This window comes from Microbacterium sp. NPDC056057 (assembly GCF_042266945.1).
Lineage (GTDB): Bacteria > Actinomycetota > Actinomycetes > Actinomycetales > Microbacteriaceae > Microbacterium > Microbacterium trichothecenolyticum_C.
The window spans coordinates 971019-1027803 of the sequence record NZ_JBHJWS010000001.1; the positions used below are offsets into that span (position 1 = coordinate 971019).

Annotated in this window: 55 protein-coding genes and 1 riboswitch (2 of these 56 only partly in view); of the genes, 35 read left to right on the forward strand and 20 right to left on the reverse strand. The window is 71.4% G+C overall.

The window, feature by feature from the left end; genetic code table 11:
* Window positions 1-259: the beginning of a flotillin family protein gene (locus ACFC1K_RS04135; RefSeq protein ID WP_375870559.1), read on the reverse strand. 1256 nt of this gene lie to the left of the window's left edge; only the first 259 of its 1515 coding nucleotides appear in the window; it begins with the start codon at window positions 257-259; its stop codon lies off the left edge, out of view.
* 61 nt (window positions 260-320) lie between these two features.
* Complete coding sequence (locus tag ACFC1K_RS04140; RefSeq protein WP_310286247.1) at window positions 321-788, reverse strand: NfeD family protein; 468 nt, start codon at window positions 786-788, stop codon at window positions 321-323.
* Between the two features lie 232 nt (window positions 789-1020).
* Between ACFC1K_RS04140 and ACFC1K_RS04145 the strand changes: the two genes are divergently transcribed.
* Together ACFC1K_RS04145 and ACFC1K_RS04150 are read left to right on the forward strand one after the other, a co-directional pair.
* Window positions 1021-2037, forward strand: a complete 1017-nt coding sequence (locus ACFC1K_RS04145) for an ATP-binding cassette domain-containing protein (RefSeq protein WP_375870560.1) — start codon at window positions 1021-1023, stop codon at window positions 2035-2037.
* Window positions 2034-2855 carry an ABC transporter permease gene (locus ACFC1K_RS04150; protein ID WP_375870561.1) on the forward strand — a complete coding sequence of 274 codons (822 nt, stop codon included), beginning with the start codon at window positions 2034-2036 and terminating at the stop codon, window positions 2853-2855. Before ACFC1K_RS04145 ends, ACFC1K_RS04150 begins: the two co-directional genes overlap by 4 nt.
* 316 nt (window positions 2856-3171) lie before the next feature.
* On the opposite strand, the gene ACFC1K_RS04155 is transcribed toward ACFC1K_RS04150, so the two are convergent.
* The 3 genes from ACFC1K_RS04155 to ACFC1K_RS04165 are packed head-to-tail and all read right to left on the reverse strand — an operon-like array spanning window position 3172 to window position 7242.
* Window positions 3172-6168: an ATPase gene (locus ACFC1K_RS04155; protein WP_375870562.1), complete on the reverse strand. Its 2997-nt coding sequence runs from the start codon at window positions 6166-6168 to the stop codon at window positions 3172-3174.
* Between the two features lie 53 nt (window positions 6169-6221).
* A complete protein-coding gene (locus tag ACFC1K_RS04160; RefSeq protein ID WP_375870563.1) occupies window positions 6222-6644 on the reverse strand; it encodes a DUF1801 domain-containing protein in 423 nt (140 codons plus the stop codon).
* A gap of 13 nt (window positions 6645-6657) precedes the next feature.
* Window positions 6658-7242 carry an HhH-GPD-type base excision DNA repair protein gene (locus tag ACFC1K_RS04165; protein ID WP_375870564.1) on the reverse strand — a complete coding sequence of 195 codons (585 nt, stop codon included), beginning with the start codon at window positions 7240-7242 and terminating at the stop codon, window positions 6658-6660.
* A 62-nt stretch (window positions 7243-7304) separates the two neighbouring features.
* On the opposite strand from ACFC1K_RS04165, the gene ACFC1K_RS04170 reads away from it, so the two are divergent.
* The 7 genes from ACFC1K_RS04170 to ACFC1K_RS04200 all read left to right on the forward strand — a co-directional run bounded on the left by ACFC1K_RS04170 (window position 7305) and on the right by ACFC1K_RS04200 (window position 12803).
* Window positions 7305-8846, forward strand: coding sequence for a protoporphyrinogen/coproporphyrinogen oxidase (locus tag ACFC1K_RS04170; RefSeq protein WP_375870565.1), 1542 nt, complete (start codon window positions 7305-7307; stop codon window positions 8844-8846).
* A 98-nt stretch (window positions 8847-8944) separates the two neighbouring features.
* Entirely contained in the window at window positions 8945-9334 is a 390-nt protein-coding gene (locus ACFC1K_RS04175; RefSeq protein WP_375870566.1) for a hypothetical protein, read from the forward strand.
* 4 nt (window positions 9335-9338) lie between these two features.
* On the forward strand, window positions 9339-9740 hold the full coding sequence (locus ACFC1K_RS04180) for a phage holin family protein (protein ID WP_310286232.1): 402 nt from the start codon (window positions 9339-9341) through the stop codon (window positions 9738-9740).
* A complete protein-coding gene (locus ACFC1K_RS04185; protein ID WP_310286231.1) occupies window positions 9730-10029 on the forward strand; it encodes a hypothetical protein in 300 nt (99 codons plus the stop codon). The genes ACFC1K_RS04180 and ACFC1K_RS04185 overlap by 11 nt, the downstream gene beginning before the upstream one ends.
* A gap of 188 nt (window positions 10030-10217) precedes the next feature.
* Window positions 10218-11066, forward strand: a complete 849-nt coding sequence (locus ACFC1K_RS04190) for a uroporphyrinogen-III synthase (protein WP_310286230.1) — start codon at window positions 10218-10220, stop codon at window positions 11064-11066.
* A gap of 7 nt (window positions 11067-11073) precedes the next feature.
* Entirely contained in the window at window positions 11074-12057 is a 984-nt protein-coding gene (cofD, locus tag ACFC1K_RS04195; protein WP_375870567.1) for a 2-phospho-L-lactate transferase, read from the forward strand.
* A 2-nt stretch (window positions 12058-12059) separates the two neighbouring features.
* Complete coding sequence (locus tag ACFC1K_RS04200; protein ID WP_056366501.1) at window positions 12060-12803, forward strand: sulfite exporter TauE/SafE family protein; 744 nt, start codon at window positions 12060-12062, stop codon at window positions 12801-12803.
* Between the two features lie 10 nt (window positions 12804-12813).
* Here the strand turns inward: ACFC1K_RS04200 and ACFC1K_RS04205 are convergent, their stop codons facing one another.
* Genes ACFC1K_RS04205 through cofG form a run of 5 tightly spaced genes read right to left on the reverse strand, consistent with a single transcriptional unit; the run spans window position 12814 to window position 19026 of the window.
* A complete protein-coding gene (locus ACFC1K_RS04205; RefSeq protein WP_310286226.1) occupies window positions 12814-13245 on the reverse strand; it encodes a cupin domain-containing protein in 432 nt (143 codons plus the stop codon).
* 9 nt (window positions 13246-13254) lie between these two features.
* Entirely contained in the window at window positions 13255-13989 is a 735-nt protein-coding gene (cofC, locus tag ACFC1K_RS04210) for a 2-phospho-L-lactate guanylyltransferase (RefSeq protein ID WP_375870568.1), read from the reverse strand.
* The gene (gene fgd / locus ACFC1K_RS04215; protein WP_375870569.1) at window positions 13986-14996 is read right to left on the reverse strand and encodes a glucose-6-phosphate dehydrogenase (coenzyme-F420); all 1011 of its coding nucleotides are present in this window, start codon (window positions 14994-14996) and stop codon (window positions 13986-13988) included. Before fgd ends, cofC begins: the two co-directional genes overlap by 4 nt.
* Complete coding sequence (locus ACFC1K_RS04220; protein WP_375870570.1) at window positions 14993-16462, reverse strand: flavin-containing monooxygenase; 1470 nt, start codon at window positions 16460-16462, stop codon at window positions 14993-14995. Before ACFC1K_RS04220 ends, fgd begins: the two co-directional genes overlap by 4 nt.
* Entirely contained in the window at window positions 16459-19026 is a 2568-nt protein-coding gene (gene cofG / locus ACFC1K_RS04225; protein WP_375870571.1) for a 7,8-didemethyl-8-hydroxy-5-deazariboflavin synthase CofG, read from the reverse strand. Before cofG ends, ACFC1K_RS04220 begins: the two co-directional genes overlap by 4 nt.
* A gap of 103 nt (window positions 19027-19129) precedes the next feature.
* Between cofG and ACFC1K_RS04230 the strand changes: the two genes are divergently transcribed.
* Window positions 19130-19594, forward strand: a complete 465-nt coding sequence (locus tag ACFC1K_RS04230) for a hypothetical protein (protein WP_310286216.1) — start codon at window positions 19130-19132, stop codon at window positions 19592-19594.
* 14 nt (window positions 19595-19608) lie between these two features.
* Here the strand turns inward: ACFC1K_RS04230 and ACFC1K_RS04235 are convergent, their stop codons facing one another.
* Both ACFC1K_RS04235 and ACFC1K_RS04240 read right to left on the reverse strand, forming a co-directional pair.
* On the reverse strand, window positions 19609-20427 hold the full coding sequence (locus tag ACFC1K_RS04235) for an ABC transporter permease (protein ID WP_375870572.1): 819 nt from the start codon (window positions 20425-20427) through the stop codon (window positions 19609-19611).
* A complete protein-coding gene (locus ACFC1K_RS04240) occupies window positions 20424-22178 on the reverse strand; it encodes an ATP-binding cassette domain-containing protein (protein WP_375870573.1) in 1755 nt (584 codons plus the stop codon). Before ACFC1K_RS04240 ends, ACFC1K_RS04235 begins: the two co-directional genes overlap by 4 nt.
* Window positions 22179-22327: 149 nt before the next feature.
* Between ACFC1K_RS04240 and ACFC1K_RS04245 the strand changes: the two genes are divergently transcribed.
* From ACFC1K_RS04245 to ACFC1K_RS04260, 4 genes are all read left to right on the forward strand, one after another.
* Complete coding sequence (locus tag ACFC1K_RS04245; protein ID WP_375870574.1) at window positions 22328-23401, forward strand: enoyl-CoA hydratase/isomerase family protein; 1074 nt, start codon at window positions 22328-22330, stop codon at window positions 23399-23401.
* A 27-nt stretch (window positions 23402-23428) separates the two neighbouring features.
* On the forward strand, window positions 23429-24283 hold the full coding sequence (locus ACFC1K_RS04250; RefSeq protein ID WP_375870575.1) for an LssY C-terminal domain-containing protein: 855 nt from the start codon (window positions 23429-23431) through the stop codon (window positions 24281-24283).
* Window positions 24280-24819, forward strand: coding sequence for a hypothetical protein (locus ACFC1K_RS04255; protein WP_375870576.1), 540 nt, complete (start codon window positions 24280-24282; stop codon window positions 24817-24819). The genes ACFC1K_RS04250 and ACFC1K_RS04255 overlap by 4 nt, the downstream gene beginning before the upstream one ends.
* 67 nt (window positions 24820-24886) lie before the next feature.
* Complete coding sequence (locus ACFC1K_RS04260) at window positions 24887-25813, forward strand: DnaJ domain-containing protein (protein ID WP_310286205.1); 927 nt, start codon at window positions 24887-24889, stop codon at window positions 25811-25813.
* A 135-nt stretch (window positions 25814-25948) separates the two neighbouring features.
* Here ACFC1K_RS04260 and ACFC1K_RS04265 read toward each other — a convergent pair whose 3' ends face one another.
* On the reverse strand, window positions 25949-26626 hold the full coding sequence (locus ACFC1K_RS04265) for a FadR/GntR family transcriptional regulator (protein WP_375870577.1): 678 nt from the start codon (window positions 26624-26626) through the stop codon (window positions 25949-25951).
* Between the two features lie 134 nt (window positions 26627-26760).
* Here ACFC1K_RS04265 and ACFC1K_RS04270 point away from each other — a divergent pair, with 134 nt between their 5' ends.
* Complete coding sequence (locus ACFC1K_RS04270) at window positions 26761-27609, forward strand: amidohydrolase family protein (RefSeq protein ID WP_375870578.1); 849 nt, start codon at window positions 26761-26763, stop codon at window positions 27607-27609.
* 184 nt (window positions 27610-27793) lie between these two features.
* Here the strand turns inward: ACFC1K_RS04270 and ACFC1K_RS04275 are convergent, their stop codons facing one another.
* Entirely contained in the window at window positions 27794-28555 is a 762-nt protein-coding gene (locus tag ACFC1K_RS04275) for an SDR family NAD(P)-dependent oxidoreductase (protein ID WP_375870579.1), read from the reverse strand.
* A complete protein-coding gene (locus ACFC1K_RS04280; protein ID WP_375870580.1) occupies window positions 28552-29412 on the reverse strand; it encodes a fumarylacetoacetate hydrolase family protein in 861 nt (286 codons plus the stop codon). Before ACFC1K_RS04280 ends, ACFC1K_RS04275 begins: the two co-directional genes overlap by 4 nt.
* Before the next feature lie 136 nt (window positions 29413-29548).
* Here ACFC1K_RS04280 and ACFC1K_RS04285 point away from each other — a divergent pair, with 136 nt between their 5' ends.
* Genes ACFC1K_RS04285 through ACFC1K_RS04295 form a run of 3 tightly spaced genes read left to right on the forward strand, consistent with a single transcriptional unit; the run spans window position 29549 to window position 32220 of the window.
* Window positions 29549-30844, forward strand: a complete 1296-nt coding sequence (locus ACFC1K_RS04285) for an enolase C-terminal domain-like protein (protein ID WP_375870581.1) — start codon at window positions 29549-29551, stop codon at window positions 30842-30844.
* A complete protein-coding gene (locus tag ACFC1K_RS04290; RefSeq protein ID WP_375870582.1) occupies window positions 30831-31793 on the forward strand; it encodes an aldo/keto reductase in 963 nt (320 codons plus the stop codon). Before ACFC1K_RS04285 ends, ACFC1K_RS04290 begins: the two co-directional genes overlap by 14 nt.
* 13 nt (window positions 31794-31806) lie before the next feature.
* A complete protein-coding gene (locus ACFC1K_RS04295) occupies window positions 31807-32220 on the forward strand; it encodes an RbsD/FucU family protein (protein WP_375870583.1) in 414 nt (137 codons plus the stop codon).
* Between the two features lie 18 nt (window positions 32221-32238).
* On the opposite strand, the gene ACFC1K_RS04300 is transcribed toward ACFC1K_RS04295, so the two are convergent.
* Window positions 32239-33888: a D-alanyl-D-alanine carboxypeptidase gene (locus ACFC1K_RS04300; RefSeq protein WP_375870584.1), complete on the reverse strand. Its 1650-nt coding sequence runs from the start codon at window positions 33886-33888 to the stop codon at window positions 32239-32241.
* Window positions 33889-33925: 37 nt separating this feature from the next.
* Window positions 33926-34035: riboswitch (TPP riboswitch) on the forward strand.
* Between ACFC1K_RS04300 and ACFC1K_RS04305 the strand changes: the two genes are divergently transcribed.
* The 3 genes from ACFC1K_RS04305 (at window position 34028) to ACFC1K_RS04315 (ending at window position 36946) form a co-directional block, all read left to right on the forward strand.
* Window positions 34028-34672, forward strand: a complete 645-nt coding sequence (locus tag ACFC1K_RS04305; protein WP_375870585.1) for an ECF transporter S component — start codon at window positions 34028-34030, stop codon at window positions 34670-34672. Its footprint overlaps the riboswitch before it by 8 nt.
* 1 nt (window position 34673) lies before the next feature.
* Window positions 34674-36149, forward strand: a complete 1476-nt coding sequence (locus tag ACFC1K_RS04310; RefSeq protein ID WP_375870586.1) for an ABC transporter ATP-binding protein — start codon at window positions 34674-34676, stop codon at window positions 36147-36149.
* Window positions 36146-36946 (forward strand): energy-coupling factor transporter transmembrane component T family protein, encoded by an 801-nt coding sequence (locus ACFC1K_RS04315; RefSeq protein ID WP_375870587.1) that lies wholly within the window; start codon window positions 36146-36148, stop codon window positions 36944-36946. The genes ACFC1K_RS04310 and ACFC1K_RS04315 overlap by 4 nt, the downstream gene beginning before the upstream one ends.
* Before the next feature lie 13 nt (window positions 36947-36959).
* Here ACFC1K_RS04315 and ACFC1K_RS04320 read toward each other — a convergent pair whose 3' ends face one another.
* Together ACFC1K_RS04320 and ACFC1K_RS04325 are read right to left on the reverse strand one after the other, a co-directional pair.
* A complete protein-coding gene (locus ACFC1K_RS04320; protein WP_310286189.1) occupies window positions 36960-37466 on the reverse strand; it encodes an SRPBCC domain-containing protein in 507 nt (168 codons plus the stop codon).
* Window positions 37463-38248: a phosphotransferase gene (locus ACFC1K_RS04325; RefSeq protein WP_375870588.1), complete on the reverse strand. Its 786-nt coding sequence runs from the start codon at window positions 38246-38248 to the stop codon at window positions 37463-37465. The genes ACFC1K_RS04320 and ACFC1K_RS04325 overlap by 4 nt, the downstream gene beginning before the upstream one ends.
* Before the next feature lie 54 nt (window positions 38249-38302).
* Between ACFC1K_RS04325 and ACFC1K_RS04330 the strand changes: the two genes are divergently transcribed.
* The 10 genes from ACFC1K_RS04330 to ACFC1K_RS04375 all read left to right on the forward strand — a co-directional run bounded on the left by ACFC1K_RS04330 (window position 38303) and on the right by ACFC1K_RS04375 (window position 49509).
* Complete coding sequence (locus ACFC1K_RS04330) at window positions 38303-38818, forward strand: hypothetical protein (protein ID WP_375870589.1); 516 nt, start codon at window positions 38303-38305, stop codon at window positions 38816-38818.
* A 120-nt stretch (window positions 38819-38938) separates the two neighbouring features.
* The gene (locus ACFC1K_RS04335; protein WP_375870590.1) at window positions 38939-39700 is read left to right on the forward strand and encodes an SDR family NAD(P)-dependent oxidoreductase; all 762 of its coding nucleotides are present in this window, start codon (window positions 38939-38941) and stop codon (window positions 39698-39700) included.
* A gap of 44 nt (window positions 39701-39744) precedes the next feature.
* The gene (locus tag ACFC1K_RS04340) at window positions 39745-40521 is read left to right on the forward strand and encodes an enoyl-CoA hydratase/isomerase family protein (protein ID WP_375870591.1); all 777 of its coding nucleotides are present in this window, start codon (window positions 39745-39747) and stop codon (window positions 40519-40521) included.
* A gap of 24 nt (window positions 40522-40545) precedes the next feature.
* Window positions 40546-41385 (forward strand): SDR family oxidoreductase, encoded by an 840-nt coding sequence (locus ACFC1K_RS04345; protein WP_375870592.1) that lies wholly within the window; start codon window positions 40546-40548, stop codon window positions 41383-41385.
* Between the two features lie 121 nt (window positions 41386-41506).
* A complete protein-coding gene (locus ACFC1K_RS04350) occupies window positions 41507-41893 on the forward strand; it encodes a VOC family protein (protein ID WP_375870593.1) in 387 nt (128 codons plus the stop codon).
* Window positions 41894-42286: 393 nt separating this feature from the next.
* A complete protein-coding gene (locus ACFC1K_RS04355; protein WP_375870594.1) occupies window positions 42287-43588 on the forward strand; it encodes an ABC transporter substrate-binding protein in 1302 nt (433 codons plus the stop codon).
* Between the two features lie 87 nt (window positions 43589-43675).
* Entirely contained in the window at window positions 43676-44647 is a 972-nt protein-coding gene (locus ACFC1K_RS04360; protein WP_375870595.1) for a carbohydrate ABC transporter permease, read from the forward strand.
* Window positions 44640-45449 carry a carbohydrate ABC transporter permease gene (locus ACFC1K_RS04365; protein WP_310286177.1) on the forward strand — a complete coding sequence of 270 codons (810 nt, stop codon included), beginning with the start codon at window positions 44640-44642 and terminating at the stop codon, window positions 45447-45449. Before ACFC1K_RS04360 ends, ACFC1K_RS04365 begins: the two co-directional genes overlap by 8 nt.
* Window positions 45446-48505 carry a glycoside hydrolase family 2 TIM barrel-domain containing protein gene (locus ACFC1K_RS04370; RefSeq protein ID WP_375870596.1) on the forward strand — a complete coding sequence of 1020 codons (3060 nt, stop codon included), beginning with the start codon at window positions 45446-45448 and terminating at the stop codon, window positions 48503-48505. The genes ACFC1K_RS04365 and ACFC1K_RS04370 overlap by 4 nt, the downstream gene beginning before the upstream one ends.
* A gap of 2 nt (window positions 48506-48507) precedes the next feature.
* The gene (locus ACFC1K_RS04375) at window positions 48508-49509 is read left to right on the forward strand and encodes a LacI family DNA-binding transcriptional regulator (RefSeq protein WP_310286173.1); all 1002 of its coding nucleotides are present in this window, start codon (window positions 48508-48510) and stop codon (window positions 49507-49509) included.
* A 12-nt stretch (window positions 49510-49521) separates the two neighbouring features.
* On the opposite strand, the gene ACFC1K_RS04380 is transcribed toward ACFC1K_RS04375, so the two are convergent.
* Window positions 49522-50400 carry an HAD family hydrolase gene (locus ACFC1K_RS04380; protein ID WP_375870597.1) on the reverse strand — a complete coding sequence of 293 codons (879 nt, stop codon included), beginning with the start codon at window positions 50398-50400 and terminating at the stop codon, window positions 49522-49524.
* A gap of 64 nt (window positions 50401-50464) precedes the next feature.
* A complete protein-coding gene (locus ACFC1K_RS04385; RefSeq protein ID WP_375870598.1) occupies window positions 50465-51103 on the reverse strand; it encodes a LysE family translocator in 639 nt (212 codons plus the stop codon).
* A gap of 65 nt (window positions 51104-51168) precedes the next feature.
* On the opposite strand from ACFC1K_RS04385, the gene rlmN reads away from it, so the two are divergent.
* The 4 genes from rlmN to ACFC1K_RS04405 form a co-directional block, all read left to right on the forward strand.
* Entirely contained in the window at window positions 51169-52410 is a 1242-nt protein-coding gene (gene rlmN / locus ACFC1K_RS04390) for a 23S rRNA (adenine(2503)-C(2))-methyltransferase RlmN (protein ID WP_375870599.1), read from the forward strand.
* Between the two features lie 88 nt (window positions 52411-52498).
* Window positions 52499-54115: a DUF4407 domain-containing protein gene (locus tag ACFC1K_RS04395; protein ID WP_375870600.1), complete on the forward strand. Its 1617-nt coding sequence runs from the start codon at window positions 52499-52501 to the stop codon at window positions 54113-54115.
* Between the two features lie 242 nt (window positions 54116-54357).
* The gene (locus ACFC1K_RS04400; RefSeq protein ID WP_375870601.1) at window positions 54358-56091 is read left to right on the forward strand and encodes an ABC transporter ATP-binding protein; all 1734 of its coding nucleotides are present in this window, start codon (window positions 54358-54360) and stop codon (window positions 56089-56091) included.
* Window positions 56088-56785, forward strand: the 5' portion of a protein-coding gene (locus ACFC1K_RS04405) for an ABC transporter ATP-binding protein (protein ID WP_310286165.1). Its footprint extends 1426 nt past the window's final position; only the first 698 of its 2124 coding nucleotides appear in the window; it begins with the start codon at window positions 56088-56090; the stop codon falls past the right edge of the window. Before ACFC1K_RS04400 ends, ACFC1K_RS04405 begins: the two co-directional genes overlap by 4 nt.

A 56785-nucleotide genomic window follows, 5' to 3' on the forward strand; every position in this document is an offset into this window, starting at 1 on the left:
TGATGCCGATCTGGCGCTGCTCGAGCGAGATGGAGAAGCCCTGCTGCAGGATCGGCCACACGAACGTGCGACCGCCGATCACGACGCGCTGGCCGCTGCCGGTCTCGCCGGGTGCCGGGCGGCCGGCCCCGCGTCCGACGATCACGAGCGCCTCGTTCGGAGGGACGCGGCGGATGCGCCGTGCGATGAAGGTGATCAGTCCGAGCACCGCCACGATGAGGGCGACGACCGCGATGATCTGGATGAGTTCGTTCGTCATGGACGACCTTTCTCGTGGGATGCCGCGACCCGGGGTTCCCGACCCGGCCCGCGGTGGGGATCTACTCCGCGACGACCTTGACGCGGGTGCCGGCGTGCTCGATGACGCGCACGCGCACGCCCTCGGCGATGGTGTCGTCCGCGTAGGCGAGGCGTCGCTCGACCTCGTGCGGACCGTCGAGGCTGACCTCGCCGCCGGCCGGGGAGACCGTCGAGCGCGTGACGCCCGACAGGCCGAGCGCCGACGCCGGCACGCCGTCCGAGCTCTTCGTCAGCCGCTTCACGAAGAGCACGGCGATGACGTAGGCGATGACCGCCAGCACCGCGGCGAGCACGTACGCCCAGAGCGTGTCGAGCCCGTTCGTGGTGGTGAGGGCGCCGGATGCCCCGAACACGACGGCCGCGATGCCCAGGGCGGTGCCCGAGATGGCGCCGTCGCCGATGTCGAAGTGGTCGAAGATGTCGCCGACGATGAGCGAGATCAGCAGCACGGCGAGGCCGACGCCTCCGACGATCAGGAAGGGCAGCACGGTGTCTCCTGCAAGGGTGCGGTGCGGGCGGGTCCTTCCACCCTAGCCAGCGGTTGGGACCCGGTGTCCAATCCGGGGACCGGATGTGGAAAACGCGCTCCGCAGGCGTGGTGTCGAGGCATCCGTCCCTCTCGACAGCACGATGACAGCGCGGTGACAGCGGGACGCCGCGCGCGACAGCGGGGTGACAATGCCCGGGGCGCACGCTGGGTGACGTCGAAAGGCGAATCCCATGACCATCACCAGTTCCGCATCCCGCACCCCCGCGGTCCGCGCCGAAGGCCTCGTCAAGAGCTTCGGCGCCAACCGCGCGGTCGACGGCGTCGATCTGACCGTCGAAGCCGGCACCGTCTACGGTGTGCTCGGCCCCAACGGCGCGGGCAAGACCACCACCATCAGCATGCTGGCCACCCTGCTGCGCCCCGACGCCGGGAAGGCCGAGATCTTCGGCTACGACGTCGTGCGCCACCCGCAGATCGTGCGCCAGCTCATCGGTCTCACCGGCCAGTTCGCGTCCGTCGACGAGACGCTCTCGGCCACCGAGAACCTCGTGATCTTCGGCCGCCTCCTCGGGCTCTCGCGCATCGACGCGAAGCGCAAGGCCGGAGAGCTCCTCGAGGAGTTCTCGCTCACCGAGGCCGCCACCCGGCCTCTCGCGAAGTTCTCCGGCGGCATGCGCCGCCGCCTCGACCTCGCGGCATCCCTCATCGCCCAGCCTCCGCTGATCTTCCTCGACGAGCCGACCACGGGCCTGGACCCCCGCACCCGCGGGCAGATGTGGGACACGATCCGCCGGCTCGTGGCGACGGGGTCGACGGTGCTGCTCACGACGCAGTACCTCGACGAAGCCGACCAGCTCGCCGACCGCATCGCCGTCATCGACCGCGGCACCGTGGTCGCCGAGGGCACGGCGCTCGAGCTCAAGGCATCTGTCGGTCAGTCCTCGCTGCTGCTGCGGCTGCGTGCGGGATCCGACATCGTCGAGGCGCAGCGCGAGATCTCGCGCGTGCTCGGTGTGACGGCCATCGTCTCGCCCGAGGCCGCGCGTCTCACCGTGCCGATGAGCGACCCCGATCGCGTCGCCGACCTGCTCGTGGCGTTCCGCGACGCCGATCTGCACCTCGAAGAGCTCAGCGTGCAGCAGCCGTCGCTCGACGAGGTCTTCCTCACCCTCACAGGCAAGGGCGTGCCGGAAGGCGACGAGGCCGCGCACGCGACGGCCGACGAACTCGAAGGAGCCCGCGCATGACCGCCATCGCGACCCCCATCACCCCGGTCGCCGACCGCGACCTCTCGAACCGCTCGACGCTCGGCCTGACGGTGCGCAACACCCTCACCATGGCGTGGCGCGGCATCCTGAAGATCCGGCGCACCCCCGAGCAGCTCATCGACGTGACCGTGCAGCCGATCATCTTCACGCTGATGTTCACGTACATCTTCGGCGGCGCGATCGCCGGCGACGTGCAGAACTACCTGCCGATCATCATCCCGGGCATCCTCGTGCAGACCGTGATCACGACCTCCGTCGTCACAGGGGTGCAGCTGCGCGAAGACATGGACAAGGGCGTGTTCGACCGCTTCCGCTCGCTCCCGATCGCGCGCATCGCGCCGCTGTCGGGCGCGCTGCTGGCCGACACCCTGCGCTACACGATCGCCACGACGCTCACCTTCACGATGGGCTTCATCATGGGCTTCCGGCCGGGCGGCGGGCTGGCGGGGGTCGTTGCGGCCGGGCTCCTCGTGATCGCCTGCTCGTGGGCGATGAGCTGGATCTTCGCCTTCTTCGGCGTGATCGCGCGCACCGCCTCGAGCGTGCAGGGCATCTCGATGCTCATCCTGTTCCCGCTGACGTTCCTCTCGAACGCGTTCGTCCCGGCGGACACGATGCCCGACTGGCTGCAGTGGTTCGTCGAGGCGAACCCGGTGTCCCACCTGGTGACCGCCGTGCGCGGGCTCGTCAACGAGGGCACGGTGACGGCCGACGTCTTCACCGCACTGCTGGGCGCGGCCGTGATCGTGGCGGTGTTCGCGCCCCTCACGGTGCGGGCGTACATGCGGAAGGCGTGAACGGTCCCCACGCCCCCTCCGGTCGCCGCTGGCGCGGCGGCCGGAGCCTCCGGGCGCGTGGGCCCAGCCGCGGCCCGCGGCTCTGACGACGGGCGGGGTAGGAAGGGCCGGGGTGGCGGGAGCTGCCCCGGCCCTCTGACGTGGGTGCGGGTCGTGTCGGCGGGCCGGGCGGAATCGCGGGAGTGGCCGCGCGCTTCATGTGCTCTCGCCGAGTGCACATGTCGTGCGCGCGAGGATCGTGTGCGCTCGGGGAGATCACGTGCTGTCAACGGATGCCTCGGGCCGGCGCAGCTCCGCCCCGCGGGGTCGGTCGCGCTCAGCCGAGCAGCGCGACGAGTGCGGCGATGTCGTCGTCACCGTCCGAATCCGCCCGGGACGTGAGCGCGGTGGCATCCGGCAGCAGCACGTCGTTCCCGAGGCGCTCGCGCATCACGCGAAGGAACGGGTCGGACGCGTCGACCCCGCCCCGCAGGCGCGCTGCGGCGACGAGGGAGCGCCGGGCGTCGGCATCCCGTCCCGTCGTCGCGAGCCAGCCGGCGATCGACACGGCGACGTCCGCGACGATGGGGTGGTCGCCGCTGCGGGCGGCAGCCGGGAGCGCCTCGGCGAGGGCAGCGTGCGCCTCATCTACCCGCCCTTCCAGGAGGAGGGCCTGCGCCCGCCGCGAGCGCGACCACGCGATCAGCTGATCCGGGAACGAGGGCAGCATCTCGGCGGCGACGATGTCGAGGTGGCGCAGAGCCGCCGCCCCGTCGCCGACCGCGATCTCGATGGCCGCTGCGTCCATGTCGGTCTGCGCGATCGCGCGCGGCGAGTCCTTCGTCCGGGCGAGCTCCTGCGACTCGTGCAGTCGCGCCCGTGCCTCGTCGAGGCGGCCGAGCCGCAGCAGCAGGCCGATGCTCTGCGACCGCTGCTGGACGAGGTCGGTCACGGACGTGAGGCCGAGGAGGCCGGCCGACGAGGCGTCCGCGACGGCGAGCGCCTCGTCGAGCCGGCCCGCCAGCTGGAGCCACTCCGACCGCATCTGGCTCGCGAACGCGGTGCCCCAGACGTCACCGAGCTCGCGGAACGTCGACACCGCCTTCTCGCTCTCGGCGCCGAGGGTCTGGTTGTCGCCGCCGTTCTGCGCGATCGCCGATCGCAGCATGCTGATCAGGGCGAGGGTCCACGTGGGGGCGTCCTCGAGTCCTTCGTCGCCGATGGTGACGTTCCGCGACCACGGCGCGCCCGGTCGGTGGTTCTGCGCGGCGGCGAGGATGGCCCGCAGGAGCGGGCCGAGGGCTGCCGAGAGTTCGCTGCGGTGCACGGCGGCGGCCTCGATCACGGCAGGCACTTCACGCTCGAAACGGGCGAGGCCCGCGGCGGTCGGCTCGCCAGGACGCGCGTCGGTGCTCCCCGCTGTAGGAGCGCCGGTCTCGGCCGACGACGCCGCCGCCGAGTCGAGCCGCGAGGGACCCTCGACCGCGTCCTCGAGGTCCCGCGCGAACGCGCTGCCGAGCAGCGCGATCGCGCGCACCACCACGGCCGCTTCCGAGTCGAGGCTCGCGGCGGCCTCGCCGAACCGCATGACGCCGGACTGCAGCTCCTCGAAGCGCTCACGCATCAGCCACGTCCACAGGCACGAGCGCACGAGTCGCACGCCCACGTCCTCCATGCCCGGCTGGTCGGCGCAGACGCGCAGCGCGGCGCTGAGGTTCTCGTCGTCGGCGTCGAACCAGGCGAGGGCCTCGCGCACCTCGGGTCCGCGCAAGCGCGCATCCTCGCGCGCCGCGAGCCCTGCCATCGCCCGCGCCTGCACTGCGCGGAACTCGGCCTCGCGTCCCTCTGTCCGCAGGCGATCGATGCCGTACTCGCGGACCGTCTCGAGCATCCGCAGCCGCCGGTCCGACCGCCGCAGCAGCGACTTGTCGACGAGCCCGTCGAAGGCGTCGGCATCCACGTCGAACGCGTCGCCGATCGCCGGCACGTCGCGTACATCCACCCCGTCCGGGAACACCGCGGCGGCTCGCAGCGCGGTGCGCTCAGCATCCGTCAGCGTCTCCCAGCTCCAGTCGATCAGCGCCCGGAGCGTCTGATGCCGCGCCTCGATGGCCTTCGGCCCGGTCGCCAGCAGCGCGAAGCGGTCGTCGAGGCCGCTGTCGATCTCGGCGAGCGTGAGCGTGCGGGACTTCGCCGCGGCGAGCTCGAGCGCCAGCGGCAGACCGTCCAGGCGCGTCACGATGCGCTCGACAGCGGCTTCCTCGTCGGGCGTCGGCGCAGAGCCGCGCGCGGCTCGTACCCGGCGCGAGAACAGTTCCCGGGCATCGCGGTCGGGGAGCGGGCCGAGGTCGACGAACGCCTCGCCGGCGAGTCCCAGCGGTTCGCGGCTGGTGGCGAGGATCCGCGACCCCGGAGCGCTGCGCAGCACGTCGAGCGCGACCGCTGCGGCCTCCGCCGACACATGCTCGCAGTTGTCGAGCACCACGAGCAGGGTGCGTCCGGCCAGCGCCTCCGCGACGCGGTCGCGCGCGCTCGTCGAGACGAGTTCGCCGACGCGGATGCTGCGCCCCACCGCTCCCGCGACGGCCGCCCACACCTCGCCCGGCGCCGCCGGCGCGAGCTCGACCACCACCGCACCGGGGGCACGCCGCGCGGTCTCGAACGCGAGGGTCGTCTTGCCCGCGCCGCCCGGTCCGATCAGGGTCACCAGCCGCTCGTCGCGGAGCTGATCCCCGATGAGTTCGAGCTCGCGCCGGCGCCCGATCAGCGGAGTCAGCGCTGCGGGCACCGACGCGTCGACACCCGGGGCGGAGGAATCCTCGGCGCCGCGTGCCGCGCCCGGATCCCCGGCATCCGTTCCCCTCACCGCAAGGATGCGCTCGGCGTGGGCGCGGTCCTCGAGGAGGTCGCGCACGACCCAGTCGAAGCCCTGACCCGGGGTCCAGGGGTCGCCGCGCCAGAGGTCCAGCGCCGCGCGCGCGTCGCTCGCCGCGGCAGCAGGATCGGCCGCGCGCCGGGCGCGGGCCACAAGGTCCTGGAACCGGGCGAGGTCCACCTCTTCGCGGGCGACCGCCAGCCGGTACCCGCCGGGCACGGCCTCGAGCGTGCCCGCGGGAAGACCGCGGCGCAGGCGCGACGCGAGGGATTGCAGCGCGGCGCGGGGGTCTTCGGGGAGGTCGTCGGGCCAGACGTCCTCGGCGAGCGAACGGTACGCGACCGTCGTTCCGGCGTCGAGAGCGAGGCGGAAGAGCAGTGCCTCCTGGCCGCGGCCGCGGATGTCGAGCGGAGCGCCGTCCGCCTCCGCCGCGAGTCCTCCGAAGAACCTCAGCCGCACGTCGTCCACCTTAGGACTCGCGACCCGGGCAGCCGGGGAGGCCGGTCGGGCGGTCAGTCCGTGACGGTGTAGGTCGTGTCGCCAGTCTCGCCGGCGAGCACGCGGCGGTAGTCCTCGGCGACGATCTCGCGGAGCACGCCGGCATCGACCGTGTCGAGGTCCTTGATGTACAGGCAGCTGACGCCGGTCTCGTGCGGCCCCAGGTTCGCGAGCCGTTCGCCGTGCGCGGCGGTGCGCAGCGTGTACACCGTCGTGGATTCGCGCCGCGGCGAGAACGCCGCGATCGGGGCGTCGCCCTCGCTGCCGGCCGCCGAGCGGTAGTGGCACGAGCCGAAGCCGATGATGGTGCCCCAGAGTTCCGGCTCGCGACCCGTCACCTCGCGCAGAAGGTCGATCATCCGGACGGCGTCGCGCTGCCGCTTCGCGGGCCGCACCGCGGCGACGAACTCGTCGACGTCCCCTCCGGTCTTCTTCATCGCCGTCTCCCTGTCAGCCCTTGGCCGCGGCCTTCATCGCGCGCTTGTGCTCGCGCACCTTCGTCAGCGACTCCGGCGAGACGATGTCGGCCACGCTGCGGAACGACCCCTCGTCGCCGTACGCGCCGGCCGCCTCGCGCCAGCCGGCGCCGGTGAAGCCGTACTGCTTGCCCAGGAGGGCCAGGAAGATCTTCGCCTTCTGCTCGCCGAAGCCCGGCAGGGCCTTCAGGCGCTTCAGCACGGTCGCACCGTCCGGCGCTTCGGCGGGCTCAGCAACCGAGCGTGTCCAGATCGCCGATGCGTCGCCGCCCCAGTCCTGCTCGACCGCCGCGCAGAGCGCCTGCACGCGTGCCGCCATCGAGCCGGGGAAGCGGTGGACCGCGGGCGTCGCCTTGAAGAGCTCCGTGAACGCCTCGGGCTCGAAGCTCGCGATCGCCGCGGCATCCAGCGTCCCGGCCCGCTCCGAGATCTTGAGCGGTCCGGCGAATGCCGTCTCCATCGCGACCTGCTGGTCGAGCAGCATGCCGATGAGCAGGGCGAGAGGGTCGTCGGTGAGCAGGCGGTCGGCGGCGTCGTCGCCCGTGATGTGGAGCGTCATGCGGCCCAGTCTCCCACCGCCCGCCCCTGCCGGCACAGTTCGCGGATGGGAGGATGGATGCCGTGACCATCCCCACGCCCGCTCCCGACGCCGGCGGGTCGCCTGGGCCCTCCGGGCCGGCGGGCGCCGCCCCCGAGCCGTTCCACGACCTCGTCGAGCACGCCCGCGAGACGCACGTGGTCGTCATCGGCGGCGGCATCGCCGGCCTCGTCGCGGCGTGGGAGTGCGCCAAGGTCGGCATGGCGGTGACGCTGGTGGAGGCATCCGATCGCCTCGGCGGCACGATCGGGTCCGCCCGCATCGCGGGGCTCGAGCTCGAGACCGGCGTGACCTGCTGGTCGACCCGCGGCGGCACGGTGCGCGGGCTCGTCGACGAAGTGCTGCCGGATGCCGCGATCGTGCGCCCGCGCGACGACCGCGAGTGGATCGCGGGCCTGCCGAAGGGCGCGGCGGCGCCGCTGCCCGCCGAGCAGGTGCTCGGAATCCCCGCCAACCCGTGGGACGAGAGCGTGCGCCGGATCATCGGCTGGGGCGGCACGTGGCGCGCGTACGTCGATCGCCTGCGTCCCCCGCTCACGATCGGCGCCCAGCGCAGCCTCGGCCGGCTCGTGCACGGCCGCATGGGCGACAAGGTCCTGGACCGCCTGGTGGCACCGCTCACCATCGACCGCTTCGGCCTCGACCCCGTCGACGTCGACGTCGAGGTCGCCGCCCCCGGCCTCAGCAACGCGCTCACCCGCACCGGGTGGCTGGGCGGTGCGGTCGCCGACGTACGCGTCGATGCCGCGAGCGCGTCGATCGAGGGACTGGACGGTGGGATGCCGCAGCTCACCGCCGCGCTCGCCGAGAGGCTCGCCGAGCGCGAGGTCGCGATCCACACCGGCGCGCTGGCGACGGGTGTCGCCCGCAGCGACGGACGCTGGACGGTGGAACTCGCGACGATCGCGCCCGAGGGTGCAGCCGCCGCACCGGACCGGCTGGACGCCGACGCGGTCATCGTCGCGACCGACGAGACCACGGCGCGCGCGCTCCTCGCCGCCGCGCTCGGCACGCCCGCGTTCGCCGACGTCGCCGCCGCAGGCATCGCCCGCGACGTCGTGACGCTCGTGGTGGACGCCCCCGAGCTCGACGCGGCGCCACGCGGCGTCCATATCCACGCCGTCCCCGGCGGTTCGCGCGCGACCGGCCTCGTCCACGAGACCGTGCGGTGGGAGTGGCTGGCGCGGGACGCGGGTGCGGGGCGCCACGTCGTGCGCGTCGCGTTCGGCGCTCCCGGCATCGCTCCGGCGACCGAGGGATTGTCCGACGCCGACGCGGCGGTGATGGCCGTGGCCGAGGCATCCGTCCTCCTCGGTGTGCAGCTCGACGAGGGCCGGGTCGCCGGCGCGCGCCGCGACGCGTACACCCTCGTCCCTCCCGCGTCGACCCTCGGGCGGCGTGAGCGCACCGACGCCGCCCGCGCCGCGATCGCCCGCGCACCGGGGCTCGCCGCCGTCGGGGCGTGGCTGTCGGGAAGCGGCCTCGCGCAGGTCGTCGCCGACGCTCAGGAAGAGGCCGACCGCCTTCGTCACAAGGCTCTGTGGGGTGCCAAGGCGGCAGAGTGAACCCTTCGCCCGAGCCCCTGTCAAGGGTGGATGCCGGAATCGGCATACAGGGCTACCCTGGGATGGTCGTCAGGTCACACCGAGCGTGAGGAGACCTCATGAAGGGCAAGGCTGGACTCGTCATCGGACTCGCGATCGGGTATGTGCTCGGTACGCGCGCGGGTCGTGAACGCTACGAGCAGATCAAGACGCAGTGGCTGAAGGTGTGGAACACCGAGCCCGTGCAGAGCCAGGTCGGCAAGGTGAAGGACTTCGCCAAGTCCCAGGCGATGGCGCTGCCGTCGACGCTGTGGGAGTCGGCCGTGAAGGTCACGCAGGCCGCCGGCTCGAAGGGCACTGCGGGGCAGAAGCTCGACGCCGCCATCAAGGTCGGCAAGGACTCCGCCGACGACGTCGGCAAGGCGGCTCAGACCTCGGCGAAGGCCGTGAAGGACGCCGTCGAGGACGCCGTCGACGACGCTTCCGAGAACGGTCGCGGCGGGGCTTGACGTGATGACCACCCCCCGCGGCTTCCGCGACCGCGCGGACGACAGCCTGCTCACCCTGCTGGGTGAGATCCCGGAGCTCGTCCGCAACCTCGTCATCGCGGAGATCGACGCCGCGAAGGCCTGGCTCGCCAAGACCGCGAAGGACGGCGGATGGGGAGCCCTGTGGGTCTTCGCCGCGCTGTTCGTCCTGTTCTGGTCGGTCCCGGTGTTCGGCACGTTCGTGATCGCGGGACTGTCGTCGTGGTGGCCCGTCTGGCTGTCGGCGCTCGTCGTGTTCTTCGCGATGCTGATCGTCACGGCCGTGTTCGCGTTCATCGGCGTGCTCTACTTCCGCCGGATCGGCGAGCGCCGCAACCCGGTCCAATCGATCGCCCTGGATGTGAAGGAGGTGCGCGATGAGCTCTGACGCCCCCGTGCCGCTGTCGAAGAACTCCGTCGCGCTGCCTCGCACCGCCGTGCCCCTCGGGATCGGCGACCCCGTCGAGCAGGCGAGGACCGAGCTCAAGGCGGCGCTCGCCGCCATCGAGGAGAAGGCGAACGTCCCCCGCCGGGTCGAGCGCGCCCTCGACGAGAGGGTCGAGCAGGCCCGCGCGTTCAATCGCCGCAACCCCGCGCTCACCGCGGTCGCGGTCGTCGTGGGCGCCGCCGCGATCGGCGCGGCGGTCTGGGGCTTCGTCCGCCTCTATACGCGCTGATCCCGCCCGGATTCCCGCTGTCCACAGCGCGGAGGCAACGCCTCGCGCGATCGGGGGTATGCTCGGGAGGCAAGGCAGTGCAATGATGCGTTAGCTGCCGATCGCGCGAACCCGATTCGAATCGCGCATCGGCTGCCTCGATCTTCTTTGGGCGGCCGACTGAGCATCATCGAGAGTCGACCCCCCCTATGAATTCCGCCGCAGCACAGCACCAGTCCGTCAAACCCCTGACCGGCTGGCGCGTCCTCGTGCCCCGTGGCGGCCCCTGGGGCGACGGCGTCGCAGCGACTCTCCGCCGACAGGGCGCGATCCCCGTGATCGCCCCGCTCATCAACTTCGCGCCCACGAACGACCAGGCGTCGCTCGACCAGGCGCTCGCCGACCTCGCCGCCGGCAAGTTCGAGTGGCTCACGGTCACGAGCGCGACGACGGTCGACGTCCTCTACGCCTACCGCGCGGTCGTCCCGGCGACGACGAAGGTCGCCGCCGTCGGCGAGACCACGGCTGCCGCGCTCCTCGCCGTCGGCTATCGCGTCGACCTCGTCCCCGAGCGCGACAACTCCGCGGCCGGCATGGCGGAGCAGCTCATCGGTCTCGAGCCCGAGGCCCGCGACATCCTCACCCTCCGCAGCGAGATCGCGAAGCCGGTCCTCACCCGCATGCTGACCGAGGCCGGGCACCGCGTCCGCAGCGTCGTCGCCTACCGCACGGTGGGGGTCCCCGTCACCGAGCGCATCGCCGAGGACGTGCACTCGGGCCGCATCAACGCGATCCTCGTGACCAGCGGCTCGGTCGCGCAGCAGGTGCACGAGCAGTTCCCCGAGATCCCCGACACCACGCTGATCGCCGCGATCGGCCCGCGCACCGCCAAGGACGCGCGCCGCGCGGGCCTCGATGTGGACGTCGTGGCCGACGCGCAGACCGTCGATGCCCTCATCGACGCCGTCGGCAAGTTCTCCCTCCCTCACGCGGCCGACGAGTTCGCCCCGAAGACGGGCATGATCCCGCGTCTCGGCGGCATCGACACCCGGAACTGACGCGCCTGTGACCGGCACGCCCCGCATCGTCGTGCTCGCGGGCGGAGTCGGCGGCTCCCGCTTCGTCCTCGGCGTCCGGGGCGCGCTGCGCGCCCGCGGCATCGACGACACCGCCGCCGCGCTGACCGTCGTGGTCAACACCGGCGACGACATCTGGCTCTCCGGCGTGCGGCTGCAGCCCGACGTGGACTCGATCACCTACGCCCTCGCCGGCGTCAACGACGCCGAGCGCGGCTGGGGCCGGCAGGGCGACACGGAACGCGTCAACCACGAACTGCAGGAGTGGGGCGCGGGCTGGCCCTGGTTCACCCTCGGCGACCTCGACCTCGGCACGCATCTCGCCCGCACCGGCTGGCTGCGCGAAGGGCTCACGCCCGCCGAGGTGCTGGAACGCATGTCGCACCGCTGGGACCTCGGCGCGCGCCTGCTGCCGATGACCGACAGCGAGGTCGACACGGTCGTGGTGCTCGACGACGGCACGCGCCTGCACTTCCAGGAGTGGTGGACCCGGCACCGCGCGACCCTCGCGCCCGAGCGGTTCGAGAACCCCGGCATCGACGACGCCACCGCCGCCCCCGGGGTCGCAGAGGCGATCGCCCAGGCGGACGCCGTACTGCTGGCCCCCTCGAACCCGGTCGTGTCGATCGGCCCGATCCTCGCCGTGCCGGGCGTGCGCGAGGCGCTGCGCGCGACCCCGGCCCCCGTCGTCGGCGTCTCGCCGATCATCGGCGGCAAGGTCGTCCGCGGTATGGCCGACGTGTGCCTCGCCGCGATCGGCGTCGAGACCTCCGCGACGGCGGTCGCCGGTCTGTACGGCGCCCGCGGGAACGGGGGGCTGCTCGACGCGTGGCTCCTCGCCGAGGAGGACGAGGCCGTCGCCGACGAGGTCGCCGGGCTCGGCATCCGTCCGCTCGTCCGGCCGCTCTGGATGACGCATGCTGCGCGCCAGACCGCTCTCGGCGAGGCGGCGCTCACCGCCGCCGGAGTGTGAGCGTGCCCGAACTCGCGTGGTGGGCGTGGGCCCTGCTCGGCCTCGGAGCCGTCGTCGTGGGCCTGTCGAAGACCGCCGTCCCCGGTGCGGGGACGATCGCCGTCGCGATCTTCGCGGCTGTGCTCCCGGCGAAGCAGTCGACCGGCGTCCTGCTCCTGCTGCTCATCGTCGCGGACATCTTCGCCGTGACCATGTATCGCCGGCACGCGGACTGGCGCACCCTGATCAAGCTCGCACCGGCGGTCGTGGTGGGCGTGCTGCTGGGCGTCGTCTTCCTGTGGTTCGCCGACGACGTGTGGGTGAAGAAGTCGATCGGCGTGATCCTGCTGGCGGTGATCGCCATCACGCTGCTGCGTCGTCGGTTCGCCTCGGGCGTCGAGGCGGGGGGCTCGCACCGTGTCGCGGCGGCGACCTACGGCACCCTCGGCGGCTTCACCACCATGGTCGCGAACGCCGCCGGACCCGTGATGTCGATGTACTTCCTCGCGGCCCGCTTCGAGGTGAAGGCGTTCCTCGGCACGGCGGCCTGGTTCTTCGCGATCGTGAACCTGTTCAAGGTGCCGTTCTCGATCGGCATCGGCATCATCACGGTGCCGGGGATCCTCATCGACCTCGTGCTCGTGCCGCTCGTCGTCGCCGCCGCGTTCCTCGGCCGGTGGCTCGCCGACCGCATGCCGCAGTCCGTCTTCGAGAAGCTCGTGATCGCCTTCACGATCGTGGGCGCGGTCTACCTGCTGATCGTCTGACCCGCCGCGCTCATCCCCACGGGGAGGGGCGGTCGTTGTCACGCGTGCTGTCGTCGGGGAGGTGCGGCAGCTCGGTGCCGCCGGCGCGGATGCACAGCCACCGCAGCTGCTCGGGGCTGTCGGGCGTCGCCCGCCACGTGCGCCACACGCCCTGACCCACTCGCACGACCGTGCCAGGACCGACGTCGACGATGTCGTCGTCGAGGCCCATCTGTCCGCGGCCTGCAAGGAAGACGTACAGCTCCTCGACGCGTGCGTGCGAGTGCCAGTAGCCCGCCTGCTCACCCGGCTCGAACGCGTTCGCGGTCATGCCGATGTACTGCATCGTCATGTCGTGGTCGACGACGCGGCGCCCGTCGCGCGAGCGGTCGGGCGTGAACCCGCCGTAGTGCGCCCGCCACTCGTCGAGCCCGCCCATCTCCAGCACCTGGTAGTCGCTCATCGGGCCAGGCTATCCGGGGGAGGAGGTGAGGAGTGCAGCGGTGCGCGGGCCCAGGCCCAGGGCGCGGGCGGCGTCGAGTTGGGCGGCGGTGTCGACGTCGCGACGCAGGGTGGAGGCATCCGGAATCGCAAGCGGCTCGCATCCCAGCGCGACGTGCCGTGCGAACGAGCCGTCGCCGAACGACGAGTCCCACGGGGTGCCTGGTCCCGCGGTGACCAGCGTCGAGCCGGTGCCCTCCGCGTCGGGAACGACGGCGCGGGGGACGGATGCTGCGGCCCGCAGCGCGTTCGCGAGGTCGGCGGGCCGCAGTGCCGGGAGGTCGCCCAGCAGGGCAGCGCGCGGCATCCGTCCGTTCGGATCGATCGCCGCGACGCCCGCCGCGACCGCGGCGTCGAGTCCGCGCGCGTCGCCCTCCGGGACGAATCGCAGCGCCGGGATCATCGCGGCGTCACGCGCGAGGGCGGCGTCGTCGGTCACCACCACGACCTGCGCGACGAGATCGCACGCGGTCGCCGCAGCGAGCGTGTCGAGCGCGATGGCGCGGGCGAGGTCGGCGCGACCCACGCCGTCGACGTCGAGCCGCGACTTCGCGCGCACCGACGGCTTGACCGGCACCACGACGACCCAGCGCGGGCGGCGAGACTCCACGGATCCGTCGACCTCGGCGCGCCGTGCAGCGGGATCGGAGTGGTCGACGTCGGAATCCGTGGATTTCTGCTTGCGCCGGCCGAACAGCGGGGTCACGTGTACTTCGCGCGCAGGCGCGGGAGGATCTCTTCGCCGTACATCCGCAGGAAGGCGCCCTGGTCGTGGCCAGGGTCGTGGAAGACCAGGTGGCGGAAACCGAGGCCGATGTACCAGCCGATGCGCTCGACGTGCTCGTCGGGGTCGTCCGAGACGATGAACCGCGACGCGGCGCGCTCGATCGGCAGCGCCTCGCCGAGCCGCTGCATCTCGATGGGGTCGTCGACGCCCATCTTCTCCTCGGGGGAGAGGGCGAGCGGCGCCCAGAAGCGGGTCTTCTCCTTCGCGGCCTCGATGGTCTCGTCGAGCGAGACCTTGATCTCCATCAGCGTGTCGATCGCGTCGGCCGGGCGGCCGGCCTTCTCGAGCCCCTCGTGCAGCGCGGGCAGCAGCGTGTCGGTGTACAGCTCGCGCTTCTTGCCTGACGTGGTGATGAAGCCGTCGGCGATGCGGCCGGCGAGGCGCGTCGCCGCGGGCCCGGCGGCGCCGATGTAGATCGGCACCGGCTCGGGCAGCTTGTCGTAGATCGTGATGTTGCGGGCCGTGTAATACGTGCCGTCGAAGTTCACGCGGTCCTCGGACCACAGCCGGCGGATGAGGCCGATGGCCTCCTTGAGCCGCTGGAACCGCTCCGGCGGATCGGGCCACGTGATGCCGAGGTTCGCCTCGTTGAGCGCCTCGCCCGTGCCGACGCCGAGGATCACGCGGCCCGGGTACATCACGCCGAGCGTCGCGAAGTCCTGGGCGACGACGGTCGGGTTGTACCGGAACGTCGGCGTCAGCACGGACGTGCCGATGAGCACGCGCGAGGTCTTCGCGCCGAGCGCGCCGAGCCAGGGCACAGATGCCGGGGCATGCCCGCCGTCGTGCAGCCACGGCTGCAGGTGGTCCGAGATGAACACCGAGTCGAACCCGGCCTCCTCGGCCTGGATCGCGTAGTCGAGGAGCTCGGCGGGGCCGAACTGCTCGGCGGACGCCTTGTAGCCGAAGCGCAGCGGAACGGTCATGCGGGTATCCCTTCGATGGCGGGTTCAGGCAGGAACTCGGAGCCGTCGGCGCGGGCGAGCCGCTCGCGGAACGCGTCGACCGTGCCCGGCCACAGCAGGGCGAGGCGGCCCGAGCGCTCGTCGACGTACCAGTTGCGGCAGCCGCCGGTCATCCAGCGGGTGGATGCTGCGGCCACCGCGATCTCGTCGGTGTAGGTGCGCTCGGCGTCGGGGTCGACGCGCAGCGCGCGACCGGCGCGGGCGTCGAGGACGCGCGTGACGTAGCCCGCCTGCTCCTCGAGCATGAGGACCGAGGACGAGTGGCCGAGCGAGGCATTCGGCCCGTTGAGAACGAAGAGGTTCGGGAAGCCGGCGACGACCGTCGAGGCGAAGGCCGTCATGCCGCCCGACCAGTGCTCGGCGAGCGTCACGCCGCCCTCACCACTGACCAGCTCGGCATAGGGCTGGCGCGTCGAGGCGAAACCCGTTGCGAGGACGAGCGCGTCGACCTCGTGGCGGGTGCCGTCGGAGGCGACGAGCGTCGAGCCGTCCACCTCGGTGAGCGCCTCCGGCACGAGCGTCACGGCCTCGGACGCGACAGCGGGGTAGAAGTCGTCCGACAGCAGCACGCGCTTGCACCCGAACGCGTAGTCGGGGGTGAGCGCGGCGCGCAGCGCGGGATCCGCGACCTGGCGCTCCAGGTGCGCGCGCGCCACGGCTTCCGCCTCGGCGGCCGCGGCGGAGTCGCCCGAGCGCGACGCGAAACGCGCCTCGCCCTCGGCGTAGAGGTCGGCCCGCAGTGCTTCCAGCTCCGGCGGCGTTGCGGCGAACCGGGCGCGGTCGGCGTCGGAGTAGGCGTCGCCGCCGCGCGGCACGATCCAGGCGGGTGTGCGCTGGAAGAGGGTGACGTGCGCCGCGGTGCGCGCGAGCTCGGGGACGATCTGCACCGCGCTCGCACCGGTGCCGACGACAGCGATGCGGGCGCCGACGAGATCGGCCGAGTGGTCCCAGCGCGCGGAGTGGAACAGCGGCCCGGGGAAGTGCTCGAGGCCCGGGACCCGAGGGATCGTCGGCTCGGTGAGGCGTCCGCACGCGAGCACGAGCACGTCGGCCGTGATGACGCCGGACGGCGTGGTGAGTCGCCACACGTCGTGCGAAGCATCCCATTCGGCCGTGCGCATCGGCGTGCGCAGGCGCACGCGGTCGCGCAGACCGTCGGCGTCGACGACGTGCTCGAGGTACGCGTGGATCTCCGCGCCTTTCGCGTACGTGCCCGACCACGCGGGGTTCGGGTGGGCCGCGAAGCCGTACAAGTGCGAGGGCACATCGCACGCGATGCCCGGATACGTGTTGTCGCGCCACGTGCCGCCGACGGATGCTGCCCGCTCCAGCACGACGAAGTCCTCGCGGCCCGCGCGGCGCAGCGCCGACGCCACCCCGATCCCGGCGAACCCCGCACCGACGATCGCGACCTCGACGCGGGTCACCGCGGGCCCACCTGACCGTAGGTCGTTGTGCGCAGGCGGAACGGCCGGAACAGGCGCGCGACCATCGCCGAGGCCTCCGTCACGGGCAGTTCGAGGCCGTTCTCGATGCCGGCCTCGGGCTTCACGCGGCCGTCGAGCAGGGTGCCGCCGAGGTCGTCGCCGCCGGACTGCAGCAGGACGACGGATGCCTCGCGTCCGACGCGCGTCCACGGGATCTGGATGTGCGGGATGCTGCCCGACAGCAGCAGCCGTGAGACGGCGACCATGGCGCGGTGCTCGTCGAGCGCTGCGCGGCCGGGAACGAGCGAGACGCCGCCGGCGGGTCCAGGGAGCGGGATCGGCACGAACTCGCTGAACCCACCCCCGGACGCTGAGCCGGTCGAAGCGTCCTGAATGGCCCGGAGCTGCCGCAGGTGCGCGATGCGCTCGGCGGCGGTCTCGACGTGGCCGTAGAAGATGACGCTCGTCGACCGGAATCCGGCGCGGTGCGCCGCGGTGAGGCCCTCGATCCAGCGGTCGATCTCGAGGTCGGTCGGCGCGACCAGCCCGCGCACGCGCTCGCTCAGCACCTTGACGCCCGTGCCCGGCACGGTGTCGACGCCCGCCTCGCGCATCGCGGCGAGGGCCGCGTCGAGCGACAGATCGGAGCGGTCGGCGAGGTCACGCACGTCCTGAGGGCGGTAGGCGTGGAGATGGATGCCGGGAGCCCCGGCCTTCACCGCGCGAGCGATGTCGAGATAGCCCGAGGGGTCTTCCGACGCGGGGAGGAGCCCCTGCACGCAGAGTTCGGAGGCGCCGAGGTCCCACGCGTCCGCCGCGATCGCCTCGACGTCGTCGAGCGTGAAGGTCGTCGGGTCGTCGGCCGCCGCGGCGCGGAGGCCCGTCGAGGTGAGGTTGCGGTTCACCACGAGGGTGACCGCTTCGCCCACGGTGTAGCGGCGTACGTCGTCGGCGGTCGCCGCGAGCACGTCGAGGTCGTCGCCGGACGCCTCGAGGAGGGCGACCCACTCCGCGTCGTCGAGCGCGAGCGGGTCCGCCGCCGCGGCCTCGGCGAGCTGCTTCACCGTCCGCGCCCTCGCCCCCCGCGGTTCCGCAGTCGACTTGTGCGAGTCCGCCGACTCACGATCCGCCGAAAGTGACTGCGGAGCGATCGGCCCGTTGGGGCTCAGACCCAGCGGTTCCGCAGTCAGTTCGTGCGGGTCGCCCGGGTCCCGATCCGCCGAAAGCGACTGCGGAACAGAGGAGAGCGGGACCGTGGACGGGGTGGGGGAGGGGGACGCCGGGGGCACGGCGGCGCGGCCGGGGGCGGCGAGCCCGGTCTCGGGATCCGCGAGGGCAGCGACCGCGGGGCGCAGAGCGGGGTCGATCCACGTCTCACCGGCGAGGACGAACTCGGGCTGGGCGGTCAGGCGCTCGCGCAGCTCGAAGCCGAGCTCCGCCGTCTTACGGGCGAGGTCGTCGAGGTGCGGCCAGGGGCGCTCGGGGTTCACGTGGTCGGCGGTGAGAGGTGAGACGCCGCCCCAGTCGTCGGCGCCCGCGCGCACCAGCAGCCCGAACTCCGTCGTGTCCGAGAGGTTCGGCGGCACCTGGATGCGCATCCGAGCACCCATCACGAGACGGGCCACGGCCACCGCCGCGACGTACTCGAGCAGCTCCGCGTCGGGTGCGCCCTGCATCGCGGTGCGGGGCTTCGCGCGGAAGTTCTGGACGATGACCTCCTGGACGTGCCCCTGTCCGTCCACCTGGTGACGTTCGTGGGCCTCGCGGATCGCGACCAGCGACTCGGCGCGGTCGCGCACGGTCTCGCCGATCCCCACGAGGATGCCGGTGGTGAACGGCACCCGCTCGCGTCCGGCGGCGTCGATCACCTCGAGCCGCAGCGCCGGGTCCTTGTCGGGCGAGCCGAAGTGCACCTGCCCGGGCTCTTCGAACAGGCGGCGCGAGGTCGTCTCGAGCATCATGCCCATCGACGGCGCGGTGGGACGCAGCATCCGCAGCTCGTCTGCGCTCATGACTCCGGGGTTGGCGTGGGCGAGCAGGCCCGTCTCGGCGGTCACCAGGCGGGCGATGTGCGCGACGTACTCGATCGTCGAGGCGAACCCGTGCTCGTCGAGCCAGGCGCGCGCCTCGGGCCAGCGGTCTTCCGGACGGTCGCCGAGGGTCAGCAGCACCTCTTTGCAACCCATCGCCTGGCCCTGGCGCACGACGGCCAGCACCTGCTCGGGCGACATGTACGCGGGCTTGTGCTTCTTGAGGAGCTGCCCGGGGGTGTCGACGAACACGCAGTAGTGGCAGCGGTCGCGGCACAGGGTCGTGAGTGGCACGAACACCTTGCGCGAGTACGTGATCACCCCAGGACGACCGGATGCTGCGAGCCCGGCATCGCGCAGTTCCCCGGCGATCTCCAGCAGACGCTCGAACCGTTCGCCCGTCGCGCCGAGGAGCATCTCGGCGTCGGCGACGTCGAGACGTTCGCCGGCCGCGGCGCGCGCGAGCGCTGCGTCGACGGCGATGGGCGAGGCCGCGCTGGGGGACGCGGTGACGGAGGGGGACACGACGGTCACCGATCCAGTCTTGCACCGCCTGCGGACCCCGGGGCGCTGGATCGTTGCCCTCCCGTAAGCAAATCAGTCCGGTTCCGGGCGCCCGCGCTGGCAGACTGGGCACATGGTGACGCTGCTGCTCGACTCGACGCAGCTCGAGGTCGTGCTGTCGGTGTCCGAGCGCGCCCTGTCATTCCGCAAGGGGAATGTCGTCATCGAGCGCTCGACCATCACCAAGGTGCAGCTCACCGACGACGCCTGGACGTGGCTGCGCGGCATCCCGAGCCCCGGAACCCACGTGCGCGGAATCATCGCCGCCGGCACCTGGCGCTCCGCGGGCGGCGACGACTTCGCGATCATCCGCCGTCACCGGCCCAGTGTCGTGATCGACCTCGAGGGCCACCCCGAGTTCCAGCGGGTCATCCTGACCACGCGCCACGGCCTCGCGCTCGTGCAGGCCCTGCGGGTCGAGGTCGCGGCCGAGCCGACCGACGTCGTCGACATCGCGGCCGAGACGGGCACGATCCCGGTCGTCGCCGAGCGCAAGCCGCGGGGGCGCAAGACGCCGGCGCCGGCTCCGGCGGTCTGACCTTCCAGGAGCGGTCAGCTGACGTCGCGACGCCAGCTGACCAGGTGGCCGAGCACGACGAACACGATTGCGTAGCCGAGCAGCACGAGCCCGCCCACCCACCACTCGAGCGGGTCCGCTGAGCCCTGCGGGATCGTCGCCGCGTACACGCTCGCACCGACCAGCGCATCGCTCGCCGCTCCCGGGAGGAAGCGCGTGACATCCGACAGGCCCTCGACGAACGCGGCGGCGGTGCGCCCGATCGGCTCGATGAACTGGGTGAACACCAGTACGCCGACGATCGCGCCCACCTGATTGCGCACGAGGGCGCCGACGCCCACGCCGATGAGCGTCCAGAGGACGTAGGCGAGCAGCATCCGTCCCAGCATCGCCCAGGTGTCGGGCGAGGTGATGTCGGTCTCGAGACCGAAGCCTGCGAGGAACGCCGCCGATGTGCCGACCGCCGCGACGATGCCGATCAGGCCGAGCACGACGCCGATGAGCACGCCGACGGCGAGCTTGGCGACGAGCACGCGGGCGCGGCGCGGCGTGGCGAGGAACGTGGGGGTGAGGGTCTTGTGGCGGAACTCCGCCGTCACCATCAGCGTGCCCACGAGCAGCGGGAAGACGTAGCCGACGGTGGTCGCGGTGCTGTAGAGGGTCGCCGCGAGGCCCTCTTCGGGAATCGGCGGCGCGTTGCCGGGGAGCGACCCGGTCGCGGCGGCCGCGTAGACGAAGCCGAGCGCCGCCGCGGTGAAGGCGACGTACGCGAACAGGACGATCGCGAGGATCCACCAGATGCTCGTGGAGAACAGCTTCGTGCTCTCGGCGCGGGTGGCGGCGGTGAGGCTCATCGGTCGCCCCCTTCCCCGTCGGCGGGTGCGGTGACGGCGTCGGCCGCCGGGTCGCTTTCGGAGGAGATGGATGCCTCGGCGCCCGGCTCGGGCTCGGGTTCGGCGGTCTCCGCGTGCGGGGTGTGGCCGACGGCGTCCTCGAAGGCCTCGGCCTCGGGCGGTATCCATGCTTCGGGCTCGGGCTCGGGCTCGGGCTCGGGCTCGGGCTCGGGCTCGGCGGCGAGCTCCGACTCTCGCGCGGCGGCGGTGTGGTCGAAGGCGGCGAAGAACGCGTCGGCCTCGATGTCGGAGTCGGTCTTGACGTAGTGCTCCCACGGGCGGTCGTCGTCGGCGTCGGGAGGCTCGGGCGTCGAGAGCTCGTCGTCGATCTCGCCGATGGCTTCGACGTCGGGGTCCGCGTCCTCGGGGGCCCACGGGTCGGCGGGCTCCGAGGCCGGCTCCGGCTCGGTCTCCGATGCGGGTTCGGGCTGCGGCTCGTCGTCGGGCTCCGGCTCGGTCTCCGATGCGGGCTCGGGCTCGGTCTCCGATGCGGGTTCGGGCTCCGGCTCGGCGTCCTCGGGGGCCGCGGAAGGCACGATGTCGATGACGCCCGTGCTCGCGACCGCGTAGGCGACGGGCGCCGGTGCGATGGGCGCCTCGGGCTCGCTGTCTTCACCGGGCTCGTCGGGCTCGGAGACCCAGGCGGCGCCGGCCGCGGCGGCGAGGGCTGTCGCAGCCCCGGGTGCGCTGGTGGCTTCAGCGTCGAGCGCGGCCGCGGTGAGCGCCGACTCGGCCGCCTCGTCGGCTTCGGAGGCCGTCTCCCCGACGGTCGGCGCCAGGGGCGCAGCATCCACGCCTCCGGCCGCGCTCGGATGCATGCGCGTGCCGTTGACGAGATCGAGGAACACCTCCTCGAGCGCGGGGCCACGGCGGTGCAGCGCCGAGAGCGCGACGCCGCCGGCGGCGGCCGCCGCGCCGACCGCGGTCGGGTCGACGCCGCGCACGGTGAGCCCGGAGCGCAGCACCTCGAACGGCACGCCGGCGGCCTTCAGCGCGGCGCCGAGCGCCGCCCGATCGGGAGCATCGACGACGGTGGCGTATTCGCGCGGGTCCGTCAGCTCGTCGACGCCGCCCTGGAACACGAGGCGTCCGCGCGAGATGATCAGCAGCGCGTCCACGGTCTGCTGCACCTCGGCGAGCAGGTGCGACGAGACGAGCACGGTCCGGCCCTCGCTCGCGAGCTGGCGGAGGAAGCCGCGCATCCAGCGGATGCCCTCGGGGTCCAGTCCGTTCGCCGGCTCGTCGAGCACCAGCACGCCCGGGTCGCCGAGCAGCGCGTACGCGAGGCCGAGGCGCTGGCGCATGCCCAGCGAGTATCCGCCGACCTTGCGGTTGGCAGCATCCGTCAGTCCCACGAGGTCCAGCACCTCGCCGACCCGCGACCTCGTGATGCCGGCGGCCTGGGCGTAGATGGTGAGGTGCGCGGTGGCGGTGCGGCCGGGATGGAAGCTGGATGCCTCGAGCACCGCGCCGACGGTCTGCAGCGGCTTGTCGAGCTCGGCGTAGCGCTTGCCGCCGATCGTGGCGTGGCCGTCCGTCGCCTTGACGAGCCCGAGGAGGATCCGCAGTGTCGTGGTCTTGCCTGCGCCGTTCGGGCCGAGGAATCCGGTGACCATTCCGGGGTCGACCCGAGCTGTGAGGCCTGCGACCGCAGTGACGGCGCCGAAGCGCTTGGTGACACCTGAGAACTCCAGCGACTGGCCGTCGGGCATGCCGAACCCTCTCGTTGGTCGTGGGCGACAACCCGCGGGGCAATGTACGGGGCCGCTCCATTGCGGACTCACAGCAGAACTCCGTCCCATCCTGGCGGAAATCCGGTCTCAGCGTGGGAGAAGTTCGCCCTGCCGGTAACGTTGCGCTCGTGACCGACCTCGCCGAAGCAGCCGCGGAGCCCACCGTCCTCGTGAGCACGAGCGGAGGGCTCGGGCGCCTCACCCTCAACCGGCCCCGCGCGATCAACGCGCTCAACCTGGGGATGGTCGAGCAGCTGCACGCGGCCCTCGACGCATGGGAGCACGACACCGAAGTCGACGTGGTGCTGCTCGACGGCGCCGGCGATCGCGGACTGTGCGCCGGCGGCGATGTGCGCGGCCTCGCCGAGCAGGTCACGAGCGGCCGCGCCGACGACGCGGCGGTGTTCTTCCGCGCCGAGTACGCGATCAACGCGCGCATCGCCGAATACCCGAAGCCCTTCGTCGCCTTCGCCGACGGCATCACGATGGGAGGCGGCATCGGCGTCGCCGGCCACGCCGCGATCCGCATCGTGACCGAGCGCTCGCAGCTGGCGATGCCCGAGACCCGCATCGGCTTCACCCCCGACGTCGGCGGCACGTGGCTGCTCGCCCACGCGCCGGGCCGCCTGGGCGAGTACCTCGGGCTGACGGGGGCGGTGATGGATGCCTCGGACGCCATCTACGCCGGATTCGCCGACCACTACGTGCCCCACGAGAACCTCGACGCGGTCCGAGATGCGCTCGAGACGCGGGCGGACCCGTCCAGCCCGACGGAGCTCGTCCTGCTGTTCGACGAGACCCCGGCGCCCTCGAAGCTCATCTCCGCGCGGGAGTGGATCGACGACGCGTTCGCGGCCGACACGGTGGTCGAGATCGTCGAGAGGCTGCGGGCGCGCCCCGAGCCCGAGGCATCCGCCACCGCCGATCTGCTCGGCGAACTGTCGCCGACCGGTCTCGCCGTGACGCTCGCCGCGATCCGGCGCGCGCGGGAGCTGCCGGGGCTCAGGCACGCGCTCGACCAGGAGTACGGCCTGGTGATGTGGTTCGCGACGACCCAGCCCGACCTGCCGGAGGGCATCAGGGCGCAGGTGATCGACAAGGACCGCACGCCGAACTGGCGGCCGGCGACCCTCGCCGACCTGCCGGACGACGTCGCCGAGATCGCGCTGGGCCACCGGCCCGACGTTCCGCTCTGGGACTGACGCGGACGTCGGCGGCGAGGAGGGATCGTGAGCACCCGGCGGCGGAGGAGCTACTCGATCGGGGTCGCGATCGACTGGTTCTTCTTCGTCTTCGCGGGGCTCGCGGCCCTCTGGCTCGCGTATCTCAGCCTCACCGAGACGTTCCACGTCGGGTGGTGGGGCATCCCGTTCTTCCTCGCGTTCTGGGTGCTGCTCGCGTATCTGGTGCTGCCGCGGCTGCACCGCATCCTCACCACGATCTACGTGCCGGACTACTTCATCGGCCGCACCCGGACCAGTGACGGACTGCTCGGCGACCCCGTGAACCTCGCGTTCCACGGCACCGGTGACCAGATCCGCGCATCGCTCGAGGCCGCCGGCTGGACCGAGGCCGACCCGGTGACGCTCGGCTCGTCGTGGCGCATCATCACGTCGACGCTCACGCGTCGCAGCTACGACGAGGCGCCGGTGAGCCCGCTCTTCCTCTTCGGACGCCAGCAGGACTTCGCCTACCAGCAGGAGGTCGACGGGAATCCCGCCCAGCGCCACCACGTGCGATTCTGGCGCTGCCCCGACGACTGGCTGCTGCCCGGCGGGCGCCGCGTCGACTGGCTCGCCGCCGGCACGTTCGACACCAGCGTCGGGCTGTCGCTGTTCACGCTGCAGGTCACCCACCGCATCGACGCCGACACCGACGTCGAGCGCGACCACATCGTCCAGACGGTGACGGATGCCGATTCCCGCGTCACCGTGGACGTCATCCCCGACTTCGCCACCGGCTATCACGCCCGCAACGGCGGCGGCGACAGCATCCGCACCGACGGGGACCTCCCCATCGTGGACGTGCGCGCGGTCGAGCCGAGCGCGGAGAGCGCGGAGAGCGCGGGGGAGGTGCCGGCATGACCGCCGAGCTGCCCGCGCCGCACAAGCGGCCCGCGTACGAACCCGCCAAGCGACTGCTCAAGCCGCCGCGCTTCGACCCGGAGATGACGCGCCCGATCTCGACGGTGGCCGGCGTTCTGCTCATCGTGCTGCGGGTGATCGCCGGCGTCGTGGTGCTCGTCAGCATCGCGACCGGATGGGACGCGATCCTCTCCGATCCCGACTCCGTGCTCGAGGGCTTCGATCCGACGCCGGAAGGGAAGCAGGCCGCGCTGTGGCTCGTGATCGGCACCGGGGCGACCGTGCTCCTCATCGACCTCGCGCTGGCGTTCTTCGTCTTCCGCGGCTACAACTGGGCGCGCGTGTTCGTCATGTTCATCGCGGTGCTGTCGATCAGCACATCGTTCACCGCGTGGTGGGCGCAGGGGCAGGAGATCGAGATCCAAGGGACGTTCCTGTCGCTGAGCATCGACATCCTGCTGCTGCTCGCCCTGTCGAGCCGCAGCGCGGCCGCATATGCGCGCCGCAACGAGCGGCGCCCGGATACCCCGGCGTGACGTAACCTGAGTCCCGCCGCAGGCAGCGGCACGCAGCATCCGTCATCGCAGTCCCGGGGGAGGGCACGTGTTCGACAGTCCGCTCTCGGCGTCGGCGTACGAGGTGCTCGCGGTCGCCCCCGAGGTCGACGAGGAGACCCTGCGCAAGGCGTACCGACTGCGCCTGCGGCAGACGCACCCCGACACCGGCGGCGACGCGGCGGTGTTCATCCAGGTGCAGCGGGCGTGGGAGCTCGTCGGCACGCCGGAGGCCCGCGCGGCGTACGACCGCGGGCACGGCTTCGGCGAGGCGGCGGCTCCCGAGTGGTCGGGGTGGCGACCGCCCGCGGCGCGCACCGACACCCGTCCGCGTGCACGCTCCTACGGGCATCCCGGCGGCTGGCGCCGCGAGCGCTACCTCACCCTGATCCGCGAGTGGGCCGGCCGCGGCGTCACGCTCGAGGACCCGTACGACCCCGCGCTCGTGCGCTCGGCCCCGGTGGCGTTGCGGCGCCTCTTGGCCGACGCGCTCGCCGAGGAGGCGACGGCCCGCATCGTGGCCGACCTCGGCATGGGATACACCGTGTGGCACGACGTGGCGGCGGCCGGGCGAGGGACCGACCCCGACGCGAAGATCGACCACATCGTGCTCGGCCCGAGCGGCCTGTACGGCGTGCTGTCGGAGGACTTCGGCGGCCCGGCGCGCATCCGCCGCGGCGAGTTCGTCGGCGACGGCGTGCCCGGCGCGCCGCTCGCCGAGCTGCTCTCGCGCATGCGGGTGATCTCGCGCGCCGCGGGCGTGCGTTTCAGCGGCGCGATCGTCGTGCTTCCCGACGAGGACGTGCTCACCCCGATCGACGAGATCGGCCGCGTGCGCGGTGTGCGCGTCGCCGTCGTCTCGCGCAGCGCCCTGGCCACGGTGCTGCGTCGCGGCATCACGGGCGCCCGTGACGTCGGCGGCAACGAGGTGTTCGACTACCGCACGCGCCTGCAGCAGACCGTGCGCTTCGCGTAGAGCCCGCGGCGGGCGTCGCGGCTGTCCGCATCGTGTGCTCTCACCGAGTGCACACGTCGTGCGCGTGCATAGCGTGTGATCTCGGTGACATCACGTGCAGTGGACGGATGCTGCCTCCAGGCGTTGCGTCGAGGCTCAGGCGTCGCGGGCCTGGCGCAGCCAGCGCTCGATGCCCGAGATGTGCACCTGGGCCACCGAGGTGGCGAGCTCGATGTCGTGATCGGCGATCGCGTCGAGGATCGCGCGGTGCTCGGCGAGCGTGCGCTCGACCGCGCCCGCCTGGGTGAGCCCCCGCCACACGCGGGCACGCACGGTCTGGCTGGTGAGGCTCTCGAGCAGGCTCGCCAGGTAGTCGTTGCCCGCGAGCCGCGCGATCGCGCTGTGGAAGCGCACGTCGTGCTCGACCAGGGTCTCGATGTCGGTGTCGGTCGCGACACCGCGGATCTCGGCATCCAATCCCGCCACGTCGTCGTCGTCCGCACGCTGGGCCGCGAGCCCCGTCGCGTGGGACTCGAGGACGCGACGGACCGCGAAGATCTCGAGCAGCGAGTCGTCGTCGTGCAGGTCGACGACGAACGAGATCGCCTCGAGCAGCAGCTTCGGCTCGAGGCTCGTGACGTACGTGCCGTCGCCGCGCCGCACGTCGAGCACGCGGATGACCTCGAGCGCCTTGACGGCCTCGCGCATCGAGTTGCGCGAGAGGCCCAGCCGCTCGGCGAGGTCCTTCTCGGGAGGCAGGCGCGATCCCGGCGCCAGCTCGCCGCGGACGATCATGTCCTTGATCTTCTCGATCGCTTCGTCGGTGACGGCCACGGGCCCATCCTAGACATCCGATGTCAGGAAGATCGATCCCCGCTCCCCCTCACCGCGCCGCTGGCGCGCCGCGGCGGGCCTCCGGGGGCGGGGGCCCAGCTGTGACCACCGCGCGTCGACGGCATGATGGTGGCATGCGAGTCGTGGACGGACACCTCCATCTCTGGGACCCCGAGGTCCTGACCTACGAGTGGCTCGAAGGACCTCTGCTCCGATCTTTCGGACCCGACGAGCTCGACGTCGCCCTGCAGGACGCCCCCGAGGCGGACTGCGGCTTCGTGTTCGTGCAGGCGGAGTGCGCTCCGGAGCAGTCGATCGCCGAGGTCGACTGGGTCGCCTCGCTGACGGACCGTGTGCCGGTGCGCGGCATCGTGGCGCGCGCGCCCCTCGAGGATCCCGGCGCCACCGACGAGCATCTCGCGGCGTTCGCGGAGCGGCCGCTCGTCGTCGGGGTGCGGCGGCTGCTGCAGTCCGAGCCGGACGGATTCGGGCTGCGACCCGGGTTCCTCCGTGGCGCGCGGGCCGTGGCATCCGCCGGGCTCACCTTCGATGCCGGCGTGCGCTGGACGCAGCTGCCCGATCTGGTGGCCTTCGCCGACGCGCTGCCAGAGCTCACGATCGTGCTCGATCATCTGGGCAAACCCGAGGTGGGTTCGCCGGACGCCGCCGACCCCGCCGACGGCACCCCGTGGGCGGAGTCGCTGCGCGACCTGGCCCAGCGCCCGAACGTGGTGTGCAAGCTCTCGGGCCTGCCCGCGGAGTCTCCCGGTGAGTGGACCGAGGCCCAGATGCGGCCGTTCCTCGACGTGGCGCTCGATGCCTTCGGCCCCGACCGTCTGCTGTTCGGCAGCGACTGGCCGGTATCGGGTCCGTACGGGCGCTGGCTCGACACGGTGTCGTCGTGGCTGGAGGACCGCGTCGGCGAGCGCCACCGGAAGGCGATGCTCGCCGAGAACGCCGAGCGGGTCTACGGCCTGGGGTAGCGGCATCCATCGCGCTCCCCGTCTTCATCGACGCGGCTGCGAGGTCCCCACGCCGCCCGCTCGTTCGACAGGTCAACCGGAGTTCGGCAGGAGCTTCAGCCTGGAATCGGTCATGTGGAAGCCCGGTTGACCTGTGGGACGGATGCCGCGGCCGGGGGCGCGATCTACCGCCTGGCGCGATGAGTCAGGAGCCGGCCGGGCGGAGGCGGAGCGGCGACATCCCGCCGTCCACCTCGATGTAGGTGCCGGTCGTCGAGGCCGACGACGGGCTCACCAGGTACAGCACGGCGCCGGCGACCTCGGCGGCCGACACCAGGCGGCCGTGTGGCTGGCGGGCCTCGAGTGCGGCGCGCTCGGCGACGGGGTCGGGAGCGCTCGCGAGCAGGCGGCCGATCCACGGGGTGTCGGCGGTGCCGGGATTGACGGCGTTGACGCGGATGCCCTCGCGCAGGTGGTCGGCGGCCATCGCACGGGTGAGCGAGAGCACGGCGCCCTTCGAGGCGCTGTACAGCGCGCGCTGCGGCAGGCCCGCGGTCGCCGCGATCGACGACGTGTTGCAGATCGCGGCGGACGGCGACGTCCGAAGCCACGGCAGCGCCGCCGCCGTGACGCGGGCGATGCCGGTGACGTTGATGGAGAGCACGCGCGCCCACTCGGCGTCGTCGTTCGCCGCGATGTCGCCCTGCGCGCCGATCCCCGCGTTGTTGACGAGGATGTCGATGCGCCCGAACCGCTCCCCGACCTCGGCGATCGCCCGGTCGACCGCGGCGCGGTCCGACACGTCCGCGGCGAACGCGGCGAACCGAGGGTCTGCACCGGACGGATCGAGATCGAGCACCGCGACCTCGGCGCCCTCGTCCGCGAGCGCGGTGGCGATCGCGGCGCCGATGCCCGACGCGCCTCCGGTGACGACGGCGACGAGGCCGTTCAGCTGCTGCCCGCTCATCGCGCGGCCTCCCATGCCACGAACTCCTGGCGCTGCGCACCGAGACCGTCGATCTCGATGTCGACGACGTCGCCCGCCTTCAGGTACGGGAAGGTGCCGCCGAACGCCACGCCCTGCGGCGTGCCGGTGAGGATCAGGTCGCCGGGCTCGAGGGTGACGAACTGCGAGAGGTGATGCACGATGGCCCGCACGTCGAAGATCATGTCGCTGGTGTTCGAGTCCTGCCGGGGTTCGCCGTTGACGAAGCTCCTCAGGCCGAGGTTCTGGGCGTCGACCTCGTCGGCCGTGACCAGCCACGGGCCCGTCGGGTTGAAGCCGTGCGCGATCTTGCCCTTCGACCACTGTCCGCCCGAGATCTCCATCTGGAAGGTGCGCTCCGAGACGTCGTTGGCGACGACGTAGCCGGCGATGTGCGCGTCGGCCTCGTCGGGGCTGTCGAGATACGCGGTGCGGCGGCCGATCACGACGCCGAGCTCGACCTCCCAGTCGGTCTTCTCGCTGCCGCGGGGGATCGTCACGGCGTCGTTCGGTCCGACGACGGTGTTCGGCGTCTTGAGGAAGATGATCGGCACGGTCGGCGGCTCCGCACCGGACTCGCGCGCGTGCGCGGCATAGTTCTGGCCGATGCAGATGACCGCGCTCGGACGCGCGATCGGGGCGCCGATGCGCAGATCGGCGGCGCCTTCGAGTTCGGGGAGGAGCCCCGCAGTGAGCGCGGCGGAGGTGCGGCCGACGGGGTCATCGGCGAGGAATCCCCCGTCGACATCGGATGTGAGCGGACGCAGATCGAGGTGACGGTCGCCGTCGATGACGACGGGGATCTCGCTGCCGGACTCGCCGAGGCGCGCGAACTTCATGGTTCTCCTGGATTTCTCGATGCGGGGCGGCGTCGGTGCCGCCGTGGCCCGCGGGCGTGATTGACAGTATAGACATCCGATGTTTACACTTCGAGCGGTTCGACTCCCCGAACCGCGAACCGCTGGAGAACGCCCCGTGAGCCGCATCGTCGCCTTCGAGACGACAGACATCCGATTCCCCACGTCGCTGAGCCTCGACGGCTCCGACGCGATGAACCCCGATCCCGACTACTCGGCTGCCTACCTCCGTATCGTGACGGACGCTGCGGACCGTGTCTCGGGACACGCCTTCGTGTTCACGATCGGGCGTGGCAACGATGTGCAGGTCGCCGCGCTCGACGCGCTCGCCGCGCACCTCGTGGGGCGCGAGCTCGAGCCGATCCTCGACGACATGGGTGCGACCAACCGGGAGCTCATCGGCGACTCGCAGCTGCGCTGGCTCGGCCCCGAGAAGGGCGTCATGCACATGGCGATCGGCGCGGTCGTCAACGCGCTGTGGGACATCAAGGCCAAGCGCGCCGGACTCCCGCTGTGGCAGCTGCTGTCGCGCATGAGCCCCGAGGAGCTCGTCGCGCTCGTCGACTTCCGCTACCTCACGAACGCCCTCACCCCCGAGGATGCGCTGCAGATCCTCCGCGACGCCGAGCCCGGTCGGGCCGAGCGCGAGCAGGAGCTCCTCGCCACCGGCTACCCCGCGTACACGACGAGCCCCGGCTGGCTGGGCTACTCGGACGAGAAGCTCGCGCGCCTGTGCCGGGAGGCGATCGCCGACGGCTTCGGCCAGATCAAGCTCAAGGTCGGCGCCGACCTCGACGACGACATCCGTCGCCTCCGCGTCGCGCGCGAGGTCTGCGGCGAGGGCTTCCCGATCGCGATCGACGCCAATCAGCGCTGGGAGGTGTCCGAGGCGATCGCGTGGGTGAACGCGCTCGCCGAGTTCGAGCCCGCGTGGATCGAAGAGCCCACGAGCCCCGATGACGTGCTCGGCCACGCCGAGATCGCGCGCGGCATCGCGCCGGTGCGCGTGGCGACGGGGGAGCACGCGCAGAACCGCGTGATCTTCAAGCAGCTGTTGCAGGCCGGCGCGATCTCGGTCATGCAGATCGACGCGGCGCGCGTCGGCGGCGTCAACGAGAACATCGCGAACCTGCTCCTGGCTGCCAAGTTCGGTATTCCGGTGTGCCCGCACGCGGGCGGCGTCGGTCTCTGCGAGGCCGTGCAGCACCTCTCGATGTTCGACTTCGTCGCCGTCACCGGCACCCGCGAAGGTCGAATGATCGAGTACGTCGACCACCTCCACGAGCACTTCGTCGTGCCGACCGAGGTCCGCGGCGGTATGTATGTGGCACCGACGGCGCCCGGCACCGGTATGGAGATGAAGGCGGCCAGCCGCGCCGAGTACGAGTTCGGGACGACGGATGCCGCGGCCTGAACTCCCCGCGCTGACCCGGCTCGGGTACGGCGCGGCGAACATCGGCAACCTCTTCCGTGAGCTCAGCGACGACCAGGCCTGGGCCATCCTCGACGCGGCGTGGGAGAGCGGCATCCGCTACTACGACACCGCTCCCCACTACGGGCTGGGGTTGTCCGAGCGGCGCCTGGGCGCGTTCCTGCGGACCAAGCCGCGCGACGAGTTCGTGATCTCGACGAAGGCCGGGCGTCTGCTCCGCCCCAACCCCGAGGACGACGGGGGCCTCGATGTCGCCGCCGACTTCCACGTGCCGACGGCGCTCCGCCGCGAATGGGACTTCTCCGAGGCGGGCGTCCGCGCGAGCCTCGAGGAATCCCTGGAGCGCCTCGGCCTCGATCGCGTCGACGTGCTCTACCTGCACGATCCCGAGCGCCACGACCTCGACCTCGCGCTCCGCGAGGCGTTCCCCGCGCTCGAGCAGCTGCGCACCGAGGGCGCGGTCGATGCGATCGGCATCGGCTCCATGATGAGCGAGGCGCTCGCCGCGGCCGTCGAGAGCGCCGATCTGGACCTCATCATGATCGCCGGCCGCTACACGCTGCTCGAGCAGCCGGCCGCCGACGCCGTGCTACCCGCGTGTCACGAGCGCGGGACCGGGGTGGTGGCGGCATCCGTCTTCAATTCGGGACTTCTCGCGAAAGACGAGCCGGAGCGCTCCGACCGGTACGAGTACGGACGGATGCCGGAGCCCCTGTGGGAGCGTCTGCAGGCGATCCTCGCCGTGTGCCGAGCGCACGACGTGCCGCTGCCCGCGGCGGCGGTGCAGTTCGCCCTGCGCGACACCGCGGTGCGCTCGGTCGTCGTGGGCGGCAGCCGTCCCGAGCAGCTGCGCCGCAACGCCGAGCTCATGGCGATCGACATCCCCGCCGCGCTGTGGGACGATCTCGCCGCCGACGGCCTCATCCGCTGACGAAGGGATCCTCATGCTCGAGGGCATCAACCCCCTGCTGACCGGGGAGCTGCTGCTCCACCTCGACCGCATGGGCCACTCCGACGCGGTCGTGATCGCCGACGCGCACTTCCCGGCGTGGGCCATCGGTGCACGCGTCATCGATCTGCCAGGAACGACGACGCCCGAGGTGCTGGCGGCCGTGCGCAGCGTGGTGCCGCTCGACGACGCACCCGCGCTGGATCTCATGGCGTCGGCCGACGGCGAGGTGCTCGATGTCCAGCGCGAGCTCGCCGCCGCGGCGGGCGTCGACGATCCGCGTTACGTCGACCGGTTCGAGTACTACGAGCTCGCGAAGACCGCGTACGTCATCGTGCGCACCGGCGAGACGCGCAAATACGGCAACGCGCTGCTGCGCAAGGGCGTCGTGGGCCACCCGTCCGCCTGAGCGGGTCTCGGCGGCGGCTCAGCCGTTGAGACCGAAGAGGTCCAGCGGGTGCGTGAGGCGCCACCACGGCGACGGATCGGTGATCTCGGCAGCGAGCTTCAGGTCGACGGTGGTGGCGTCGAGCGGTCCGGTCACGCTGAGCGAGCCGACGACATCGCCGGCGTCGCGGCTGTCACCGAGGTCGTAGGTGGTCGCGACGGTGCCGCTGCCGCCGTTCCAGAGGATCACGGAGGCGTCTCCGGAGGTGACGATGTCGACCTTGTCGCCCCACAGCGTCTCGACCTGGCCGGCCACGGTGCTCGCCGTCACGGAGGGCTTGGGCTGCAGCTCCGCCTCCATCTGCGCATACAGCGCGCGGGACGCGGCGAGTCGGGCCTCGTCGTTCGGCTGACCCAGCACCGACGCGTAGAGGCGCACGGTCTTGTCGCCGATCGTGACGTCCTTCGCCGAGAGCAGGTTCCACGCGTCTAGCGTGCCGGTCTTGAGGCCCACGACGCCCGGATCGGCGAGGAGGCCGTTCGTGTTCTCGACGTGCCCGGCGCCCGGGAGGTCGACGGACTGCTTCGCGACGATCTCGGCGATGACCGGGTTGGCGAGAGCCTTCTGCGCGAGCGTCACGAGGGCCTCGGGGCTCGCGACGTTGCGCGAGTCCATGCCGGTGGGTTCGCGGACGGTGATCCCGGGAACGCCGTGGGCGGTGAGCCAGGAGTTGGCGGCGGAGGCGTAGACGGCGTCGGAGGGCCAGATGCCCTGGGCCAGCCGGTCGGCGTAGTTGTTCGCCGAGCCGATGAGCATGCCCTCGAGCATCTGGTACTCGGTGAGGGAGCCGCCCGCGGGGACGTCGAGCGCGGACTCGCCGCCTGCGCGGTACTGCCAGTAGCGCGAGCGGTCCGCCGACGTGAAGCGGTACTCCGGCCCCTGCTCGCCCACGGCGAGCGGCATCTCCTCGAGCACGACCAGCGCGGTCACGATCTTGGTGATGCTGGCGATCGCGTCGGGGTCGGCCGTGGAGGCGAGCGTTCCCGGGATGCCGGCGACCGCCTCTGCCGCGCTGCCCTCGGCCGGCCACGCGGGCCCGGCGGCGGGCGCCGCGATCGGCTGCACCTCCATCGCGGTGACGGTGGGGGCGACGGCGTGGAGCGGCCACAGCAGGGTCGTCGCCGCGTACGCGCCGACGACCGCCGCGATCGCGAGCGTGGGCACCACGACGGCGGCGCGGAACGGGGAGCGACGCGGGGCGTCGGAGAGGAGGTCGGTCTCGACCGCCACGTACGGGGTCGCGGCCGCGGTCAGGTCGGCGGGTGCGGCACCATGTTCGACGAGCGTTTCGTCGACCCAGACCAGCGCGGTGCGTTCGCCGGCGACCTCGGCGGCTGTCGGCGCGGTCGTGATCGCCGGAAGCGCGAAGTCGGACGGCTCGACGAGCTCCGCGGGGTTCCACGTCGCGACCGTCGGCACGTCGGCGACGGGCACCGTCGCGATCGTCGGAGCGACCGCGGTGACGTCCACCGGAGCGGTGCTCGACGGCGGGTAGACCGTGTCCGTCTCACCCGTCTGGATCGTGAGGATGCCGCCGTCGGGCGCGTCTTCGGAACCCGAAACCGGGACGGCACCGGTCTGCGCGCGTCGCGCGCGACGCGTGGGTGCAGGCGTGTCGTCCGAAGTCACCCCCCCAAAATACCTGCTGAACCGGCGGTATACTCGTCGTCAACACCACGGGAGTCCGGTGAGCCGGGCTGAGAGGAAGCGATCCACGCTTCGACCGTCGAACCTGATCCGGATCATGCCGGCGCAGGGAGGAGCTCATATGCACGCGTCCACGTCCGCATCCACCCCCGTTGCGGCTCACTCGAAGGCCCCGCGCAGCCTCCGCTGGCGGGTCGTCGACATCGTCGTCGCCGCGGTGCTCGGCGTCGCGATCGGCCTGGTCTTCTGGGCCTGGAACACCATCGGCGGCACCTGGTTCGTCGCCATGGACGGCCTCACCCCCGGTCTCGGCGGCATCGCCGTCGGCATCTGGCTCATCGGCGGTGTCATCGGCGGCCTCGTCATCCGCAAGCCGGGCGCCGCGCTGCTCGTCGAGGTGATCGCCGCGCTCGTGTCGATGCTCATCGGCAACGTGTGGGGCGTCTCGACGCTCTTCTCGGGCATCGTGCAGGGCCTCGGCGCCGAGCTCGTGTTCGCGATCTTCCTCTACCGCCGCTTCACGCTGCCCGTCGCGATGCTCGCCGGCGTCGGCGCCGCGGTGGGCGCCTGGGTGTTCGAGCTGTTCTACGGCAGCTCGCCGAACATCCTGAAGACCCTCGAGTTCAACGTGATCTACCTGGTTTCGCTGGCGGTCTCGGGCGCGCTGCTCGCGGGCCTCGTCGGCTGGATCGCCGTGCGCGGGCTCGCCGCGACCGGTGCCCTCAACCGCTTCGCCGTCGGACGCGAAGCGCGCCGCGAGGTCTGACGTGACGGCGACCCGCCCCGCCCGCATCACCGCGGCGGGCTGGGGGTGGCGCTACGGCGGACGCCGGGCCGCGGCCGTCCACGACGTCTCGTTCACGATCGAGCCCGGGGAGCGCGTGCTCCTGCTCGGCGCATCCGGCGCGGGCAAGTCGACGCTCCTCGCCGGCATGGCAGGTCTCCTCGGCGGCGCCGACGAGGGGGACGAGACCGGCACGCTCCTCATCGACGGCGAGCGCGCCGAGGCGCACCGCGGTCGCGTCGGGCTCGTGCTGCAGGACCCGGACGCCGGCGTCGTGCTGTCGAAGGTGGGCGACGACGTGGCGTTCGGCTGCGAGAACCTCGGCGTTCCGGCCGCCCAGATCCCCGCTCGGGTCGCAGAGGCGCTCGACGCCGTCGGGCTCGATGTGCCGCTGATCCGGCCGACCAAGGCGCTCTCCGGGGGACAGAAGCAGCGCCTCGCCCTCGCCGGGGTGCTGGCGATGCGGCCCGGGGTGCTCCTGCTCGACGAGCCCACCGCCAACCTCGACCCGGACGGCGTCCGCGAGGTGCGCGACGCCGTCGAGCGTGCGGTGCGCGACACCGGCGCGACGCTCGTCGTGATCGAGCACCGCACCGCGGTGTGGGCCGATCTCATGGACCGCGTCATCGTGGTCGGGGCCGACGGCGGCCTCCTCGCCGACGGCACGCCCGCCGAGGTGTTCGCGCGCCACGGCGCCACGCTCGCCGCGGCCGGCGTGTGGGTGCCGGCCCACCCGGTCGACCTGCCGGTCCTCGCTTCCACCCGGGCCGACGCGCCGACGGCGGTGGCGGCATCCGCTCTCTCGATCTCCCGTGACGGCCGCACGATCGTGCGCGCCGGGCTCGACCTCGCCGTGCCGCGCGCGGCCGCGACCGTGATCACCGGGCCGAACGGCGCCGGCAAGTCCACGCTCGCCCTGACGCTCGCGGGGCTGCTGCCTGAGGCGGCGGGCCGCGTCGAGTCCGCACCGGAACTCGCGGGCCGCTCCGGCCGGCGCCCCTCGAAGTGGACGTCGCGCGAGCTGCTCACGCGCATCGGCACGGTGTTCCAGGAGCCCGAGCACCAGTTCCTCGCCTCGACCGTGCGTGACGAGCTCGCCATCGGGCCGCGTTCGCGCGGCGTCGACCCGGCCGCCGTCGACCAGATCGTCGACGAGCTGCTCGAGCGGCTGCACCTCGCGCCGCTCGCCGCCGCGAACCCGTTCACGCTGTCAGGCGGGCAGAAGCGCCGGCTCTCGGTCGCGACCGTGCTCGCCGACGCACCCCCGGTGATCGTGCTCGACGAACCGACCTTCGGCCAGGACCGCCGCGGCTGGGTCGAGCTCGTGCAGCTGCTGCAGTCCGAGATCGCCGCCGGCACGACCGTGGTCGCCGTCACCCACGACGAGGACGTGCTGCGCCACCTCGGCGGCCACCGCATCGAGCTCGGCGCTCCTGTTCCGGCGGGGGTGGGATCGTGACCGCCGTCGATGCGCGCACCGCCGAGGTCGCGGCAGCGCCCCGCGCCTGGCTCGACGGGGTGAATCCGGTCACGAAGATCGTGCTCGCGCTGCTGCTCTCGGTGCCCCTCTTCGCGTCCATCGACGCCACCAGCGCCCTCGTCGCGATCGTGCTCCAGCTCGCCTGCATCCCGCTGACGGGCCTGGCCGCCGCGACGGTGCTGAAACGGATGCTGCCCATCCTCGTCTTCGCGCCGGTCGCGGGCCTCAGCATGCTGCTGTACGCGGAGCCCGGCGGCACCGTCTACTGGTCGTTCTGGTACGCCACGATCAGCGACGACTCCATCGCCCTGGCGATCGCGGTGTGCCTGCGCGTGCTCGCCCTCGCCCTGCCGACGATCCTGCTGTTCGGCCGCACCGACCCGACCGAGCTCGCCGACGCGCTCGCCCAGGTCGCGAAGCTGCCGTCGCGCTTCGTGCTCGGCGTGCTCGCCGGCACCCGTACGCTCGGGCTCTTCCTCGACGACTGGCGCAGCATGGGCCTCGCACGCCGGGCGCGGGGCGTCGGCGACAGCGGCGCCGTCCGCCGGTTCTTCTCGATGGCCTTCGTGCTGCTCGTCTTCGCGGTGCGCCGCGGCACGAAGCTCGCGATGGCGATGGAGGCGCGCGGTTTCGGTTCGGGCATCCCGCGCACGTGGGCGCGGCCGTCGCGCCTGCACCCCCGTGACGCCGTGGCGCTGCTGGGCGGCACCGTGATCATGGCGCTCGCGATCGGCGCCGCGCTCGCGGCGGGCACGTTCCGGTTCGTCTGGTCCTGAGCGCGCCCCGCGATCAGCCGCCGGCGACCAGCCGCTCGTAGCCGGGCTGCAGCGCGGGGAAGTAGTCGTCCCAGTTCACGGTGTCGACGGCGACGCCTGCCTGCGCCGCGACCAGCCGGTCTAGGTAGTACTCCCAACCCGGGCCGATCGAGCCGACCTCGTCCTCGGGGCCCAGGCGCTGGCCGAACGTGAGCACGGTGTCGCCGTGCTCGTCCGGGGCGAGCTCGAACCACAGGTGCCACGCACCCGACCCGGCCGAAGTGTCGCCGGCGAACCGCCTCGGGCGGTCGCACTCGAGGATCGTGTACTCCTCGCCCGAGGCATCCGGATCCTCCGCCGTCATGAAGAACGTGACGTGCCCGGTCGCGGGATCGCCCTCCCAGCGGCCGATCCACCGCTCGAGCCGCGCGGACTCGGTGAGCTCACGCCACACCTCGTCGGCGGTCGCCCGGAAGCGCCGGAGGATCACGAGGTTCGGCTTGCCGTCGATGTCACACACGTTCCCGGTGATCTCGGTCATGTCGCGTTCCACAGCTCCCGGTAGTACGACAGGCGCTCGCGATCGGGCTCGATCCCGTACGCCTCGATGAGGGCGTCCTCCCATCCCTCGCCATAGTTCCACGCCGTCGACATCGACGCCACGGCGATGTCGGCCCAGCGGTCGGCGACGCCCAGCGCCCCGAGGTCGACGTGCCCGCTCCACCGGCCGTCGTCGCCGATCAGCGTGTTCGGACAGCACGCGTCGCCATGGCACACGACGAGCCGCTCGATCGGCGGCGCCTCGCGGAACTCATCGGGAACACGGATGCCGCGCCCCTGCGCGTTCGCGATGCGCCCGGGCACGCCCCAGTCGAAGGGGCAGTCGTCCACAGGCAGAGCGTCGTGGAGCGCGCGCAGACCCTCGCCGACCGCGCGGACGGCGGTCGCAGCCAGGCCCCCGCCGCCAGAGGCTCCGCTCGACGCGCCAGCGGCGAGTGGAGGGGCAGGGGGGACCGGGATCCATCGCGGGTCCACCGCCGACAGGCCCGGGAGCGCCGCCGTCACGATCCATTCGTGGGTGTCGTCGCCTCCGGCTTCGAGCACCCGCGGGACGGCGGTGTACCGCGCCGCCCACCGCAGCCGCTCCGCCTCGCCCGCGAACGACGTCTCGGCGTTGCGCGGGCCGTACTTGAGGTACCTGCCGTCGTCGGTGCGGAACGTCGTGCCGCCGAGCTCGTTGACCCAGACGGGCGTGAGCTCCGCGCCGCGCGCGAGCACCCGCACGCGTTCGGGGACTTCGATGTCTTCGACGGGGATCGACACGCTCCCATCCTGCCGGGATCAGGACTCGAGGGCGCGGCATGGTGGGATGGGAGCATGCCCACCACGCGCGCCACCCGCCGCCGAGGACCCCTCACGGCGCTCGAGGGCGACGAGCCCGCGGTCGCGATCGGCGACACCGCGGCGCGGCACGTGCGGCTCTCGCCCGACGGGCTCTCGCGCCACATCGGCGATCCGCGGTCGCAGTTCGTGCCGTGGACCCAGGTGCACTCGGTGACGGTGGATCCGCCGGCGACCTGGTGGCCGTATCCCGCCGTCTCCGACATGGCAGCAGCGCTGCTCGGCGGCGTGGCGGGCGGTCTGGAGACCGGCGAGGCGGCCGAGACCCCCACCTTCCTCGTCGTGATCACCACGCTCGACGGCCAGCGCCTCGAATGGCGCGCGACTCAGCACTACCTCTCGGGCTACCGCCGAGGCGACGCGCAGGCGACCACCCGGCTGGTCGAGTACCTGACCGCGCGTGGCGAGGCACGGCTGCTGCTGGCACGGCCCGCCGAGCTGATCGATCGCATCTCGGCCATGACGCGCATCGGCCCGCAGATCGGACCGTGACGGTCTTCACGACCGCCCGTTAGCCTGGTCCCGTCGCGTCGCCGGCCGGTGAGCGATGGGACTCAGTCCCGCGTATGCTGATACGCGGTTCCGCAGAATCCGGACTTCGAAGGAGAATCCATGGACCTCACGGGCACCGCCGCACTCGTCACCGGTGGCGCGAGCGGACTCGGCCTCGCCACGGCCCGGCGGCTCACCGCCGCGGGAGCGACCGTCACGATCGTCGACCTGCCGACCTCGGCGGGCGCCGACCTCGCCGCAGAGCTCGGGGGATCGTTCGCGCCGGCCGACGTCACGAGCCCGGAACAGGTGGCGGCCGCAGTCGCCGCAGCCGCAGCATCCGGTCCCCTCCGCGTCGTCGTGAACTGCGCGGGGATCGCCCCGCCCGCCAAGGTGCTCGACCGCGAGGGCAACCCGTCGCCGCTGGAGGGCTTCGAGCGCATCATCCGCGTGAACCTCATCGGCACGTACAACGTCATCTCGCAGGCCTCCGCCGTCATCGCGAAGACCGAGCCCACCGCCGACGGCGACCGTGGCGTCATCGTCAACACGGCCAGCGTCGCGGCGTTCGACGGTCAGATCGGCCAGCCCGCCTACTCGGCGTCGAAGGGCGGCGTGCACGCCATGACCCTGCCGATCGCCCGTGAGCTCGCGCGCTACGGCATCCGCGTCGTGACGATCGCGCCCGGCATCATGGAGACCCCCATGCTGATGGGCCTGCCGCAGGCCGCCCAGGACTCCCTCGGCGAGCAGGTGCCGTACCCGCAGCGCCTCGGCAAGCCCGACGAGTACGCCCGCCTGGTGATGTCGATCGTCGACAACGGCTACCTCAACGGCGAGACCATCCGCCTCGACGGCTCGATTCGAATGGCTCCTCGATGATCCGCCATCGTGGCGGTCACATGGCCCCCAAGTAAGGAGACCGCATGAGCGACTCGATCCTCGTCACGCGCGACGGCGCCCTCGCGCGCGTGACCCTCAATCGGCCGGCGTTCCTCAACGCCATGGGCTTCGAGATGGGCGCCCGATGGCGCGATGTCGCGCACGAGCTCACCTCCGACGAGTCGGTGGGGGCCATCATCCTGGATGCTGCGGGCCCGGCCTTCTGTGCCGGCGGCGACGTCATCGAGATGGCGACCTCCGGAGCCTCCGGCGCCGACGTGACCGGGGCGGCCCACACGATCCACGACGGCATCCGCACGTTCGTCGAGTCCTCCACGCCCGTCGTCGCCGCAGTCCAGGGCGCGGTCGCGGGCGGCGGACTCGGGCTCATGCTCACCGCCGACTACATCGTCGCGTCCGAGCACTCGAAGTTCGTCAGCAAGTACGCCAACATCGGGCTCACCCCCGACCTCGGCGTCTCGACGCTGCTGCCGGCTGCGGTCGGGCAGCGGCGAGCGCTGCAGCTCCTGCTGCAGGACCTCACCATCGACGCGCCGACCGCCCTCGACTGGGGCCTCGTGACCGAGGTCGTCCCGGCCGCCGACGTCGCGTCGCGCGCCGAAGCGGTGGCGCGGTTCTGGCTCGACAACGCCGCCGGTGCCTTCGGGCAGGCCAAGCGCCTCGTCCGTACCGGAGCCGGGCGCTCGTTCGCCGAGAACCTCGACGACGAGGCCCGCTCGATCGGTGCCCGCTTCGACACCGACGAGGCGAAGGCGCGCGTCGCGGCCTTCGCCGCGGCATCCGCAAAGTCCCGTTCCTGACTTCCAGACCGAGGAGATCCCGAGATGAGCGACAAGCCCCTCGCCGGCAAGACCATCCTGATGTCGGGCGGCAGCCGCGGCATCGGCCTCGCGATCGCGCTGCGCGCGGCCCGCGACGGTGCGAACATCGCCCTGCTGGCGAAGACCGACACCCCTCACCCCAAGCTCGAGGGCACCGTCCACTCGGCGGCCGACGAGATCCGCGCGGCCGGTGGCAACGCGCTGCCGATCGTCGGCGACGTGCGCAACGACGACGACGTCACCGAGGCCGTGCTCAAGACGCAGGGCGAGTTCGGCGGCATCGACATCGTCGTGAACAACGCGTCGGTCATCGACCTGTCGCGCTCGCTCGATCTCGACGCCAAGAAGTACGACCTCATGCAGGACGTCAACGTGCGCGGCACGTTCATGCTCTCGCGGGCCGCCGTGCCGATCCTGAAGGATGCTGCGAACCCGCACATCCTCTCGCTCTCGCCGCCGCTCAACCTGTCGCCGAAGTGGCTCGGCGGGCACACCGGCTACACGCTCGCGAAGTACGGCATGACGATGGTCACACTGGGGATGGCGGCGGAGTTCGCCGAGGCGGGGATCGCCGCGAACACGCTGTGGCCGCGCACCACGATCGCCACGGCGGCCGTGAAGTTCGCGCTCGGCGGCGACCGCATGATGAAGGTCAGCCGCACCCCCGAGATCTACGCCGACGCGGCGTACGAGGTCTTCACCCGGCCCTCGCGCGAGTACACCGGGCACACGCTCATCGTCGAGGACGTGCTCGAGGCCTCCGGCGTCACCGACTTCTCCGGCTACGCCGCGGTTCCCGGCACCCCCGACGAGGCGCTGTTCCCCGACATCTTCCTGGACTGACCTCGGCGGCGAGTCCCAGGTCTCGCTGAAACCGGGGATTCGCCGCGAGACCGGGGGCGTCGCCCTCGGTCTCGGTGAGGATCCCCTGTCTCGCGCGGGTGCGGCGGCGTAGCGTGGGGCCATGGCGGTGCGGAGCCTGTTCCCGATCCTGCTGGCACGCGAGCTCCCCGAGCTCGTGCGCTTCTACGAGCGCGCGCTCGGCGGGGTCGTCGACTACCGGTTCGCCGACGCGAACGGCGCCGACGCGTACGTGTCGCTGAAGATCGACGGGGTCCCGCTCGGGATCGGCCGCGACGAGGACGCTGTGCCGCCCGGCGGCGGCGAGAGGGTCGCACTGTGGTTCTACGTCGACGACGTCGATCGCGCATTCAGGGCGTGGGTGCGCGCCGGCGGGCACCCGATCCAGCCGCCGGAGGACATGCCGTGGGGCGAGCGCGTCGCGCAGGTGCGCGACCCCGCCGGCAACCTCGTGAACCTCGGCGCGGAGGCCCCCGCGGCCGAGGCCTGACGCACGCGGCGCGCGCCGCGACGCTGGCGCCGCAGCATCCGTCCGCCCTCCGCGCCTTCGGCACGCACGCCGAAGGCGCCGTCGGCGACCTTGCGCGACGGCGTTGGCGAGGATGATTCTCAAAAAATGAAAATCCGCTAAAACACTGGCGTGGTGACGTTACCAGTGTTAGCTTTCCTTCGGAATCAGAGGACGGCGTGCTCACCGGAGAGCACAACGATGCGACGCCGCATCGCCGCGGTACTTCCGGATGTGTCTCTGTTCGTTCCGACGCGCGTTCCGACGCGCCGACGACTGATCCGCCCCACGCTCTGCACGGCACCACGTGCGGGGCGTCTCGCCGCCGGGGCACCGCTTCGGCGTCACGGAATCCATGGAAGGATCTGCAATCCCATGAAGCGCTTCACCAAGCTGACCGCGGGAGCCCTCGTGCTCGCCGTTCCCCTCGCGCTGACCCTGACCTCCTGCAGCGGGTCGGGCGGCGGCTCCGGCGAGGGAGAAGGAGACGAGACGCTCACGGTCTGGACCTGGGACCCCGCCTTCAACATCTACGCGATGGAGGAGGCCGAGAAGGTCTACCAGGAGGACCACCCCGACTTCACGCTCGACATCGTCGAGGTGCCGTGGGACGACCTCCAGACCAAGCTCACGACGATCGCGCAGTCGCAGGCGTTCGACGAGCTGCCCGACATCTTCTTGATGCAGAACAACGCGTTCCAGAAGAACGGGATCAACTACCCCGACCTGTTCTCGGACTTCAGCGACTCCGACATCGACTTCTCGGAGTTCCCGAAGTCGGTCGTCGACTACTCCACCATCGACGACGTGAACTACGGCGTGCCGTTCGACGCGGGCACCGCGATCACGGCGCTGCGCACCGACGTGCTCGAGCAGGCCGGCTACACCGTCGACGACTTCACCGACATCACGTGGGACGAGTACCTCACGATCGGCAAGGACGTGCTCGCCAAGACCGGGCAGCCGCTGCTGTCGGGCCAGGCCGGCTCCGCCGACATCCCGATGATGATGCTGCAGTCGGCCGGCGCCAGCCTGTTCGACGACGACGGCAACCCCACGATCGTCGACAACGCCGCGCTCGAGGACGCGATCGACATGTACACGCAGCTCGTCGAGGCGGGCGTGCTCGTCGAGGTCAACTCGTGGGACGAGTACATCGGCACGCTCGTCAACGGCACCGTCGGCGGCACGATCAACGGCGTGTGGATCGTCGGCTCGATCCAGACCGCGGAGGACCAGGACGGCAAGTGGGCCGTCACCAACCTCCCGAAGCTCGACGGCGTGTCGGGCGCGACGAACTACTCCGCCAACGGCGGCTCGTCGTGGGCCATCTCGTCGACGGCCGACGTCGACCTCGCGTCGGACTTCCTCGCCGCGACCTTCGCCGGCTCGACCGAGCTGTACGACACGATCCTGCCGAAGGCCGGCGCGGTCGCGAACTGGATCCCGGCCGGTGACAGCGACGTCTACAACGAGCCGATCGCGTTCTTCGGCGGTCAGCCGATCTTCGCCGACGTCGTGAAGTTCGGCCCGGAGGTCCCGTCGAACAACACGGGTGCGTACTACTACGAGGCGCGCGACGCGGTGAGCACGGCCATGACGCAGATCATGGGCGGCACCGACATGACGACGGCGCTCGAAGAGGCGCAGGCCAACGTCGAGTTCGCGATGGAGTAACCACGCGAGACGGTCCGGCGGGGCGGCAAGCCCGCCCCGCCGGACCGGAACCGTGGCCCTGACCGCCCAAGGAAAAGAGACGACGCCGTGGCCTCCGACGTGAAGACGCGCACCAAGACCGCGGGCAGGCGCAATCAGCCGCCGCCGCTGAACAACTACATCGGCGACCGTAAGCCGTGGCTCAACAACGCCCGCCGCCGCAGCCTCACCGGCTGGGGGTTCCTGCTCCCCGCCGCACTGCTCATCCTCTTCATGAGCTTCATCCCGATGGCGCAGGCCTTCGTCCTGTCGCTGCAGACCGGACGCGGCACGCGCCTCGAGTTCGCCGATCCGCTCTGGTACAACTACGAGCGCCTGCTGAACGACGACGTCTTCCGCCTCACGCTGACGAACACGTTCATCTACCTGATCATCCAGGTGCCCATCATGCTGGCGCTGGCACTGGTGCTGGCGAACCTGCTCAACAACCCGAAGCTCCGGTTCAAGGCGGTGTGGCGGACCGCGATCTTCCTGCCCTGCGCCGTGTCGCTGGTGTCGTACTCGCTGGTGTTCCGGACGCTCTTCGCCAATGACGGCTTCGTCAACGACATGCTCATGTCGATCGGTGCCATCGGCGGCCCGATCAACTGGCTCGGCCAGCCCGAGACCGCGCGCTTCGTGATCATCCTGGGCCTGCTCTGGCGCTGGACCGGCTACAACATGGTCTTCTACCTCGCAGCCCTGCAGAACATCGACCAGTCCAGCATCGAGGCGGCCCGCATGGACGGGGCGAATGCCTTCCAGACGTTCTGGTACGTCACCGTGCCGCAGCTGAAGCCCATGATCGTGCTCACGGCGATCCTGTCGATCAACGGCACCCTGCAGATGTTCGACGAGTCGTGGGCGCTGACCCAGGGCGGCCCCGCCCACCAGACCATGTCGATGGCGCACTACCTCTACGAGGTGTCGTTCCAGAAGAACCCCAACTTCGGCTATGCCGCGGCGATCTCGTACGTGATCCTCATGCTCGTCGCCATCCTCTCGTTCATCCAGATGAAGGTCGGTGACAAGCGTGATTAACAAGCTCCGCAGTCTTCCCGGGTACGCCCTGCTGGCGATCTGGGCCCTGTTCTCGGTCTTCCCGCTGTACTTCATGGCCGTCTCGGCCACGAACACCAGCAAGGACGTGCTGTCGTCACGGATGCTGCCGGGCACCGCTCTCTTCGAGAACATCGCGGTGCTCTTCTCGACGCAGGACGTCGTGGGCGCGATGACGAACTCGTTCCTCATCGCGGTGGGCACGACGATCCTCGCGCTGACGGTGTGCTCGATCGCCGGCTACGGCTTCGAGGTCTATCACTCCAAAGGCAAGGACGTCGTCATGGCGATCCTGCTGCTCGCGATGATGATCCCGTTCGCCGCGACGATGATCCCGCTGTTCCAGCTGTTCGCGCGCGTCGGGATGGTGAACTCGCTGTGGGCCGTCGTCATCCCCATGATCTCGACCCCGTTCCTCATCCTGCTGTTCCGGCAGGCGTCCCGGTCGTTCCCGCACGAGATCATCGAGGCGGCTCGCATCGACGGGCTGAGCGAGCTGTCGATCTTCGCGCGGATCTACGTCCCCACGATGAAGTCGACCTTCGCGGCCGCCGCCGTCATCACATTCATGATGGCGTGGAACAACTTCCTGTGGCCGAAGGTGATCCTCGTCAACAACAGCGTCCTGACGATGCCGATGCTCACCGCCAACATCAGCGCCGGGTACGTCACCGACTACGGCGTGCTGATGCTCGCCGTGCTGCTGTCGTCGCTGCCGACGATGATCGTGTTCCTCCTCCTGCAGCGGCAGTTCGCGCAGGGCATCACGGGGGCGGTCAAGTGACCCTCGACGCCATCGACATCGAGACCGAGAGCTTCGGAGAGGAGGGCGTGATGTTCGACGCCACGCGGATCGCGGATCCCCGGTTCGTCCAGGAGAACCGCCGGCCCGCCCACTCGGACCATCGCTGGTTCCGGACGGCGGCCGAGGCGGCGAACGGCGACAGCGGCTACGAGCAGTCGCTCAGCGGCCGCTGGAAGATCCATTACGCGAAGAACCCCGCCGCCGCGCCGGCCGGTTTCTTCCACCCGGAGTACGACTGCGAGAGCTGGGACGACATCCCGGTCCCCGCGCACATCCAGCTGCACGGCTACGACCGCCCGCAGTACGTCAACGTCCAGTACCCCTGGGACGGCGTCGAGCAGATCGACCCGGGCGAGGTGCCCGAGCGCTACAACCCCGTCGCCTCGTACGTGAAGAGCTTCGTCCTCGACCGGCCGGTCGAGGACGGCGAGTCCGTGAGCATCAGCTTCCTGGGCGCCGAGAGCGCGATCGCGGTCTGGCTGAACGGGCGCTACCTCGGGTACGCCACCGACAGCTTCACGCCGTCGGAGTTCGACGTGACCGACGCGCTGGTCGAGGGGGAGAACAAGCTCGCCGCGCAGGTGTTCAAGTTCTCCAGCGGCTCGTGGCTCGAGGACCAGGACTTCTTCCGGTTCTCGGGGCTGTTCCGCGACGTCGTCCTGTACCGCCGTCCCCGTGCGCACGTCGAAGACCTCCGGATCGACGTCGACCTCGCTCCCGACGCCGCGACCGCGGACATCGCCCTGCGCATCGATCTGCGCGGGGAGGGGAGCGTCGCTGCCCGCCTCGCCGGGATCGGACAGCTCGAGCCCCGCGGCGACCGCGGCTTCGGCATCCATCTCGAGAATCCCCGGCTGTGGAGCCCGGAGGATCCGTGGTTGTACGACCTCGAGATCGAGGTGCGGGACATCGCGGGCGAGGTGACCGAGGTCATCGTGCAGCGCGTCGGCGTGCGGCGCTTCGCGATCGAGGACGGGCTGATGAAGCTCAACGGGCGGCGTGTGGTCTTCTTCGGGGTGAATCGGCACGAGTTCGGTCTCGCCGGGCGCGTGCAGACCGCGGCCGAGATCGAGGCCGATCTCCTCGCCCTCAAGGCCGTCGGCGTGAACGCCGTGCGCACCAGCCACTACCCGAACAGCACCGTGTTCTACGAGCTCGCGGACCGGCACGGCCTCATGGTCATCGACGAGATGAACCTCGAGAGCCACGGCGTGTGGGATCGCATCCGCAAGCTCGGCGCGCCGGTCGAGGACGCCGTCCCGGGCGACCGCCCCGAGTGGCGGCCGGCGCTGCTGGACCGCGCCACGAGCATGTTCGAGCGCGACAAGAACCACCCGAGCGTCGTGATGTGGTCGTGCGGCAACGAGTCGTTCGGCGGCACGAACCTTCGCGACGTCGCGGCGTACTTCCGCGGGGTCGACAGCCGCCTGGTGCACTACGAGGGCGTGTTCTGGGACCCGCGCTACGAGGAGACGACCGACGTCGCGAGCCAGATGTACACCCCCGCCGCGGAGGTGGAGGAGTACCTGCGCCGCCGCCGCGACAAGCCGTTCATCCTGTGCGAGTACGCCCACGCCATGGGCAACTCGTTCGGCGCCGTCGATGAGTACATCGAGCTGGCCTACCGCGAGCCGCTGTTCCAGGGTGGGTTCATCTGGGACTTCGCCGACCAGGCGATCGCCCTGACCGACCGGTACGGCAAGGAGTACTACGGCTACGGCGGCGACTTCGGCGACTCCCCGAACGACGCCGAGTTCTGCGGCAACGGCATCTTCTTCACCGATCACTCGCCGACGCCGAAGCTCCAGGAGGTCGCATACCTCTACCAAGGCTTCAAGATCCGCATCGACGACGACGGCTTCACGGTGCACAACCGTCTGCTCTCGACGTCCAGCGCCGCGTACCGCTGCGTCGTGACGCTCTCGCGCGAGGGACGGATGCTGCGCCGCGAAGAGGTCGAGACCGACATCGCGGCCGGCGACACCGGTCGCGTGGCCCTCCCTATCGCGGTGCCGACCGCGCCGGGGGAGTACGCGATCGACGTGTCGTTCCGCCTGCGCGCGGCGACGGCGTGGGCCGAGGAAGGACACGAGGTCGCGTACGAGCAGCGGGTCGTGCGGGTCGGAGCGCCGCCGGCGCGGGTCACGGCGCCGGCGCCCGAGCTCATCCGCGGCGCGCACAACATCGGGGTGCGCGGTGCCGGCTTCAGCACCCTGTTCTCGACGCTGTACGGCGGGCTCACCTCTTATCGGTTCGGCATGACGTCGGACGGCGGGCGAGAGCTGCTCAAGGGGATGCCGCGGCCGCACTTCTGGCACGCGCCCACGTCGAACGAGCGCGGGTGGGAGGCGCACTTCGAGGACGGCCAGTGGCTGCTCGCCAGCCGCTACGGGCGGGTGCGCGAGCCGCTGACCCGCACGCGGGTCGAGCAGGACGGCACCTCTGTGACGGTGACGTACGAGTACGAGCTGCCGACCCGGCCGGCCACGACGTGCGACGTCTCGTACCGCGTCGACGGCGCCGGAAGGGTCGAGGTGACGCAGACGCTGCACCTGGTCGAGGGCCTGCCGAGCCTGCCCGAGTTCGGGATGCTGCTCACCACGCTTCCGGAGTTCCGCCGGCTGCGCTGGTACGGCGAGGGGCCAGAGGAGTGCTACGTCGACCGCCGCGGCGGCGCACGCCTGGGCGTGTACGATCGCGACGTGACGACGGAGCTCACCCCCTATCTGCGTCCGCAGGAGGCGGGAAGCCGCACCGGCGTGCGGTGGGCCGAGGTCACCGACGGCAGGGGAGCCGGTCTGCGCGTCGAGTCCGCCGGGGGCATGGAGTTCTCGGCACTGCCGTGGACGCCGGACGAAGTGGAGAACGCCCTGCACCAGACCGAGCTGCCGCCGATCCACCGCACCGTGCTGCGGCCCGCGCTCATGCGGCGCGGCGTGGGCGGCGACGACGCGTGGGGTGCGCGCACGCTCGCGCAGTACCACCTGCCGACCAGCGGGGACCTCGTGTTCGACTTCGCCTTCCGAGGGGTTTGAGAGTGCAGGAACGCCGCACCTCGCTGCGTGACGTGGCGCAGGCCGTCGGCGTATCGGTGCAGACGGTCTCCCGCGTCGCGAACGGTGAGCCGAATGTGGCGCCCGAGAAGCGCGAGCTCGTGCTCGCGAAGATGCGTGAGCTGGGCTACCGCCCCAATGCGGCGGCCCGCGCCATCCGGCGCGGGTCGTTCCGCACCGTCGGTGTCGTCTATCACAGCCTGCACTCCGTGGGCACGCACCGCTCGCTCGAGGAGATCTCCGAGCGGGCCGCCGAGAGCGGCTACGCGACGACGCTCATGCCGTTGGCCGCTTCCTCCGGGCAGGCGGCCAACGGAGCCTTCACACGACTGGGCGAGATGGCGGTCGACGTCCTGATCGTCATCCTCCCGGCCCCGTTCGGGGTCGACGAGGCGCTGCAGCTGCCCGAGGGGGTGCCGGCGGTGATCCTCGGCCCGCCGCTCGTCGACGGCGTCGCCACCGTCGACTTCGATCAGCTCGTCGGCGCGCGCCAGGCGGTGGGGTACCTGCTCGACCTCGGCCACCAGACGGTGCACCACATCACCGGCCCGCCCGGCTCGTTCTCCGCGGCGTCGCGCCTCGACGCGTGGCGCGACGTGGTCACCGAACGCGGACGCGTGCTTCCCGCTGCTCGACCGGGGGACTGGAGTCCCGGTTCGGGCTACCGGGCGATGCGGCAGCTGCTCGCCGAGGAGCGCCCCACCGCCGTCTTCGCGGCCAATGACCAGATGGCGCTGGGCGCCTACCGCGCGATCATCGAGGCCGGTCTGCGGATTCCGCAGGACGTATCGGTCCTCGGATTCGACGACATCGACGAGGCCGAGATGTTCGCGCCTCCTCTCACGACCGTGCGTCAGGACTGGGGGCTGCTCGGCCGCGAGTCGCTGCGCGTCGCACTCGAGATGGAGCGCGGCGCACCTCCTGAGCAGGTCCAGCTGGCGACCGAGCTGGTGTTGCGCGCATCGACGGCCGCGCCCGCGGGCTGAGCGGTCCGGGCCTCAGATCAGGCCGAGGCGGCGGAACGCGTTCGCGATGCCGTCGTCGAGCACGTCGGTCGTGACGAAGTCGGCGAGCTCCTTGAGTTCGGGCTGGGCGTTGCCCATCGCCACCGAGACGCCGCACACCTGGAACATCTCGATGTCGTTCCAGCTGTCGCCCACCGCGATCGCGTCGGCGGCGTCCATGCCCAGGTGCGCCAGGAGCAGCTCGATCGCCGACCCCTTCGTCGTTTCGCGCTCGCTGATCTCGCCGTTCGAGCCGCCCGGCAGCGGCATGCTCCCCGGCACGATCAGGAACTCGTCGCCGAGGTCTTCCCTCAGCTCGTCGAGGCCTTCGGGGTGGTCGCTCACGAAGACGGCCTTGTCGATGCGGGTGAGGTCCGCCTCGTCGACGCCGGGGAACGTGCGCTGCGCGAGGCCGACGAGCGAGTCCTCGGGCCGCACCTGCTGGCCCGCCGCCTCACGCGCCTCGAGCGCCGCCGCGTAGTCGCGCATCAGCTCGGCCATGTCGTCGCTCGCGTAGACCGCATCGCGGGTCTGCAGGAAGTAGCGGATGCCTCGACTCCGCAGCGCCGTGAGCATGCGGTCCGTCGCGGCGGGCGACAGCGGGCGGTCGACGACCACCTCTCCGCCCGACACCACCAGCGCGCCCGAGTTGGTGACCGCGCCGTCGAAGCCGATCTCGGCGACATCGGGATGGATGTCGGAGGCCGACCGGCCGGTGCTCAGGTACACCAGGTGCCCGGCCTCGCGCACCGCGCGGATGGCAGGTCCGGTCGAGGGCGACACGTGCGAGCCGTGCTCGAGGAGGGTGCCGTCGACGTCGAGGAAGATGATCCGGCGGCGGTCGGCAGGGGGCGGAGTCGCAGCTGGGCCCACGCGCCCGGAGGCTCCGGGCGACGCGCCAGCGGCGTCTGGAGGGGGCGTGGGGACCGTTGTCATGTCAGTGCTTGTTCCCAGTGAAGAGGAGGATGCCGCCGAGGCCGATCATGAGGCCGCCGCCCGTCGCCGACAGGGTGGAGATGCGCTTCGGGGAGCGCCCGAACCACTCGCGCGCGCCGGCCGCGATCAGCGCCCAGATGCCGTCGGAGATGAGGGCGATGACGAAGAAGACGAGTCCGAGCTCGATCATCTGCAGCGGCACCATGCCTGCGTTCAGGTCGACGAACTGGGGGAGCACCGCGACGAAGAACGCGATCGTCTTGGGGTTCGTGATTCCGACGACGAAACCTTCGCCGAGCTGGCGCCACGCCGAGCGGGGGAGTGCGCCGCCGTTCGCCTCGGCAGCAGCCCGCCGGCGATGGCGGATCGCCTGCACGCCGAGGTACATGAGGTAGAGCGCGCCGGCGACCTTGACGATCGTGAAGAGCACGACCGACTGCGCGACGATGCCGCCGACGCCGATCGCGACGAGGCCGATGATCGGCAGCAGGCCGAGCGCGTTGCCGAGCACGCTGAGCAGCCCGCCGATGCGGCCGAGGGCGAGCGCGCGCCCGATCGTGAAGAGCACGCTCGGACCCGGGATCACGATCAGGACGAGGGCGGCGAGCGTGAAGGCGAGAAGGTTCTCGGCAGGGACCACAGGGTGAGCCTAGTCCGGGCCCGCGGATCGGCCTCTGTCCAGACGTCTCCGCGTACCCTGGACGCATGACCGATTCCCCTGTGCGCACGACAAAACCGAAGCAGGTGCGTCCGGCGACCGAGGGATGGACGCAGAAGAAGGATGCCGAGGGTCGGCCCCTCCTGCAGTTCGCGAGTCCGAAGCGCGGCAAGCCGCCGGTGCACATGGCCGATTTCACGCCCGAGCAGCGCGTCGAGAAGGTCAAGGAGCTCGGGCTTCCCGGCTTCCGCGCGAAGCAGCTCGAGAAGCACTACTTCCAGCACTGGACGCACAACCCCGCCGACATGACGGACCTTCCCGCCGACGGCCGCGAGGAGTTCGTGCACGGCATGCTGCCGCCGCTTCTCACCGAGGTGCGCCGCCTCGAGACCGACCGCGGCGACACCATCAAGTTCCTGTGGAAGCTGCATGACGGCGCGCTCGTCGAGTCGGTGCTCATGCGCTACCCGGGCCGCATCACGCTGTGCGTCTCGTCGCAGGCAGGCTGCGGCATGAACTGCCCGTTCTGCGCGACCGGACAGGCCGGCCTCACCCGCAACATGTCGGCGGCCGAGATCGTCGAGCAGGTCGTTCGCGCCAACCGCCTCATCGCCGACGGGGGCCTCGGCGGCAAGAAGAAGGACGACCACTCCGCCGAGCGCGTCTCGAACATCGTCTTCATGGGCATGGGCGAGCCGCTCGCCAACTACGCGCGCGTCATGCAGGCGGTGCGCGTGATGACCGACAAGCAGCACGGCCTCGGCATGAGCGCCCGCGGCATCACGGTCTCGACCGTCGGCCTCGTGCCGGCGATCACGAAGCTCGCCAACGAAGACATCCCCGTCACGTTCGCCCTCTCGCTGCACGCGCCCGACGACAAGCTGCGCGACGAGCTCATCCCGGTGAACTCGCGCTGGAAGGTCGACGAGGCGCTCGACGCCGCGCGCGCCTACTTCGACAAGACCGGCCGCCGCGTCTCGATCGAGTACGCGCTCATCAAGGACATGAACGACCACGGCTGGCGCGCCGATCTGCTGGCAAAGAAGCTCAACGACCGGGGCCACGGCTGGGTGCACGTGAACCCCATCCCGCTGAACCCGACGCCCGGCTCGATCTGGACCGCGTCCGACGTCTCGGTGCAGAACGAGTTCGTGCGGCGCCTCAACGAGGCCGGCATCCCGACGACCCTCCGCGACACCCGCGGCAAGGAGATCGACGGCGCGTGCGGCCAGCTTGTCGCCACCGAGGAGGACGAGGCGGTCGCCGCGGCCACCCCGCTCGAGGACTGAGATGAGGGATGCTGCGGCGCGCGGCATCCTGGATCTCACGCTTCTCTAATACACCTGCCGCACAGGTTGCCCGCTCTATGGTGTGCGGATGTCTTCTTACTCCGCACACCGGCCGGGCCGGTTCGGCTCCGACGGCCGGATCGAGTTCGAGGCGGACGGCGAGCAGACCGAGGATCTGTACCTCGACGACGTGCGCGCCCAGCAGGCGGCCGGTGAGCCCGGGGCCGACCAGCGCCCCGACGACGACGGCCCCGAGGACCCGTTCCCCGTGACGAAGGACCTCCTCGAGGACGCCCTCGCGATGAACCCGACGCAGCCGGTGGCCGTGGCCGAGCCCGTCGTGGCGGAGCAGACGACGACGATCGGCGAGTGGGGCGCGATCGACGAGCACCGTGCGGATGAGCCCGTGCGCGACGAGCCCGTGCGCGACGAAGAGCCCGTGGGGGAGGCATCCGTTCCTCCCGTCCGCGCGAAGCGTGCGAAGCGCCCGCGTCGAGAGCGGACCTCGGGCTGGCGCAAGCTCGCGATCCTCGGCGGCGCCGACGGGTCGGTGCTCGACGAGGTGCCGACCGAGACGCCGCGCTTCGTGCAGATGTTCTTCGTGATCGCGGGCACCGCCCTGATCTCGGCGATCTCCATGTACTTCGCGCTCACCACGGGGGTGCGGATCGTCGCATGGGGCGCGCTGCCGCTCGCGATCGTGTGGGCGCTCATCATCTTCAACCTGGACCGCTTCCTCACCTCGACGATGCGCTCGTCGCAGAGCATCGGGCGGCTGATCGCCCTCGCGATCCCGCGTGTCATCATGGCCGCCGTCATCGGCATCGTGGTGGCCGAGCCGCTCGTGCTGCAGATCTTCCACAACGACATCGCGCGCGAGGTGAACGCGACCAACATCACGCAGGCGCAGTCGGATCAGGATGCCGTCACCGCCGGTCCCGAGAAGCAGGCGCTGGATGCCGCGAGCGACCGTGTCGCGGCGCTCGAGAGCCAGGCCGCCAGCGGTGTCGTGGCGGGCGCCGACACCACGTCGGCGTCGACGGCATCGGCGCAGCAGACCGTGGACGACCTCACCGCCAAGCTCGCCGCGCAGCAGCAGGTGATCGACCAGGCGCGCGCGATCTATCAGTGCGAACTGACCGGACAGGGTGCCGGTGAGGTGCAGGGATGCAGCGGCGTCGCCGGCGAAGGCGCGAGCTCGGATGCCGCCGAGGCGCAGCTCGCGGCCGCCCAGGCGGCGTACGACGACCTGAACTCCCAGCTGACGGCGGCCCAGGCGGATCTCGCCGCCGCGCAGGCAGCCGGCACGGCGGACGCCGGCGCATCGGAGGCGACGAACAAGCAGCAGGCCAAGGACGAGCTGCCCGGTGCGCGCGAGCAGTACCAGGCGGCGCTCGCCGCGTACGACGCCCGTGCGGCGGAGATCGCCGGGGGCAACTCCGGCGCGGTGGGCCTCCTGAGCCAGATCAGCGGGCTCGAGCGACTGTCGGACCGCGAGCCGATCCTCGCGTGGGCCCACTGGCTCATCGCCGGGCTGTTCTTCATGATCGAGCTGCTGCCCGTGCTCGTGAAAGTGCTCACGAGCTGGGGCGAGCCTTCGCTCTACGAGAAGGCGGACGCGCTGCGTCGCCAGGTGGCGCTCGATCGCGTCACGGCACGCAGTTGGCGCGAGCGCGCAGACATCGCGCAGGGCGCGGAGGCGTAGCCGCAGCATCCGCTGTCCCTCCCGTCGCCGTGGGCGCACGGGATGGGAGCGGTCTCGTGCGTCGCGATATATCGTGTTAGAGTGACCGGCGGGTCGCCGGTGGGAGGCGGCCACGCCCCCCGTTCCGCCCTCAGTGAACGGGACTGCCGCGATGTCGGCGGCCCGTGCGAAGGTGGGTCGGCACCCTCAGATCCGCAGAGGCGGAGCCTTGCCATGGCTTCGCCGCGTCCGGGAGAACTCTCGTGCTGGCAAAACTCCTCGTCCGATATCTCAAACCGTATGGCTGGCTGCTGCTCGGCGTGCTGCTGTTCCAGTCGGCCTCCGCCGTCGCCTCGCTGTACCTGCCGAGCCTCAACGCCGACATCATCGACAACGGCGTCTCCAAGGGCGACACCGACTACATCTGGCGCACCGGCATCGTCATGCTGACGGTGTCGCTCGGCCAGATCGTCGCGTCGATCATCGCGACGTTCTTCGCGGCGCGCGCCGCGATGAGCCTCGGTCGCGACATCCGCGACGACATCTTCGAGCGCGTCTCGGGCTTCTCGGAGCGCGAGGTCACCGGCTTCGGCGCCGGCTCGCTCATCACCCGCAACACGAACGACGTGCAGCAGGTGCAGATGCTCGCGATGATGGGCGCGACGTTCCTCGTCACGGCGCCGCTGCTCGCGATCGGCGGCATCGTGCTCGCGATCGAGCAGGCCGCGAGCCTCGCCTGGATCATCGCGGTCGCCGTGCCGGTGCTCCTCGTCGTGGCGGGCATCGTCATCGCCCGCATGGTGCCGCTGTTCCGCAGCTACCAGGGCAAGCTCGACGGCGTGAACCGCGTGATGCGCGAGCAGCTCACCGGCATCCGCGTCATCCGGGCGTTCGTCCGCGAACCGATCGAAGAGGAGCGCTTCCGCGAGGCCAACACCGACATCATGGTCGTCGGCCGCAAGGTGGGGTCCCTCTTCGTGGTGCTGTTCCCCGCGGTCATGCTCATCCTCAACGTCACCGTGATCGGCGTGATCTGGTTCGGCGGCATGCAGGTCGACAGCGGCGAGATCCAGATCGGCACGCTCTTCGCCTTCATGCAGTACGCCATGATCATCCTCTCCGGCGTCATGATGGCGAGCTTCATGACCCTGATGATCCCGCGCGCCGCGGTGTCGGCCGAGCGCGTCGGCGAGGTGCTCGACACGCACTCGTCGCTCGAGCGTCCGTCCGACGCGGTCGGCGAGTTCCCGGCGCCGGGCACCGTCGAGTTCCGCGACGTCGCCTTCACCTACCCCGGCGCCGAGCACCCGATCCTCTCGGGCATCAGCTTCCGCGCCGACGCGGGCGAGACCGTCGCCATCGTCGGCTCGACCGGCGCGGGCAAGACCACCCTGATCTCGCTCATCCCCCGGCTCTTCGACGTCACCGACGGCGTCGTCGAGATCGGCGGGGTCGATGTGCGGCGGGCAGACCTCGACGCTCTGTGGGGCACGATCGGGCTCGTTCCGCAGCGCCCGTTCCTGTTCTCGGGCACCATCGCGTCGAACCTGCGGTTCGGCCGCGAGGACGCGACCGACGCCGAGCTCTGGCGTGCGCTCGAGATCGCCCAGGCGAGCGACTTCGTGAGCCAGATGGACGCCGGGCTCGACTCCCCGATCTCCCAGGGCGGCACGAACGTCTCGGGCGGGCAGCGGCAGCGGCTCGCGATCGCGCGGGCGATCGTCCACCAGCCGCGCGTCCTCGTGTTCGACGACTCGTTCTCGGCGCTCGACCTCACCACCGATGCGCGGCTGAGGCAGGCGCTGTGGCGCGAGCTTCCCGATGTCACCAAGATCGTCGTCGCGCAGCGCGTCTCCACCATCACCGACGCCGATCGCATCGTCGTGCTCGACGACGGCGGCATCGTGGGCATCGGCACGCACGAGCAGCTGCTCGAGACCAGCCAGACGTACCGCGAGATCGTGGAATCCCAGCTCGGAGCGGAGGTCGCGCGATGAGCGATGAGAACAACACCGAGAAGACCCGGCGACGCGTGCGCCAGGCCGTGGCCGAGCTGAGCGCCGAGGAGAAGGCCGAGATCGAGCTCGGCGAGCAGGCGCGCATCGCGGCCGACGACTGGAGCGGCGCGGTCGCCCCGGGCAAGGCCGCGCACTTCTGGCCCGCCTTCCGCCGGCTGATCGGGCTGCTGCGCCCGAACGCCTGGGCGTTCGTGTTCGTGTCGATCCTCGGCTCGATCGGCGTCGTGCTGGCGGTGCTCTCGCCGAAGGTGCTCGGCGAGGCGACCAACATCCTCTTCGAGGGCGTCGTCTCGTCGATGGCGCCCGCGGGGATGACCAAGGAGCAGGTCGTCGCGGGGCTGGAGGCCTCGGGGCAGCAGGACCTCGCCAACATCGTCTCGGCCATGGAGCACTTCGTGCCCGGCGCCGGCGTCGACTTCATGGCGCTCAGCCGCGTGCTGCTCATCGTGCTGGGGCTGTACTTCGCGTCGTCGCTCCTGATGTGGCTGCAGGGCTACGTCATCAACGTGATCATGGTGCGCGTCATGTGGCGTCTGCGCGAAGAGGTCGAGGCGAAGATCAATCGCCTGCCGCTGCGCTACTTCGACCGCGTACAGCGCGGCGAGCTGATCTCGCGCGTCACGAACGACATCGACAACATCACGCAGATGATGCAGCAGTCGCTGTCGCAGGC

What these genes read in the sequence shown, in the direction of transcription:
- ACFC1K_RS04165 (WP_375870564.1), bottom strand. Translation starts at nt 7,242, where the DNA reads ATGACGCTCCACATCACGGGCGACGACGCCGCCGACCGCCTGCTCACC.
- ACFC1K_RS04340 (WP_375870591.1), top strand. Translation starts at nt 39,745, where the DNA reads ATGAGCGACTCGATCCTCGTCACGCGCGACGGCGCCCTCGCGCGCGTG.
- ACFC1K_RS04275 (WP_375870579.1), bottom strand. Translation starts at nt 28,555, where the DNA reads ATGAGCGGGCAGCAGCTGAACGGCCTCGTCGCCGTCGTCACCGGAGGC.
- ACFC1K_RS04350 (WP_375870593.1), top strand. Translation starts at nt 41,507, where the DNA reads ATGGCGGTGCGGAGCCTGTTCCCGATCCTGCTGGCACGCGAGCTCCCC.
- ACFC1K_RS04320 (WP_310286189.1), bottom strand. Translation starts at nt 37,466, where the DNA reads ATGACCGAGATCACCGGGAACGTGTGTGACATCGACGGCAAGCCGAAC.
- ACFC1K_RS04205 (WP_310286226.1), bottom strand. Translation starts at nt 13,245, where the DNA reads ATGAGCGACTACCAGGTGCTGGAGATGGGCGGGCTCGACGAGTGGCGG.
- ACFC1K_RS04355 (WP_375870594.1), top strand. Translation starts at nt 42,287, where the DNA reads ATGAAGCGCTTCACCAAGCTGACCGCGGGAGCCCTCGTGCTCGCCGTT.
- ACFC1K_RS04180 (WP_310286232.1), top strand. Translation starts at nt 9,339, where the DNA reads ATGACCACCCCCCGCGGCTTCCGCGACCGCGCGGACGACAGCCTGCTC.
- ACFC1K_RS04330 (WP_375870589.1), top strand. Translation starts at nt 38,303, where the DNA reads ATGCCCACCACGCGCGCCACCCGCCGCCGAGGACCCCTCACGGCGCTC.
- rlmN (WP_375870599.1), top strand. Translation starts at nt 51,169, where the DNA reads ATGACCGATTCCCCTGTGCGCACGACAAAACCGAAGCAGGTGCGTCCG.
- fgd (WP_375870569.1), bottom strand. Translation starts at nt 14,996, where the DNA reads ATGACCGTTCCGCTGCGCTTCGGCTACAAGGCGTCCGCCGAGCAGTTC.
- ACFC1K_RS04145 (WP_375870560.1), top strand. Translation starts at nt 1,021, where the DNA reads ATGACCATCACCAGTTCCGCATCCCGCACCCCCGCGGTCCGCGCCGAA.
- ACFC1K_RS04295 (WP_375870583.1), top strand. Translation starts at nt 31,807, where the DNA reads ATGCTCGAGGGCATCAACCCCCTGCTGACCGGGGAGCTGCTGCTCCAC.
- ACFC1K_RS04270 (WP_375870578.1), top strand. Translation starts at nt 26,761, where the DNA reads ATGCGAGTCGTGGACGGACACCTCCATCTCTGGGACCCCGAGGTCCTG.
- ACFC1K_RS04395 (WP_375870600.1), top strand. Translation starts at nt 52,499, where the DNA reads ATGTCTTCTTACTCCGCACACCGGCCGGGCCGGTTCGGCTCCGACGGC.
- ACFC1K_RS04150 (WP_375870561.1), top strand. Translation starts at nt 2,034, where the DNA reads ATGACCGCCATCGCGACCCCCATCACCCCGGTCGCCGACCGCGACCTC.
- ACFC1K_RS04235 (WP_375870572.1), bottom strand. Translation starts at nt 20,427, where the DNA reads ATGAGCCTCACCGCCGCCACCCGCGCCGAGAGCACGAAGCTGTTCTCC.
- ACFC1K_RS04280 (WP_375870580.1), bottom strand. Translation starts at nt 29,412, where the DNA reads ATGAAGTTCGCGCGCCTCGGCGAGTCCGGCAGCGAGATCCCCGTCGTC.
- ACFC1K_RS04185 (WP_310286231.1), top strand. Translation starts at nt 9,730, where the DNA reads ATGAGCTCTGACGCCCCCGTGCCGCTGTCGAAGAACTCCGTCGCGCTG.
- ACFC1K_RS04230 (WP_310286216.1), top strand. Translation starts at nt 19,130, where the DNA reads ATGGTGACGCTGCTGCTCGACTCGACGCAGCTCGAGGTCGTGCTGTCG.
- ACFC1K_RS04335 (WP_375870590.1), top strand. Translation starts at nt 38,939, where the DNA reads ATGGACCTCACGGGCACCGCCGCACTCGTCACCGGTGGCGCGAGCGGA.
- ACFC1K_RS04190 (WP_310286230.1), top strand. Translation starts at nt 10,218, where the DNA reads ATGAATTCCGCCGCAGCACAGCACCAGTCCGTCAAACCCCTGACCGGC.
- ACFC1K_RS04255 (WP_375870576.1), top strand. Translation starts at nt 24,280, where the DNA reads ATGACCGCCGAGCTGCCCGCGCCGCACAAGCGGCCCGCGTACGAACCC.
- ACFC1K_RS04160 (WP_375870563.1), bottom strand. Translation starts at nt 6,644, where the DNA reads ATGAAGAAGACCGGAGGGGACGTCGACGAGTTCGTCGCCGCGGTGCGG.
- ACFC1K_RS04305 (WP_375870585.1), top strand. Translation starts at nt 34,028, where the DNA reads ATGCACGCGTCCACGTCCGCATCCACCCCCGTTGCGGCTCACTCGAAG.
- ACFC1K_RS04175 (WP_375870566.1), top strand. Translation starts at nt 8,945, where the DNA reads ATGAAGGGCAAGGCTGGACTCGTCATCGGACTCGCGATCGGGTATGTG.
- ACFC1K_RS04345 (WP_375870592.1), top strand. Translation starts at nt 40,546, where the DNA reads ATGAGCGACAAGCCCCTCGCCGGCAAGACCATCCTGATGTCGGGCGGC.
- ACFC1K_RS04240 (WP_375870573.1), bottom strand. Translation starts at nt 22,178, where the DNA reads ATGCCCGACGGCCAGTCGCTGGAGTTCTCAGGTGTCACCAAGCGCTTC.
- ACFC1K_RS04290 (WP_375870582.1), top strand. Translation starts at nt 30,831, where the DNA reads ATGCCGCGGCCTGAACTCCCCGCGCTGACCCGGCTCGGGTACGGCGCG.